Annotated in this window: 50 protein-coding genes and 3 tRNA genes (1 of these 53 running past the window's edge); 23 read left to right on the top strand and 30 right to left on the bottom strand. The window is 43.2% G+C overall.

Annotation, left to right across the window (positions count from 1 at the left end):
- Together fabG and Q0E19_RS09225 are read right to left on the bottom strand one after the other, a co-directional pair.
- Nucleotides 1-75, bottom strand: partial view of a 3-oxoacyl-ACP reductase FabG gene (gene fabG, locus Q0E19_RS09230; RefSeq protein ID WP_294409138.1) — the start only. Its footprint begins 669 nt before the window's first position; the window shows 75 of its 744 coding nt (coding positions 1-75); the start codon lies at nucleotides 73-75; the stop codon falls past the left edge of the window.
- Nucleotides 76-202: 127 nt separating this feature from the next.
- Nucleotides 203-376 carry a hypothetical protein gene (locus Q0E19_RS09225; RefSeq protein ID WP_294409136.1) on the bottom strand — a complete coding sequence of 58 codons (174 nt, stop codon included), beginning with the start codon at nucleotides 374-376 and terminating at the stop codon, nucleotides 203-205.
- A 173-nt stretch (nucleotides 377-549) separates the two neighbouring features.
- Between Q0E19_RS09225 and Q0E19_RS09220 the strand changes: the two genes are divergently transcribed.
- A complete protein-coding gene (locus tag Q0E19_RS09220) occupies nucleotides 550-1095 on the top strand; it encodes a hypothetical protein (RefSeq protein WP_294409132.1) in 546 nt (181 codons plus the stop codon).
- Between the two features lie 59 nt (nucleotides 1096-1154).
- Here Q0E19_RS09220 and Q0E19_RS09215 read toward each other — a convergent pair whose 3' ends face one another.
- Entirely contained in the window at nucleotides 1155-1922 is a 768-nt protein-coding gene (locus Q0E19_RS09215) for a methyltransferase (protein WP_294409130.1), read from the bottom strand.
- Between the two features lie 47 nt (nucleotides 1923-1969).
- Nucleotides 1970-2509, bottom strand: coding sequence for a nitroreductase family protein (locus Q0E19_RS09210; RefSeq protein WP_294409129.1), 540 nt, complete (start codon nucleotides 2507-2509; stop codon nucleotides 1970-1972).
- 159 nt (nucleotides 2510-2668) lie between these two features.
- Here Q0E19_RS09210 and Q0E19_RS09205 point away from each other — a divergent pair, with 159 nt between their 5' ends.
- The 3 genes from Q0E19_RS09205 to Q0E19_RS09195 all read left to right on the top strand — a co-directional run bounded on the left by Q0E19_RS09205 (nucleotide 2669) and on the right by Q0E19_RS09195 (nucleotide 5064).
- Nucleotides 2669-3307: a hypothetical protein gene (locus Q0E19_RS09205; protein WP_294409127.1), complete on the top strand. Its 639-nt coding sequence runs from the start codon at nucleotides 2669-2671 to the stop codon at nucleotides 3305-3307.
- A 410-nt stretch (nucleotides 3308-3717) separates the two neighbouring features.
- Entirely contained in the window at nucleotides 3718-4146 is a 429-nt protein-coding gene (locus Q0E19_RS09200; RefSeq protein WP_294409126.1) for a hypothetical protein, read from the top strand.
- Between the two features lie 72 nt (nucleotides 4147-4218).
- Complete coding sequence (locus tag Q0E19_RS09195) at nucleotides 4219-5064, top strand: hypothetical protein (RefSeq protein WP_294409124.1); 846 nt, start codon at nucleotides 4219-4221, stop codon at nucleotides 5062-5064.
- 76 nt (nucleotides 5065-5140) lie between these two features.
- Here Q0E19_RS09195 and Q0E19_RS09190 read toward each other — a convergent pair whose 3' ends face one another.
- The 4 genes from Q0E19_RS09190 to Q0E19_RS09175 all read right to left on the bottom strand — a co-directional run bounded on the left by Q0E19_RS09190 (nucleotide 5141) and on the right by Q0E19_RS09175 (nucleotide 9605).
- Nucleotides 5141-5923 carry a putative ABC transporter permease gene (locus Q0E19_RS09190; RefSeq protein ID WP_294409123.1) on the bottom strand — a complete coding sequence of 261 codons (783 nt, stop codon included), beginning with the start codon at nucleotides 5921-5923 and terminating at the stop codon, nucleotides 5141-5143.
- A 64-nt stretch (nucleotides 5924-5987) separates the two neighbouring features.
- Entirely contained in the window at nucleotides 5988-6920 is a 933-nt protein-coding gene (locus tag Q0E19_RS09185; protein WP_294409210.1) for a cation diffusion facilitator family transporter, read from the bottom strand.
- Between the two features lie 129 nt (nucleotides 6921-7049).
- Complete coding sequence (locus Q0E19_RS09180; protein ID WP_294409122.1) at nucleotides 7050-8501, bottom strand: hypothetical protein; 1452 nt, start codon at nucleotides 8499-8501, stop codon at nucleotides 7050-7052.
- A 45-nt stretch (nucleotides 8502-8546) separates the two neighbouring features.
- Complete coding sequence (locus Q0E19_RS09175; RefSeq protein ID WP_294409121.1) at nucleotides 8547-9605, bottom strand: serine hydrolase; 1059 nt, start codon at nucleotides 9603-9605, stop codon at nucleotides 8547-8549.
- A gap of 407 nt (nucleotides 9606-10012) precedes the next feature.
- Between Q0E19_RS09175 and Q0E19_RS09170 the strand changes: the two genes are divergently transcribed.
- The 8 genes from Q0E19_RS09170 (at nucleotide 10013) to Q0E19_RS09135 (ending at nucleotide 15133) form a co-directional block, all read left to right on the top strand.
- On the top strand, nucleotides 10013-11527 hold the full coding sequence (locus Q0E19_RS09170) for a L,D-transpeptidase family protein (RefSeq protein WP_294409119.1): 1515 nt from the start codon (nucleotides 10013-10015) through the stop codon (nucleotides 11525-11527).
- 201 nt (nucleotides 11528-11728) lie between these two features.
- Nucleotides 11729-12652 (top strand): DUF5685 family protein, encoded by a 924-nt coding sequence (locus tag Q0E19_RS09165; RefSeq protein WP_294409117.1) that lies wholly within the window; start codon nucleotides 11729-11731, stop codon nucleotides 12650-12652.
- A complete protein-coding gene (locus Q0E19_RS09160) occupies nucleotides 12652-13323 on the top strand; it encodes a DnaJ domain-containing protein (RefSeq protein WP_294409115.1) in 672 nt (223 codons plus the stop codon). Before Q0E19_RS09165 ends, Q0E19_RS09160 begins: the two co-directional genes overlap by 1 nt.
- Nucleotides 13314-13910 (top strand): hypothetical protein, encoded by a 597-nt coding sequence (locus Q0E19_RS09155; protein ID WP_294409111.1) that lies wholly within the window; start codon nucleotides 13314-13316, stop codon nucleotides 13908-13910. Before Q0E19_RS09160 ends, Q0E19_RS09155 begins: the two co-directional genes overlap by 10 nt.
- Nucleotides 13911-13939: 29 nt before the next feature.
- Nucleotides 13940-14716, top strand: coding sequence for a VTT domain-containing protein (locus Q0E19_RS09150; protein ID WP_294409110.1), 777 nt, complete (start codon nucleotides 13940-13942; stop codon nucleotides 14714-14716).
- 113 nt (nucleotides 14717-14829) lie between these two features.
- Nucleotides 14830-14903: transfer RNA gene (locus Q0E19_RS09145), tRNA-Gly, on the top strand.
- Nucleotides 14904-14928: 25 nt separating this feature from the next.
- Nucleotides 14929-15005, top strand: a tRNA-Arg gene (locus Q0E19_RS09140).
- Nucleotides 15006-15059: 54 nt separating this feature from the next.
- Nucleotides 15060-15133, top strand: a tRNA-His gene (locus Q0E19_RS09135).
- Nucleotides 15134-15285: 152 nt separating this feature from the next.
- Here Q0E19_RS09135 and Q0E19_RS09130 read toward each other — a convergent pair.
- The 9 genes from Q0E19_RS09130 to Q0E19_RS09090 form a co-directional block, all read right to left on the bottom strand.
- The gene (locus Q0E19_RS09130; RefSeq protein WP_294409109.1) at nucleotides 15286-15516 is read right to left on the bottom strand and encodes a hypothetical protein; all 231 of its coding nucleotides are present in this window, start codon (nucleotides 15514-15516) and stop codon (nucleotides 15286-15288) included.
- A gap of 138 nt (nucleotides 15517-15654) precedes the next feature.
- A complete protein-coding gene (locus Q0E19_RS09125; RefSeq protein WP_294409107.1) occupies nucleotides 15655-15801 on the bottom strand; it encodes a hypothetical protein in 147 nt (48 codons plus the stop codon).
- Nucleotides 15771-16391 (bottom strand): histidine kinase dimerization/phospho-acceptor domain-containing protein, encoded by a 621-nt coding sequence (locus Q0E19_RS09120; RefSeq protein ID WP_294409105.1) that lies wholly within the window; start codon nucleotides 16389-16391, stop codon nucleotides 15771-15773. The genes Q0E19_RS09125 and Q0E19_RS09120 overlap by 31 nt, the downstream gene beginning before the upstream one ends.
- Nucleotides 16392-16718: 327 nt before the next feature.
- Nucleotides 16719-17228, bottom strand: a complete 510-nt coding sequence (locus Q0E19_RS09115; protein WP_294409103.1) for a QueT transporter family protein — start codon at nucleotides 17226-17228, stop codon at nucleotides 16719-16721.
- 136 nt (nucleotides 17229-17364) lie between these two features.
- Complete coding sequence (gene fba, locus Q0E19_RS09110; RefSeq protein ID WP_294409102.1) at nucleotides 17365-18228, bottom strand: class II fructose-1,6-bisphosphate aldolase; 864 nt, start codon at nucleotides 18226-18228, stop codon at nucleotides 17365-17367.
- A gap of 122 nt (nucleotides 18229-18350) precedes the next feature.
- Nucleotides 18351-18923, bottom strand: a complete 573-nt coding sequence (locus Q0E19_RS09105; RefSeq protein ID WP_294409101.1) for an ANTAR domain-containing protein — start codon at nucleotides 18921-18923, stop codon at nucleotides 18351-18353.
- Between the two features lie 56 nt (nucleotides 18924-18979).
- Nucleotides 18980-20299 (bottom strand): glutamine synthetase family protein, encoded by a 1320-nt coding sequence (locus Q0E19_RS09100; protein ID WP_294409100.1) that lies wholly within the window; start codon nucleotides 20297-20299, stop codon nucleotides 18980-18982.
- 173 nt (nucleotides 20300-20472) lie between these two features.
- Nucleotides 20473-21135, bottom strand: a complete 663-nt coding sequence (locus tag Q0E19_RS09095; RefSeq protein WP_294409099.1) for a hypothetical protein — start codon at nucleotides 21133-21135, stop codon at nucleotides 20473-20475.
- A 45-nt stretch (nucleotides 21136-21180) separates the two neighbouring features.
- Nucleotides 21181-23181 (bottom strand): NAD(+) synthase, encoded by a 2001-nt coding sequence (locus Q0E19_RS09090; RefSeq protein ID WP_294409098.1) that lies wholly within the window; start codon nucleotides 23179-23181, stop codon nucleotides 21181-21183.
- Between the two features lie 352 nt (nucleotides 23182-23533).
- Here Q0E19_RS09090 and Q0E19_RS09085 point away from each other — a divergent pair, with 352 nt between their 5' ends.
- The 3 genes from Q0E19_RS09085 to Q0E19_RS09075 are packed head-to-tail and all read left to right on the top strand — an operon-like array spanning nucleotide 23534 to nucleotide 24936.
- On the top strand, nucleotides 23534-24007 hold the full coding sequence (locus Q0E19_RS09085) for a DUF4190 domain-containing protein (protein ID WP_294409096.1): 474 nt from the start codon (nucleotides 23534-23536) through the stop codon (nucleotides 24005-24007).
- Between the two features lie 31 nt (nucleotides 24008-24038).
- Nucleotides 24039-24521, top strand: a complete 483-nt coding sequence (locus Q0E19_RS09080) for a zinc-ribbon domain-containing protein (RefSeq protein ID WP_294409094.1) — start codon at nucleotides 24039-24041, stop codon at nucleotides 24519-24521.
- A gap of 1 nt (nucleotide 24522) precedes the next feature.
- Nucleotides 24523-24936, top strand: coding sequence for a DUF2752 domain-containing protein (locus Q0E19_RS09075; protein ID WP_294409093.1), 414 nt, complete (start codon nucleotides 24523-24525; stop codon nucleotides 24934-24936).
- Between the two features lie 74 nt (nucleotides 24937-25010).
- On the opposite strand, the gene Q0E19_RS09070 is transcribed toward Q0E19_RS09075, so the two are convergent.
- A complete protein-coding gene (locus Q0E19_RS09070) occupies nucleotides 25011-25229 on the bottom strand; it encodes a helix-turn-helix transcriptional regulator (protein ID WP_294409091.1) in 219 nt (72 codons plus the stop codon).
- 152 nt (nucleotides 25230-25381) lie between these two features.
- Here Q0E19_RS09070 and Q0E19_RS09065 point away from each other — a divergent pair, with 152 nt between their 5' ends.
- From Q0E19_RS09065 to Q0E19_RS09045, 5 genes are all read left to right on the top strand, one after another.
- A complete protein-coding gene (locus tag Q0E19_RS09065) occupies nucleotides 25382-25930 on the top strand; it encodes a DUF6591 domain-containing protein (RefSeq protein ID WP_294409089.1) in 549 nt (182 codons plus the stop codon).
- 129 nt (nucleotides 25931-26059) lie between these two features.
- A complete protein-coding gene (pth, locus tag Q0E19_RS09060; RefSeq protein ID WP_294409086.1) occupies nucleotides 26060-26686 on the top strand; it encodes an aminoacyl-tRNA hydrolase in 627 nt (208 codons plus the stop codon).
- A gap of 48 nt (nucleotides 26687-26734) precedes the next feature.
- Nucleotides 26735-30199: a transcription-repair coupling factor gene (mfd, locus tag Q0E19_RS09055; protein WP_294409084.1), complete on the top strand. Its 3465-nt coding sequence runs from the start codon at nucleotides 26735-26737 to the stop codon at nucleotides 30197-30199.
- A 119-nt stretch (nucleotides 30200-30318) separates the two neighbouring features.
- Entirely contained in the window at nucleotides 30319-30858 is a 540-nt protein-coding gene (locus Q0E19_RS09050; RefSeq protein ID WP_294409083.1) for an RNA polymerase sigma factor, read from the top strand.
- The gene (locus tag Q0E19_RS09045; RefSeq protein ID WP_294409082.1) at nucleotides 30858-33302 is read left to right on the top strand and encodes a hypothetical protein; all 2445 of its coding nucleotides are present in this window, start codon (nucleotides 30858-30860) and stop codon (nucleotides 33300-33302) included. Before Q0E19_RS09050 ends, Q0E19_RS09045 begins: the two co-directional genes overlap by 1 nt.
- Nucleotides 33303-33353: 51 nt before the next feature.
- Here Q0E19_RS09045 and Q0E19_RS09040 read toward each other — a convergent pair whose 3' ends face one another.
- The 3 genes from Q0E19_RS09040 to Q0E19_RS09030 all read right to left on the bottom strand — a co-directional run bounded on the left by Q0E19_RS09040 (nucleotide 33354) and on the right by Q0E19_RS09030 (nucleotide 37988).
- The gene (locus Q0E19_RS09040; RefSeq protein ID WP_294409081.1) at nucleotides 33354-33800 is read right to left on the bottom strand and encodes a SpoVA/SpoVAEb family sporulation membrane protein; all 447 of its coding nucleotides are present in this window, start codon (nucleotides 33798-33800) and stop codon (nucleotides 33354-33356) included.
- Nucleotides 33801-33886: 86 nt separating this feature from the next.
- On the bottom strand, nucleotides 33887-35680 hold the full coding sequence (locus Q0E19_RS09035) for a glycosyl hydrolase (protein ID WP_294409079.1): 1794 nt from the start codon (nucleotides 35678-35680) through the stop codon (nucleotides 33887-33889).
- Nucleotides 35681-35705: 25 nt separating this feature from the next.
- Nucleotides 35706-37988 carry a glycoside hydrolase family 95 protein gene (locus Q0E19_RS09030; RefSeq protein WP_294409076.1) on the bottom strand — a complete coding sequence of 761 codons (2283 nt, stop codon included), beginning with the start codon at nucleotides 37986-37988 and terminating at the stop codon, nucleotides 35706-35708.
- Nucleotides 37989-38226: 238 nt separating this feature from the next.
- Here Q0E19_RS09030 and Q0E19_RS09025 point away from each other — a divergent pair, with 238 nt between their 5' ends.
- Complete coding sequence (locus Q0E19_RS09025) at nucleotides 38227-38730, top strand: hypothetical protein (RefSeq protein WP_294409075.1); 504 nt, start codon at nucleotides 38227-38229, stop codon at nucleotides 38728-38730.
- Between the two features lie 1017 nt (nucleotides 38731-39747).
- Here the strand turns inward: Q0E19_RS09025 and Q0E19_RS09020 are convergent.
- The 4 genes from Q0E19_RS09020 to Q0E19_RS09005 all read right to left on the bottom strand — a co-directional run bounded on the left by Q0E19_RS09020 (nucleotide 39748) and on the right by Q0E19_RS09005 (nucleotide 45844).
- On the bottom strand, nucleotides 39748-42282 hold the full coding sequence (locus Q0E19_RS09020) for a 1-acylglycerol-3-phosphate O-acyltransferase (RefSeq protein WP_294409073.1): 2535 nt from the start codon (nucleotides 42280-42282) through the stop codon (nucleotides 39748-39750).
- A 229-nt stretch (nucleotides 42283-42511) separates the two neighbouring features.
- Nucleotides 42512-43381 (bottom strand): carbohydrate ABC transporter permease, encoded by an 870-nt coding sequence (locus tag Q0E19_RS09015; RefSeq protein WP_294409071.1) that lies wholly within the window; start codon nucleotides 43379-43381, stop codon nucleotides 42512-42514.
- Nucleotides 43381-44355 carry a sugar ABC transporter permease gene (locus tag Q0E19_RS09010; RefSeq protein ID WP_294409068.1) on the bottom strand — a complete coding sequence of 325 codons (975 nt, stop codon included), beginning with the start codon at nucleotides 44353-44355 and terminating at the stop codon, nucleotides 43381-43383. Before Q0E19_RS09010 ends, Q0E19_RS09015 begins: the two co-directional genes overlap by 1 nt.
- Before the next feature lie 157 nt (nucleotides 44356-44512).
- Nucleotides 44513-45844: an extracellular solute-binding protein gene (locus Q0E19_RS09005; protein ID WP_294409066.1), complete on the bottom strand. Its 1332-nt coding sequence runs from the start codon at nucleotides 45842-45844 to the stop codon at nucleotides 44513-44515.
- Between the two features lie 535 nt (nucleotides 45845-46379).
- Here Q0E19_RS09005 and Q0E19_RS09000 point away from each other — a divergent pair.
- Entirely contained in the window at nucleotides 46380-47864 is a 1485-nt protein-coding gene (locus Q0E19_RS09000; protein ID WP_294409209.1) for an L-fucose/L-arabinose isomerase family protein, read from the top strand.
- Between the two features lie 101 nt (nucleotides 47865-47965).
- On the opposite strand, the gene Q0E19_RS08995 is transcribed toward Q0E19_RS09000, so the two are convergent.
- The 5 genes from Q0E19_RS08995 to Q0E19_RS08975 form a co-directional block, all read right to left on the bottom strand.
- Nucleotides 47966-50146: an ABC transporter transmembrane domain-containing protein gene (locus Q0E19_RS08995; protein ID WP_294409064.1), complete on the bottom strand. Its 2181-nt coding sequence runs from the start codon at nucleotides 50144-50146 to the stop codon at nucleotides 47966-47968.
- Between the two features lie 33 nt (nucleotides 50147-50179).
- On the bottom strand, nucleotides 50180-50728 hold the full coding sequence (locus Q0E19_RS08990) for a DUF1854 domain-containing protein (protein ID WP_294409063.1): 549 nt from the start codon (nucleotides 50726-50728) through the stop codon (nucleotides 50180-50182).
- Nucleotides 50729-50742: 14 nt separating this feature from the next.
- Nucleotides 50743-53013, bottom strand: coding sequence for an ABC transporter ATP-binding protein (locus Q0E19_RS08985; RefSeq protein ID WP_294409062.1), 2271 nt, complete (start codon nucleotides 53011-53013; stop codon nucleotides 50743-50745).
- A gap of 475 nt (nucleotides 53014-53488) precedes the next feature.
- Nucleotides 53489-53992 (bottom strand): small multi-drug export protein, encoded by a 504-nt coding sequence (locus Q0E19_RS08980; RefSeq protein WP_294409061.1) that lies wholly within the window; start codon nucleotides 53990-53992, stop codon nucleotides 53489-53491.
- 32 nt (nucleotides 53993-54024) lie between these two features.
- Nucleotides 54025-54834, bottom strand: a complete 810-nt coding sequence (locus tag Q0E19_RS08975; protein ID WP_294409060.1) for a hypothetical protein — start codon at nucleotides 54832-54834, stop codon at nucleotides 54025-54027.
- Nucleotides 54835-56814: 1980 nt separating this feature from the next.
- Between Q0E19_RS08975 and Q0E19_RS08970 the strand changes: the two genes are divergently transcribed.
- Nucleotides 56815-57183, top strand: coding sequence for a DUF1292 domain-containing protein (locus tag Q0E19_RS08970; RefSeq protein WP_294409059.1), 369 nt, complete (start codon nucleotides 56815-56817; stop codon nucleotides 57181-57183).
- Nucleotides 57184-57671 lie beyond the last annotated feature (488 nt).

The raw sequence follows: 57671 nt of genomic DNA, 5'->3' as shown, positions 1-57671 counted from the left end.
CCTTTCACATACTGCGCTGCCTATGCCGCCCGAACCGCCTGTAACAATGGCTGCTTTTTTCATTCCGTACAACATTCTTCCGCCCTTTCGATCTATAAAATACAGGCAGCATAAGGGCGCTTATCTCAGTGCCCTTTGTGCTGCCTTTACATTATATCACAGGCGGTAAGTTTTTTCAACAGGTATTTATCTGCTTATCCGCTTATCCTCTGAACCCGTCATTTGCGTTATCTTCGGATTCGTCAGATAACCTTGTTTCTGGGTTGACCTGTGAAAGAAACTGACCGAGGGTATATGACTGCCCCGACGGGAAATATATCTTTGTATCGTCCTCCATGAATGGCTCTGTCGGATATCCGTTCTGCTTGTTTTTCATTTCATCAGCTCCTCTATTGGATTTTGTTCAGACTTTTCTGCCTGTCTGATACATTATGTGCAGCAAATCGGATTTTATGTGTAATTATGATGAAAATTATATAGTATTTATTGAAAACAAAAAATTTATGTGCTATAATTATAATACTATCTTTAAAAGGACGGATAAAAACTATGGAATACAGCAAAAAAAATGCTGCCCTTTTCTCATTGGTAAAAGCGTTTCAGGTGGAATTTTTCGGATTTTTCGTAATGCTTTTCTTCTGGGCTGTGAGAAACTTTATGGGCGTGTTTTCTAATATCTTTTTCGGATTTACGGGATTGATGTGCGTTGTCTGCATAATGGCTGACTACGGAATGAAACAGGGCGAAAAGGCCGGCGAACGTGCAAGACTGCATGGTGATGATGTAAAACAGAATTTCGGACTCACTATGGGGATAATCGCCTGCCTGCCAAGCTATCTGACTATGCTCCTGCTGGTGCTTTCAAAGGCTGAGATAATCGGAAACTTTCTTCCTGCTTACAAGATACTGAACGCAAGCTGGTTCATGCTTATGGATCTTGCCGCTCATTCTGCAGACATAAAGGATATGTCGCCCCTCGTATTTATTATGACAGGCATACTCCCACTGCTCTACCCTATCTCTACATGGATAGGTTTCAAAATAACATACAACAAGGTCGATATAAAAGACAAGCTTGTTTACAAGCAGAAATAACAAAATAAAAAATCAGCCGTATCCGCAGAAATTCATCTGCTGATACGGCTTTTTGGTGCTTATTTTTGTGCGGTAAAGAAAAACCTCGGAAATCTGAAAATTATCTCGCCGTTTTTCTGAATGGGATATTCCTGTTTTACACGCTCGTAGACCTGCGACTCAAATTCCTTTGCGGATATCTCGTCAAGTGACTGGAGGTATGGGCGAAATCCTGTTCCCCTATACCACTCGATTATATCCTGATGAGATCTCATTCTGTGGCAGTAGACAGTTTCCCAGATAGAAAAGTCGGAAGATATCTCAGCCAGTATATCGTAATATTCCTCAGGTCTGAGGGTATAGAATATCCTGCTGAAATGCAGCCTTTCACGCCATTCATCACTGCTGCTCAGTTCGCCTATTATCTTATGTATAGGCTCATTGAAATTCATTGGTATCTGCACCGCCATAGTTCCGCCGTCATTGAGGGCAGACATCATCTTCCCCAGCAGCTTTTTATGCTCAGGCACCCATTGCAGGCAGGCGTTTGAAAAGATGATATCGAATTTGCCAAACTGCGAAAAATCCCCTGTTGCGTCAAATATCTCAAAATCATACTGAGGGTACTTCTCTTTTGCAGAAGCTATCATTTCGGGGGAGCTGTCCGCTCCGACTATGCGGCTGTCTGGGAAAGCTTTTCCCAGAACATCGGTGCTGTTTCCGGGACCGCAGCCGAGATCGAGTATTCTTTCCGCTTTTATGCCCGCTATTCTGGAGCAAAGATCTATGGACGGCTGAGTCCTCTCCTTATTGAACTTTAAATACTGTGCCGAATCCCACTTTGGCATAAGATCATCTCCTGAGATAAATACATAAAATCAATTAAATCAATATATCAATAAAACTTTGCGACCTCTTCAACAGGCTTTTTGTGCGGCTTTTCAGGTGACTGGTCGCCATAGCCTACTGCTATTACGGAAACAACGACTTCTTCCTTTGGAATACCGAGAAGAGTTTTTATCTTGTCCGCATTTCTTATGCCCATAATAAGGCTGTCAAGACCAAGCTCCTTAGCCTTGAGGATAATATTTTCTGTTTGTATGCCGAGGTCATAACAGCCCCAGCCGTTTGCAACTTCATTGGTCGGAGCGCCGTTTACAGTATTAAAGCCCACAACGTCCTTTACGAATGTGCATACGATAAGAGCCGCACCCTCTGAACGCTGAGCGTTAAAAGACGGCAGGCACTCGCTTCTGAACTTAGCAGCAAGTTCTTCATCAAGGATACAATGATAGCGTGAGGTCTGCTGATTTTTCCATGACGGAGTTTCTATGGCAGCTGCAATAAGCTTTTCGATATCCTCTTTCTGCACCTTTTTGCTTGTATCATATTTTCTGACAGTCCTTCTTGTTTCGATCAAATTCTGGAATTCCATAGTAAAATATTTTCCTTTCGTATATGCTTTTATGTAATGATTATATCACATCTTTTGCCCATAATCAAGCCGATACGGGGGGAATTTCGTTGACTTTTGTGGGAGGTTTTGCTATAATGTACTCAAAGATAAAAAGCTAAAAAATATAAAAAAGGCAAGATGTATTTCTTTTACGGCGAAGATGAAAAAGCGTACAAGTCCTGCTATAACGGTGTGAAAAAAGCATATCCGTCTGCAAATTACAAAGTAGTGGCAGGTTATGGACATCTGACTTATTCCATAAAGAATACAGCGGATTATATTGATAGGATAAAGTCGGTTTGTGAGGGAAATATTGCTACGGGCGGAAAAGTATGTGATTGCACTTACATTTCAAAAAATATTGCGTCAAAAGAGGAATTTCAGGAATATGAAAAACGAGGCGATGCACGGAGGGATAAGCTTGTGAAAATGAAAGATAAAATAATATATTTTCTCAATCTCATTTGGACTAGTATTATTGCATTCTCGTTTCCAATATGCTTTGAATTGATTTTTCTTGATATAACTGGTCATTCCAAAGGATATAGCTATGATCTTGGTTCAGAAAAAGATATTTCAATATTGTTGGGGTGTATTGAATTAGTAATATGGTCGATATTAGCCTTGCCTTCTATTTTTTATGTTTTTCGTAAAACAAAAATAAAGGGAATTCGATACTTATTCTTAATAATAGCTGTATATTTAGCTCTTTCCTTGATATGTATCATGATTATGGGGGGATTTTTATCATATCTAAAAGAAGTTTTCAACATATAAACACCTCGAATTTAAAATTACACGGTTTTGAGTACAAATATCACGACCATTATTCATTTTAGATAAGTAAGTATATTATACTTGAACCTGCGGAAATGATCAGCATTTACTGTTTTATGATAATGGGGCTATAATTTCTGTTGATATATAAAACAAGGTTGACACACTATGTGCAGAAATGCTTAATATGAACATAAACAAATGGAACTGTCAAAACTTTGATGGTCCTATGGAGTATTTTCCAGAATTTTATTAGTCATTAATAATTCGCTCTGATGATATTAATGTTTATTGTAAAGGCAAAGATAATTTTCCTGAAAATTGGTCTTGCTTCAAATCAATATTAAGTAACATTGGAATAATAATATGACTTAGCTAAAAATAATATAAAAATAAAGGAGCAAACAACTATGAAAAAGACAATATCTATCCTGCTGGCGGTATGCGTTTGCGGGACTGTGGGCTGTGGAAAATCGTCTGAGGCAGATGTAAAAATTGATTATGGCAGTTCTGATATTTATTCCAAGGAGGATATGGATTCGGCAATAGAAGTGATAAAAGACGAATTCAGCACATGGGAAGGCTGTGAACTTCACTGTATAACATATGTATCGGACGACACCTGCAATTCCAAAAATCTTGCGTGGATGAACGATCTGGCAAAGGCTGATGATCCGGACGCTGAAATGGATCAGTGCATTATGTTTGAAAGCAGTTTTCATTCTCCAAAGGACGGCGGCGAAGCATGGAACGAAGATGAGGAATACACAGGATGGCAATGGTGGCTTGCACGTTCTGAGGGCGGCGAATGGGAGCTATTGACTTGGGGAAATGCTTAATGTGATGTATTTGATATAGTGCAGAAAAAGAAGAAAAAATTGATCGGGATTTTATGGGGAGTGATACATTATATGAATAAGATCAAATTTACAGCAAACAAAGATACTAATTATGTTTTTCATATGCTTTCAGTTGCCAAATGCGGCTATAATAATGAATACGGCGAACGTTATCGTGATTTATACCCAAAAGGAGACCTTGAGGTATTGAAAAGCTATGAAAGTATGATAACAGTATGCGGCGGAGAGCATTGCGGTGAACTCTATGGTTTATTAGCAGCACAACCCGCCTGCGCATATATGCCTGCAAAGGAATATTATGCAGGACTTATCCAAATGATAGACAATAATGAAGTACCCGAAGAAAGTATAAAATATATTGATACTGTTCGTGACATATCTGAAATAATGATAAAACATTATGACCATTATTGTGATGAGATATGGAAAACCGAAGAGCAGAGGATAACATCATATATCCCCGAAGTTCTGGAAATGTTTGAAAAGTCAGACTTTACTCAGAAGGCAGAAGACCTGCTTGGTACGATATTGCCTACTGAAAGCTTTACTGCTGCAATGGTATCATCTGTAAAAGGCGGTGCTGAGGCGATAGATATTTCAAACGAACAGGACGTGTTTGGTATCGACAGAGCTTCTAAAGACACATTCTGCTTTATTGGACATGAATTTATTATATACCTGCTTATTGAAGCTCTAAAAGATGAACCAGCATTCAAAACACTAAGCACATGGAACCAAACCGAGGGATTGGCAGAGTTTTTCCTAAGACAGCTGTTAGGTGAGACACTGCCGTGGAGTGAATGTCAGAAATACATTGATCTATATGAAAAATGGTGGAATGAAGGCTGCCGATCGACTGTTGAATTATACAGAAAAGCCATAGAAAGTGCAGTTTGACAAATTTGACCCACCACAAAAATACCCGTGAAGAAATTTCTCACTTCTTCACGGGTTTAGTTTTACTAATTATTCTTTATTCTTTGTTCTTTATTTTCTTTACGATAAAGTCATTTAGCTTGTGCATACGCTGCTGCTCACGCTGTTTTTCGAGATAAAGTTTCAGATACTCAGAAAATGAGGTTTCTGTTCTGAGGGCAAGCATAAAGCGGTATTTTTCCTTACGCTGCTCGGCAGACTGTCTGATATGCTTTTTAAGTTCCTCATATCTGATGACCATTTCATTTTCAGCGGCGAACTTTTTGATCTTCTCGACCGCCTTGAATGAGTAGCAGAGGTCGAGAACAAATATGCCGTAGAAAAATCCGATAACGAACGAGAAAAGCAGATTCCTTGAAAACCACTCCAGCCCATTCAATATATGCGGGTGGATAAGGAAGTAATACACCGCTCCCAACAGCGCCCAGCAAAGGGAGAACTTCGGGCAGATTATGCCTTTATAGTTCCATTTGTTGTCCGTATAGTCCCACAGTTTGATGTGCATATGGATTATGAATATCTCGCCTGCGATAAGCTCTATAAGCGTCATTGCCACAGCCATTATGCCAAACAGCACAAGCTTTTGCACCACGACATTATCAATATGGATATACTGCTCCAGTCCTGCCAAAAGATACAGCAGCACAAGTCCGAATCCGTAAAGCGGCAGATAAGGTCCGACAAGGAAACCCGGGTTTATCCACACACGCTCCTTATTTGACGGCTGAAAGCGGCGGTAAATTACCTCTATTCCCCAGCCGATAACGCAGCCTGCGCTGAACAGGAATGCGAGTATGATAAGTTCATAAACTATCTCCATAAAATATGCTCCGTTTCTGAAAAGAGTTACCTGTATTGTATCACACCCTGCCGCCGATGCCAAATCATTTGTTCATATTATCCATATCCTTTTCAATGGCTTTAACGTCCACAGGATTGACGTGTACCATGCAGTGCTTAACGTCTGTAAAGGTCTGCTCTATTCTGTCGTGAGTTCTCTCTGCGATATCGTGAGCCTCAAAAAGCGTGATGTTTCCGTCTGCGCTTATCTCGATATCAACGTAACAGCCTGAGCCGAAAAGTCTTGTTTTGATATCATCAAGCGCAATGATATCATCGTCCTCAAGGACAGTTTCCTTCATCTTCTCGATAGTTTTTGCGTCACAGGATTTATCAACCATTTTATCCAATGCACTCATAAATATATCGAATGCGGCTTTAAGGATAAACAGGCATATAACAACGCTTGCCACAGGGTCGAACACAGGGAATCCCATTCTTGCGCCTATGATGCCAATCAAACTTCCCACAGAGGAAAATCCGTCTGAGCGGTGATGCCATGCGTCCGCCATAAGAGCGTCGCTTTTTATTTTCTTTGCGGCAGATCTTGTGTACCAGTACATAGCCTCCTTGACCACAATGGATATAACTGCGGCTGCAAGCGGCAGGATAGTCGGAACAGCTATATTGTCAAAATCCCCTGCGATTATCTTCTTTACCCCTGTCCAGCCAATGCCAAGACCCGTTGCTGCAAGCACAGCCGCAAGTATTACCGCCGCCACGCTTTCCAGTCTGTCATGACCGTAAGGATGCTCCTCATCGGAGGCTTTCTTTGATATTTTTACCCCTATGATAACAACGATAGTCGAAAATACGTCGGACGCAGAATGAACTGCGTCTGATACCATTGCCGCAGACCGACCGAGTATACCTGCCACAAGCTTGAACAGCGACAGCACAACATTCACGATTATGCTGACCACCGAAACACGCATTGCTATGGCAAGTTCCTGCTTTTCGTCCGACACGGCATTCATTTGATTTTTGTTAGTCAAAACTATCACCCCATAAACAGTTTAAGAGGACAACAGCTGCTGTCCTCTTAAAAATACAAATCATAATTGTTATTATTTATTATTTTTCCCCGCTGATATAATTATATGCCGTTACTTTTCAACAGGTTCAAATTCAACTCTGATAGCAGGGAGCTTTTCAATAGTTGCATAGCTGTTCATAAGACCGTCCTCAGCTGAAAGATCGTTCTCACCGCTTGCAGGAGGTGCGAAAAGTCTGAGTGTAAGGTCAGCCTCGCCTGTCAGCGGCTTTTCAAAGAAAGCAGCCATAAGGTCGATAGTTCTTGCCTTAGGTGACTTATAGAACCACTTGCCGTTTATCTCCATCATGATATTTGAATCATCGTCAAAAGTTACCTCGCAGAAGTGCGGGTTCTTCTCAAAGTGGATAGGGATCTCTATACCCTCTGCGTCCTCTGCGCCGCCCCATCTGAGCTTTACAGGGAATGAAAGCTCTTCGCCCTTTGTCATTGAAGGCTTGAAGAAGTCATCGTGAATGATCTCCTTATAAGTCTGCATAACAGGCTGCTCGATACCGCAGTCAGCATAGTTAGGATCTTCGATCTCCAGTCCAAGACGTCCTCTGTCCCTGAACTGATAGAAAGTAAAGCCTGAGAACCACTCTTCAGGATCGTTTTTGAGCATATCGCAGAATTCCTTTACCATTACAGCCTGATCGTAAGCACCTGTAACGTCGCCGTCAGCATTGAATTCGCTCATTACCATAGGCTTTGACTCGCCGCCGTTGATCTCCTTAAATCTGTTATATGACATCTTTGTGAGCTTATATGTGTTTTCAACAGTATCTCTCTTGAAAGACTTGTTAGGAGAATCCTTAAGTGCAACGTCATAAGGCCAGCCCCAGTGAAGAGCCATATACTTATCAACGCTCCATACATCAGTTTCCTTTACAGCCTCGGAGAACTCCTTCTCCATAATGATCTCTGTTGCGTTAGGATCTTCGATACCGCCGATACAGAGAACTGTCTGAACGTTCGGAGCATACTCCTTTATGATCTTATGGAAACGCACATAGAAATCTGCAACGCCCTGATAGCCTGCGTCACCTGTTCTCTTTGTGAATGAGAACCAGTCGCCTGTTGCCTCGTGATTTATTCTTAGGAACATTCTTCCGAAAGGTCTGAGGTCCTTTGCGATAGCGATAAGCTGCTCGTCAGAAACGTTAGGATCAACTGTAAGTGTAAGTGTAACGTCCTGTCCGTGACGTCTTACATCTCTCATATAATTGAATGGCTCGCCGAGAGTATTTCCCTCAAGACCGCCCTTGTATGTGAAATAATCGTCATATGGATAATCCCACTGAAAAGACACCTCAGCGTCCTTCATTACCTCGGAAATTCTTCCCGGGAACTGCTCGTCCAGCGGATAGTAGCAGTACATAAGGCTGATGCTTCTGTGCGGTCTGCCGAGCTTGTTGAGAATATAATCCTGATTTACATACTCTCCTCTTTCAGAACCGTCGCCCAGATCAACTGCGCACTTTGCCTTTCCCATATGTACGGAATATGCCTTGTAATCGCTCATAATTTTCCTCCTGTATTTTGAATTTTATTTGATACTTTCTGATATCTATTCTGCCAGCAGCGTATTTATATCGTCAAACACCACAGCAAGATCCTTGAACACCTTGCAGCTTTCCTCCGTTTCGGGCATCTGATTTGTAAAAATACTCAGCACGAAAGGTGAATCTGCATAAACTATTGCGCAGTCGTTGAACACGATCTCATTGAACTCTGAGCCGTACTTCTGTGCGACCTTGTATTTTCCGCCGAGAGCCTGTCCGATCTGCATATTTACGTCCGTATCCGAAAGCAGGTCGATGAGCCATGCCCCCGTTTTATTCTCCTCACCGAAATGATATATGTCCTCAAAGTTATACATCATCTCGTCAGAAGTGCAGTATGTAAATATCCAGCTGTCGCCGAGCAGGACGCTTGAACCCAGCTGATACTGATTGCTGTTGTATGTGGAATAGCCATAATTATTGAAAAGCAGATAATACGCCGTATTATCCGATTCAAGTATGGTATACTCTATAAGCTGCTTTGCTGTATACGTTGTGCCGTAAGGGGCAAGCGCCACAGTTCCGTCATCACCAGGCCAGATATAATTTCTTGTGATGATCTCCGACAGATCAATGCCGTTTTGCAGTATAGACTTTACATAAGGCGCTTTTATGGTGCTGCAGGTCATATAATCAGTATACTGATTATATCCCACATACGCACCTGTGTTTATGTTCTTATAAGAGAAAGCCAGATCAAAATATGACTCCGAACATATCTTCTGAAGTCTGTCAAAGCAATCCTCCAGCTCCTCATTTGAATATACGTCGCCGAAATCCGACCATGTGAAGCTGTAATAGCCGCTTGGTGACGCAGGCTCTGTCTTTCCTGCCTCGACCGAACTTTCGACCTCATCATTCACCTGAACGGGATCGTATTTTCCCGACTCGATACCATCTTCACGCTCCTGCTCAGGAGTCGGCTCAGACTGGATCTGAGAAACATCTGAACTATCCGCTGACGATGACTTTTCTGCGCTGCTATCGGCCTTAGTGCCGCAGCCGGAAAATGCAGCCGCTGCAAAAACTACGCTGAAAGCAGCAGCCATAATATGTTTTTTCATAATAAGACCTCACGAAAACTATTTAGGTCAAAAGCTATGTAATCGTTACCGAGAACCAACTGCCTAACCGCTGTACGGTTTTATGCTGATAGATAATTTTCGTTTGAAGTCCCTTACTTACACATAATTTATCTCTTTTATATTCCTCATAATGATAACACATTTTAACTTTAAAGTCAAGAGGTATAGCATACCGTTTAGTTTCAAATTTTAATATACGGCACATTATAAAAAAGTCAACAGCAGCAGGGTAGTTTTTTGGATAGAAATTTGTTGATTTTTTTGAAGAAAAATGTCTTAAACGGTATAGACAAATTCGGTGTGTTCGTGCTATAATAGTTTTTACAGGCAATAATTTGATAATGCCGATTTTTTTGTTTTTTAGATTTAAGGAAAGGATAATTTCAATGAGCGAAAATAAGACCCGACTTGCCCCGAAGCCTGCAAGCCATTCAGCAAAAAAGCCCGCTTCAAGAAAGAAAAAGAAGAAGCTGCACAATAACACAGGCATTCTCTGCGGCGCAATTCTGGGAGCTTTCGTCGTAACTATCGGCGGAGCATATTGTGTGGGAAGAGCTTATTACAGCGGCAAGTTCCTTGCCGACACCTATATCAACGGAGTAAACGTCAGCGGACTTGACTATGAAGAAGCCTGCAAGAAAACAGGTGCGGACGTTACACCGAAAAAACTCAGTTTCACAACTGTTGACGGAAAGCAGATAGACATAAGCACAGCAGATTTTGATTATAAGAGAAACTCTAAGGACGAAGTGAAAAAGCTTCTCGGACAGGTAAAACATTCATCCTGGTTCTCAGGGCTTATAAGCAAGAGCGAATATACTTACACCGAAAACGCAACATACGATTCCGACAAGCTGGAAAAGCTGCTTAAAGATGCAAAATGGGGCGATACAGAAACCGCAGACGCTACCCTTGAACTTACTGATGACGGATATGTTATAAATAAGGAAGTTCAGGGCAACAAAGTAACGGATATGGATCAGCTCATATACCTTGCGGAAACTGCGCTGAGCAACGGTGAGTTTGATGTTGCGCTGACTGCCGACTCAGGTGTATACACTCAGCCCGAGGTAACGTCAGACGATTACAAGGAGCAGTGCGACGCAAGGAACAAGGTCTTTGATATGTCTATCACATATGACTTTGACTACACCACCGAAACCCTTACAGGCAAGGAACTGCTGAAAATACTTGATGTTGACGATGAGGGCAACTACAAGGTTGACGAGGACAAGGCAATGGAATATGTTGAAAAGCTTGCAAAGAAGTATGATACATATGACACCGAAAGAAAGTTTAAGGCTACTTTGCAGGGCAAGATAACCGTTCCAACAAGTACGGACGCAAAATACGGTTGGTGGATAGATAAGGAAAAGACCAGGGACGCACTTGTGGAAATGCTCGAAGAGGGCGAGTCCGTTGCCTCGGTCGATCCGATATATTACAGCACAGGCTATTATGATTTCACAGGCGTTGAGTCTGCAAGATCAAAGGACGATGATATCGGCAACACATATATCGAGATAGACCTTTCAAATCAGGAGCTTTGGTATTACAAGAAGGGCAAGCTTGAATATGACTGCTATATAGTTTCGGGACAGACCACATCTGCCGCAAGAACTACCCTGCCGGGTGTATATAAGCTTTGGGCAAAGGACACAAACTACCGTATGAAGGATTCAAATGCAGACGGCGACAAGTGGGACGTTACCTGCAACTTCTGGAACAATGTTTCCCTTTGCGGAATAGGACTTCACGATTCAGTATGGAGAAACGGAGCATTTGGCGGCTCGATATACAAATGGAACGGCTCTCACGGCTGCATAAATATGCCGTATGACGGAGCAAAGTACATTTATGATAACGTTGAGCTTGGCACTCCTGTTGTAATGTACTACTAAAAGATAAATTCAAGGTGCAGACTTTATGCCTGCACCTTTTTATTTTAAAAGAGAATATTCTGCGGCTGAAATGCCGATCATAAACATAAGAATTTCTTAATATCATTGACAAACAGGCTTAAAAAGTTGTATAATGTCAATATTATCACGAAATATACACAAATATGGGATATACTATTATAAATACTAAAAGGAGTTTGTATGTTCGGTTACGTCAGAGCCTTCAAGCCGTATATGAGAGTTTTTGAATATGATATTTACAAGGCTGTCTACTGCGGACTATGCAAAGATATGGACAGGCGGTACGGATTTTTCACAAGGTTTACGCTGAGCTATGATTTTACGTTTCTTGCACTTATGGATCTCTCCGTCCATGACAAAAAGCTTGATGCTCAGATGGAAAGGTGCATTGCTCACCCGCATAAAAAGTCCATGTGTGCTACCTGCAAAAATGATATGGGGCGATCCTCCGCTGCGGCGGTGATACTTACATATCATAAGCTGAAAGACGATATTGCCGACAGGGATATCAAAAGCAGACTTCTCGCTTATTCTGTGATACCGTTTTTTAAAAAGCCTTACAAGCAGGCGGCAAAGCTTTATCCTGAGCTTGCGCCGAAGATCGAAGATGCAATGGCTCTTCAGAATAAGATCGAAAAGGAAAAATGCGCAGGCATAGATCAGGCTTGTGAGCCGACGGCAATGATGATGAAAGCCGTTTTCGGAATGATAGCGGTAAATGATGAACAAAGAGATCTGCTGGAATGTTTCGGTTATCTGCTGGGAAGATATATTTACATCACCGATGCGCTTGACGATCTTTATGACGACCACAAGCAGGGCGGATACAATCCCCTGCTGTATAAATTCTCACAGAACGGGAAAGACTGCAAAAGTGAAAATATCCCACAGAATATGCTTGATGATATAAAAGCTTTCGCCGATGACAGCATAAATTTCACGCTGGGCGAGCTGGCGGAGATATATGTAAAGCTTGACCTTAAAAGATACAGAGATATACTGGACAATATTATTTATCTCGGTCTGAAAAATACTTACTCCAATGTAAAACAAAATGCAGGACACAAACATAAAAATCAATCAGACGAAAGGAAACACAGTTAATGAACGATCCATACAAGGTACTGGGCGTAAGTCCTAATGCAAGCGATGATGAGATAAAAAAGGCTTATAAGGAGCTTGTAAAAAAATATCACCCCGACCGCTATCAGGACTCAGATCTTGCAGATGTTGCCGCAGAGAAAATGACTGAGGTCAACACAGCCTACGATCAGATAATGACCGCAAGGCGCAGCGGCTCGGCAGGCTCTTTCGGAGGCTCTAGCTCATACAGCTACGGCTACGGCGGAAGTTCCGGCGGATACTCTCAGGACGGCTCAGGCAGCGGATATTCCTCCGCTTTTGATGCAGCAAGAGTACGTCAGCTTATTCAGTCGGGCAGCATAACTCAGGCAGAACAGATACTTTCAGACGTGCCGAACTCAATGCGTGACGCTGAATGGTTCTTCCTTATGGGTTCGGTATGCTATAAAAGAGGCTGGCTAAACGACGCTTACACACACTTTGCACAGGCATATCAGAGAAACCCGTCAAATATGGAATATGCACAGGCTATGAATCAGATGAACAGACAGCGCAGCGGATATATGAACGGAAACCCTATGGGTGCAGGCGGAAGATCGGATATGGACACAGCCTGCAACTGCTGCTCAAACCTTATATGTGCTGACTGCTGCTGTGAATGTATGGGCGGCGACCTTATACCATGCTGTTAAACGATACTATGTCAGAATACGATAAGATAAATGACGGCAGCAGAAAATCAGGCTCTCTCGCATTCCGTGTGGCGCTGGGAGGGATATGTTCGGCGGTATGTCTGCTGCTGATGTTCTCCAGCGGTTTTCTGCCTATGCTGGATTACACTATACCGACCTTTGCAGGCTTTCTTATGGTGGTAATGATAGTAGAGGCGAATAAAAAGTGGGCGATAGCTACCTATGCGGCGGTAAGCCTGCTGTGCATATTCGTAACGCCGAATTTTGAGGCTACTCTGCTGTTCATACTGTTTATGGGATATTACCCTATACTGAAATTCAGCCTTGAGCGTATGAAAAACAAGGCTCTGATATACATATTGAAATTCGCTGTGTTCAACGCTGCGGCTGTACTCTTCTTCCTCGCTTTCCAGTACATTTTCACATCTGTGGATATGCTGGAGGGTATGGGAATGTTCGGGAAGTATGCAGTTTTAGTGCTTTGGGCGGCGGCAAATGTGTTTTTCCTTATTTACGATTATGCATTAACTCAGCTTATAAGCCTGTACATAAACTGGTTTAGAAAAAAGATACTGCGCAGAAAATAAAAAGATCAAAACTGAGGCAGGTAATAAAAATGGACGAGATCAACAAAACAAATGACACAAACGAAAACAACACAACAAAAAATCATCTGCTGAAAAGCAAGGAAGAGCGGCGGAAGATAGCAAACAAAAAGCGTGTACAGATAATCAGCATATGCGCTTTCCTTGCGGTGCTTGCAATAGCCACCTTTGCGTCTATACCTCTTGTAAAGGCGCTCAATTCAGAGGACGGTATGCTTGCGCTTCAGGAAAAGCTTTCCCACTACAACGGTATCGTGGGCGTGCTGATATTTACAGTGATACAGGCTTTGCAGGTGGTCATAGCCGTAATACCGCCTATACAGATAGTAGGCGGAGTGCTGTTCGGCTGGTTCTTCGGAGCATTGCTCTCCTTTGCGGGGACTATGCTTGGAACGCTCTGCATATTCCTGCTGGTAAACAAGTTCGGCAGACCTGTGGTCGAAGCTTTTATCGACGAAAAATATCTGTCGAAATATAAATTTCTGCACGATGAGAAAAAGCTTACGGTCATACTTATGATACTTTATCTTATCCCAGGAATACCAAAGGACGTTATTTCGTATATCGTTCCGCTGACGCAGATAAGCAAGCGTGACTTTTTCCTTTACGTTATGCCTTGCAGACTTCCTGCCATACTTATGTCTACCATACTGGGCGGAAACGTCATAGGCGGCAATTTCAAGGCGGTCATAATCGTACTTATCGTTGCTGTGGTAGTGGGCGTTCTGGGATTTCTCTTCAAGGACGTCATAGTAAACAAAATGAAACAAAGAAGAAAAAACAAATAGTGATATTTTCACAAAATAAAAAAAATCATAAAAAAGTATTGACAAGAGCGTGTTTTCATGCTATAATAGATTACGTTGATTGAGGTAATACAGATTATTAGTCAGCGTAACCTGCGGGTGTAGTTCAGTGGTAGAACCCCAGCCTTCCAAGCTGGTCATGTGAGTTCGATTCTCATCACCCGCTCCAATGCACTTTTAAGTGCATTTTTTATGCGTCATTAGCTCAGCTGGATAGAGCAACCGCCTTCTAAGCGGTAGGTCACTGGTTCGAATCCAGTATGGCGTGCCATCACTCGCAGTATGGACATTACTTACTGCCCATTGTGCGAGTGATTTTTATATGGTGGGTATAGCGTAGTTGGTTAACGCGTCAGATTGTGGTCCTGAAGACCGTGGGTTCGAATCCCACTACCCACCCTTTGATAACCTGTCTGTTTCAGACAGGTTATTTTTTTGATGTTCAGTTATTTTGTTTACGCTTACAAAAAAAGAAGTCTGGGTTTATCCTCAGACTTCTTTTTTTCTATACTATTTATATTATGCTTTTATGTGTTTTTCTTTAGGCGGTCTTATATGACGCATTTCCATTTTTCTCTCCATGTCAGCGACTTGCGCTTAAAATCAGAAAGCTTTTCAACGAATGCGCACAGCACTCTCAGCTCGTATTCAGGCAGCTCTTCTGCGCCGTAAATACATTTCTCCATAAGCTGATTTACTCTTACAAATTCGCCCTCATTGACATCAGGAAATCTTTCTCGAAGCTTTTCTTCCGTTTCTTCAACATTCCAGCCAAGGTGCATTTCTATGCCGAATACGAAAGATGCACATATCCTCTGTCAGCACCGATTATCTCGATATGCACATCGTTTTTTCATAGCTTTTTCCGTCTGAGATGCTTTTTACTCAAAACTCCGACTCCTTTTCATCATGTCAAATATTTATAGGTTTATGCTGAATTTATTGTTTTTGCGTATGTATTCAGCAGGTATCTCGATAAGCGTCTTTGCTGTACCCATCTGCTTTATGGCAGGCGCACCCGATTTATCGGTTATTACTATCGCATTAAGGTTTGCGTCATCGGGCATAAGGGTAAGCTCAGGCTGGTCGCTCCGCCTACCGCAACGGAAAGCAGATCCATAGGCTTTTCTTCAAGCTCCAGCTTGCCTGCCTCTATTCTTGAAAGGTCGAGAATATCATTTATAATAGAGAGCAGATAGTGAGAAAGATTTTCCGCTTTTCCGAGATACTCTACTACCTGTTCATCCTCCTTACACTGTTTCTGAGCAAGGGAAAGCATACTGATTATGCCGTTCATCTGCGTTCTTATCTCGTGGGACATTCTTGAGAGGAACTGGCTCTTGGTCATACTTTCCTCTTCAGCCTTTCTGATCTTGTCCTCAAGTTCAAAACATTCTTTTTTACACTCTGTGATATCGCCGAAAACGAAAAGATCATACTGACCGCTTTCATCTCTTGCGACCGACATCTGCATCCAGCGTTCATCATTAGCTATCTTAAAAGCGCAGGTCAGCGGTTCTGTGCCGTCCCACTTGCTGTATATCTGAAAAAGCTCCTTATTGTCGGCTATATCATCAAGCTTTTCAATATCATTTTTCAGACCCTCCTCAGACGTTTTCAGCACCTTGCCGAAATTATCCGAGAAATACACGGGCATTCTGTCCGAACAACGCTGAAAATACCCATAGTTCCTCTCCGTTTAAGAAAGTTTCGGCAAGCTTTGCACCGTTTTTGTCGATACGGCTGCAAACTCACATTAATTCATTATAATTATAACATTCATAGCATTTACTGCCGATAATAAATTAACATTTATGTTATTATACGCTTTTTTAACTAAGATTTAATAAGTTATCTTCACTTGCAGCATTTTATGCATCAAAAAAAGCCGTCGGATAGAACCAACGGCTTTTATCAGATATTTAACTTTGCTAAACAGCAGGCGAACCCAGCATACCGACTGAAAAGCAGTATATTTCTGAGCCTATGCTGTCTTGACCTCAGAGCCTGTCATAATAAGTTTCATAAATCCCTTGTTTTTCGCAAGAGCTGAAACTACTATTACTCCGAGAACAGATACACATACAAATTCACCTAAAGCTACCCACGCTGCATTTACCCAATAAGGCAGACCGAGAACCATTTTAAGTTCTGCTGCAACGATGAAAGCGTTTGTTATAACAGGGAAAAGCGATGCCACAAAAAGGTTCGTCTTGTTCCTTGAAACATAGATAAGTATGGCTGCCAGCAGCGTTGCCGCTGTGCCAAAGCCTGCGTCAATAAATCCTAAGCTGCTGAAAAGGTTTGCGATAAAGCAGCCGAGAGTCATTGAGATTATGTAGTCCTTGTTGAAAAAGCAGAGCAACATAAGCATCTCAGATACTCTGAACTGTACCTGACCGTATGCAAGTCCTCCGCAAAGCAGCGTTGCAACTACATAAAGCGCTGCCATTACTCCGATATTAGTGATCCTGCGTGCATTAAAAATCTCCATTGAGATTCCTCCTTGTTTTTATTTACGAGTGGTGTTCTGGGCTACACTCTATTTAATTATACAATATTAATCTCCGACTGATATTACTCAGCCGGAGAAATAACATTCAAATTAATTCAGTTTACAAAGCTGTGAATCAAGCCTTTCCTACTGAACCGAAAAGCTCCATCTTTTCCTTAACTGTTGCCTTGATAGCCTCAAAGCCAGGTGCGAGAAGCTTTCTTGGGTCAAAGCCCTTACCCTGAAGATCCTTACCCTCTTCAATGTACTTTCTTGTTGCTTCCTGGAATGCGAGCTGGCACTCTGTGTTAACGTTGATCTTAGCAACGCCCAGTGAGATAGCCTTCTTGATCATATCAGCAGGGATACCTGTACCGCCGTGGAGAACGAGTGGCATATCGCCAACCTTTTCCTTAACAGCTGCAAGTGTCTCGAATGAAAGACCAGGCCAGTTCTCTGGATACTTGCCGTGGATGTTTCCGATACCGGCTGCGAGCATTGTAACGCCGAGATCAGCTACTGCCTTGCACTCGTTAGGATCAGCACATTCGCCCATGCCTACTACGCCGTCTTCTTCGCCGCCGATAGAACCAACTTCGCACTCGATAGAAAGACCGAGCTGGCTTGCAACGTGTACAAGCTCTGTTGACTTAGCGAGGTTCTCCTCAAATGGGTAATGTGAACCGTCGAACATGATAGAAGTGAAGCCTGCCTTGATGCACTTGTAGCAGCCCTCATATGTGCCGTGGTCAAGGTGAAGAGCAACAGGAACTGTGATTCCGAGTTCCTCGTCCATAGCCTTTACCATATTTGCAACAGTCTTAAAGCCTGTCATATACTTTCCTGCGCCCTCAGAAACACCGAGGATAACTGGTGAATTAAGCTCCTGAGCTGTGAGAAGGATAGCCTTAGTCCATTCAAGGTTGTTGATATTGAACTGACCTACTGCATACTTGCCTTCAGCTGCCTTAGCCATCATTTCCTTAGCAGATACTAACATATTGATAACCTCCGTTATTTTATAATTTTTCTTTGTTAATTATACAACAATCACACATAAATTGCAAGCACTTTTTCTCGTTTTAACATTATGTAAATATTTTTTTCACACAAATTCTAAAATTAAACTTCGTACATTTTAATGACCTTCTGTGCGACCTCCAGCTTGGTGCATCTCAGATCCATTGCCTGTTTTTCAAGGTATCTGTGCGCCTGCTGTTCGGTAAAGCTGAGGTACTGCATAAGGGCAAATTTTGCTCTGTTTATCGTCCTTATCTCCTCCAGCTTTTTATGCAGCTTCAGATTTTCCGACTGTATGCCAAGCATACGCTTTCTTGCGGCGCTGACAAAATGCATGGAGCGGTAAAAACTCTGACGGTTCAGCGGTTTGGGTATTACCATTGCTCCGTAATCCTCCACCCGTTCCGCAATGCTGTCGGCATATTCATTTTTAACTATAAGCACGCAGCCCGCCGTTGAATTTGCAGTAACTATCTCCGCAAGCTCCGTTCCGTTCTCGTCGGTCAGCGGACAGTTTATTATAACGCAGTCGTAATTATTTGAGCTGCAGGCACGTCTTGTTTCAAGTCCTGTGGATACCATTGAAACTGAACACGCAGGAAATGCCTCTTTGAGCAGCGTTACCAGCATACAAGCCGCTTTTTCGTTGCTTGACGAAATCAATATTCTGTCCACAGTCAGACCCCCTCGCCTGTAATTTTTTCATATGAATAAAGATACTATAACACAAATTATAAAGTGTAGAAATATCTTACGGTTTCAAAAGCGTCCTTATCCTCGCAGGAATTATACTCCTTTGCCTCCGCAGCCTTTACCGCAAGGATATGGCTGAGAAGATTTTCGGGCATATGCTCATGGAGAAACTCGCTGTCGTTTGCAGCTTTTACAGCCTCGTCAAGGCTTTCAGGCAGCTTTTCCAGCTTTGAAAGAACTTCTCTTGACGCTCCTGTGGTGCTGAAGTTTACAGGTTCGCAAAGCTCTGCGCCTTTAACAGCGCCTTCTATGCAGGCATAGATAAGGATACCGAGGGCGAAATATGGGTTGCAGGTATTATCTGGTGAACGAAGGATTATGCCGTTCTCTTCCTGTCCCGAAACAGGAACTCTAAGCAGCTGAGCATAGTTTTCGTGTGACCATGAAACATACTTTGGTGCAAGGAGGTTTCCCAGTCTGCTGTACGAACTTGCCGTCGAATTGAGCAGAAGAGTGATGTCCTTTATCCTGTTGAGTATGCCCGCTGTCATGCTGCTTGCCTCTTTTGAAAGTTCTCCGCATCTTGGCGCAAAAATATTCTCTGTGCCTTTCATGCAGAAAAGAGTGATATGAAGTCCCGAACCAGGTCTGTCATACAGCGGCTTAGGCATAAACGTTGCATAGAGTCCGTTTCTGTCTGCAACGGATTTTACAACATTCTTGAATGTAACAAGGTTATCTGCCGCTTTGAGGGCATTTGAATACTGAAAATCTATCTCGTTCTGTCCCGGACCATTTTCATGGCGTGAACTTTCGGGGAAAATATCCATCTGTTCAAGGGTCAGGCATATGTCACGTCTGAGATTTTCTCCCTTGTCCACAGGGGCAGCGTCACAGTAGCCTGCGTAATCGTGAGGTATCTTGGTCGGTCTTTCGTCCTGACTTTTTTCAAAAACATAAAATTCGCAGGAAGTTCCGATCTGGAAGTTATATCCCTTTGCCTTTGCGTAGTCGATTGCATTTTTGAGGAAGGAACGTCCGTCGCCCTCAAAAACCGTTCCGTCAGGATATTTGACCGTACAGAAAAATCTTACTACTCTGCCCTGCTGAGGTCTCCATGGCAGCAGCGCAAGGGTATTCGGATCTGGGAAAAGCAGCAGATCTGTGCTGCTGACATTCATAAAGCCGATAAGCTTTGACGCATCGAAAATAAGACCTTTTCTGAAAACATTACCCAGCTCGCTTGAAACTATGGAAATGCTTTTGAGCGCCCCGAAAATATCGCAGAACATAAGCTTTACGAACTTTACATCATTTTCTTCAACGAACTGAAGAACTTCTCTTTCGGTATATTTCATAGTAAATTGACCTCCTGTCAGCGCTGTCCGCTTTGTGAGTTACCCCAAACATACTTTTTAATTATACAGGAATTTTGATTTCCATAAAACAGAACAGCTATAAAGATTTTGTTACAATATTTTAATCTATATGTTATAACGCACGATTTATTCCAACACAGCATACAGATACATCAGCTCATTGACATAACGTGCAGCATAAGAACGCATGATACGCACAGAATGATCGTAAAAACTCCCGCCGATGTTCTGACGCTGCCGGAACCATTCATCTGATTTTTGCTCATGACTATCCCCGAAACGGTACATAAAATAAGAAGTATGCCTAAAATTATCCTCAGCACATAATATCTTGTGCTTATAAAGTCATAATAGTTTTCTGAACTTACGCTTATCCCCTCCTGCCGCAGCTGAGCGGTTATATCCGTAAGCTCTCTTTGGACTTTATAGTCCGTTTCCTTTACACGTCCTTTTACATGAACAGGTTCTGCGGCGATACCATTATGGAATGACTCGCTGAAATCCTTGTCAGCACGGACAACTGCCGCATTTTTCCCGTCACTGGATATTACGATAAAGTAATTTTCATATGCGATAGGTATAAAATTTATAGTATGTTTCATTCGAAGTATGCAGTCTGAGCTGTAACTTACATCACCCTCAAAGAAATCTCCCTCTTCACAGCCTGTGCTGATGAGTTTGTTTATACTCTGCTTATCCTTGAAAGTGATACCTATTATCCCCGAAACTACGCACCACACTGCTGCCAATGCCGTTATGATACAGGTTATTGCCATGGCTTTTGCAGGATCCATTGGTTTTCTTTTTCTTCTCATACTTTTTTCCCTTAATTTTTTATTTTTATCAAATGCTGTATTTTTCTAAATTTTCTCTATATCCTCAAGCCATATCTTTGCCACAGCGTCAGACGGCATTCTCCAGTCGCCCCTTGGTGAAAGGGTAACTGAACCTATCTTTGCTCCGTCAGGCAGGCATGAACGCTTGAACTGCTGGGAGAAAAATCTCCTGTAAAATGTTTTGAGCCACTTATCTATGACCTCGGCGGAATATTCGCCGCTGAAAGCATATCTAGCCAGTCTTCTTACCTTAGACGGCTCAAATCCCCAGCGTATGCCGTAATAAAGGAAGAAATCGTGAAGCTCATACGGACCGACAAGGTCCTCTGTTTTCTGCGTCATCTCCGTACCGCTTTCGTCCGTCGGCAGAAGTTCTGGTGAAACAGGTGTATCGAGTATATCATACAGCACTGCGCTGAGCGTTTCGCTTGTACAGGTGTCGCCGTAATACTGAACGATATGGCGCACCAGCGTTTTCGGTATAGACGCATTTACACCGTACATCGACATATGATCGCCGTTGTATGTTGCCCAGCCTAGAGCAAGCTCGCTGAGATCGCCCGTACCGACTACCATTCCGCTGACCTGATTTGCGATATTCATAAGCACCTTTGTGCGCTCTCTCGCCTGTCCGTTCTCAAACACCACGCTGTGGTCGTTGAAATCATGTCCGATATCCTCAAAATGCTGGAGAACAGCTTTGGATATATCCACCTCTCTGAAAGTCACTCCAAGAGCCTCGCAGAGTATCTCCGCATTTGAGCGTGTACGCTTTGTTGTGCCGAAACACGGCATTGTTACTGCGACTATATCGGTATGAGGTCTTTTCAGCAGATCCATAGCCATTACGCACACAAGCAGAGCAAGGGTTGAATCCAGTCCGCCAGAAATTCCGATAACAACTGTTTTAGAATGGGTATGTGCAATTCTTTTCATAAGTCCGTGGGACTGCATTTTCAAGATAAGATCGCATCTTTCATTTCGTTCCGCTTTGTCAGACGGGATAAAAGGTGTTTTTGCTATCCTTCTCGTAAGCTCAGTTTCCGTTATATCAAAGCTGATATATTCGACAGGCAGATTTTCCAGAAAATGCGGCTTATAATTTTCAGCAGGTGAATCCCATTCTGAGCTGCTTTCGGGATAGGTAGAAATTTTCCTGCGCTCAAAGGCAAGCTTTTTAAAATCTATCTCTGAAACCGTTATGCCGTTTTCAAAGAGCTTGCTTTCAGCCAGTATCGCACCGTTTTCCGCTATGAGATCATGACCTGAGAAAACCATATCCTGTGTTGACTCGCCGTCCCCTGCGGAACAGTATATATAGCCTGCCACAAGTCTTGCAGACTGATTTGAAACAAGCTGTCTGCGGTAAGAGTCTTTTCCAATGACCTCATCACTTGCCGAGAGGTTGCATATAAGCGTTGCGCCCGACTTTGCAAGATAATTTGAAACCGGATCTGCTACCCACAGATCCTCGCAGATCTCAAAGCCTATCTTCACACAGTCACATAGGCTTTCGCCACCATTTTCCCAGTTGTCAAGCTCAAAAACATACTGACCCATTGCCGCAGCATGGACTTCACCGTCTTTATAATACTTAGTAAGCTCTATCTCAACATTACCGCCACGGTAAGCTGCAAAATGTCTTGCTTCATAAAATTCGTTATAGTTAGGCAGATGAGTTTTCGGGATAAACTTTAATATCTCGCCGTTCTGTATCACAGCCGCACAGTTATAAAGCTTTCCCTTTGCTCTGACCGGTACTCCCACAGCCACCAGCATATCGCTTTCTTTCGTAGCCTTTGCTATCTCAACTGTGCCTTCCATTGCCTTGTCGAGCAGAGTGTTCTGAAAAAACAGATCCTGACAGGTATAGCCCGTAACACAGAGTTCAGGGAACACAGCTACCTTTACCCCTGCTTTTTTACATTCATTTATCTGTCCGATTATCTTTGAAACGTTGAAATCAACATCGCACACCTGTATTTCGGGAGTGCAGGCAGCGACTTTTACAAAACCGTCTTTCATTTTTATTTCTCCATTCCGAATGAAATTCCTTAAATTAAACAATTTTTCTATAATAGTATACCACATAAATATTATTGTTGCAAGCTGTTGAAAAAAGTAAAAAGCGGCGCAAAACATTTTTTTCAGATAACATTCGCATAAAGGCAGCACCGCACACAACAGCTGTGCAGTGTTGCCTTAACAAAATAGCTGTCCCTATATTGTGCATAGTGTTGAAAATCAGACCGCATTTTCCGCCAACTATTGACTTTATCCGTATAATATGGTATATTGTTCGTAATAGAATGTCGGTTTTTATCGTGCATTTCTGTTAACGCATCTTTTAAGGAAGTTTATTCAGGAGGAAAAAACTATGGACGAAAACAACAACTATCAGAACTACTCAGGCGATCAGAACGCTCAGGGTTATTCCAATATACCTCAGCAGGGCGGTTATCCTCAGGATACTCAGCAGGGTTATTCACAGCAGGGCTATCAGCAGGATTACTCACAGCAGAATTTCCAGCAGCAGAACTATCAGCAGGGTTATCAGCAGAACTTCCAGCAGGGTGGCTACCCTCAGGGTTATCAGCAGATGCCTGCACAGAAAAGCTCAGGTCTTTCGATCGCTGCAATGGTACTCGGCATCATCTCACTCTGCTCAAGCTGCTTCGGCTTTATCGGTATCGTATGCGGACTTCTCGCTGTTATCCTCGGCGGAATCGCTCTTGCAACAAAGGCAGGCGGAAAGGGTATGGCTATCGCAGGTCTTGTCTGCGGTATAGTTGCTATTATCCCATCTATACTGGTCATCGTGACCGCTGCATCTATCACAAGCTATCTTTAATTAGAAATTAAAAACGTAAAGGGAAATGATTATGTATTGTAACAAATGCGGAAGCCAGCTTGCCGACGGCTCGGTATACTGCAACCAATGCGGTTCTAAAGTCGGCGCAGAAGATATGAACGCTGCACAGAACACTAATGTTCCCCCTGTTCAGGGCGCACAGCAGCCATATTATTCACAGAACACTCAGCAGAATTTTATACCGCAGGATATGCGTCAACCTGCTTATCAGCAGAATTTTCCACAGGAGAGCCGTGCTGAGGCGGCAGGACTTTCCATTGCGTCAATGATAATGGGAATTGTTGGCATACTTCTTTTCTGCTTCCCTGTACTTTCATTAGCCTGCGGATTTCTCGGCATAATATTTGCGCTCTGCGGTTTCGCATCAAAGAGACCGGGACGTGGAATGGCTGTGGCAGGACTTAGCACAGGTATAGTTGCAGTAGTTTTTGAGCTGCTTATGCTTACATCTGTTATCACTCCTTTCACAGGAATGCCGACCACATGGTACTGATATGAAAGCTAAGGAAAGGCTCAATATCTGCGAAAGAATATTTATAGCGCTGCTGCCATTAACTGCGGCAGCGTTTTATATTTTCAGAGGAGCGCTCAAAGGGCTGGCGGAAAAGTTCCCGCCCTGCGTATTCCGCATCAGAACAGGCTGGCTTTGTCCCGCCTGCGGCAACACAAGGAGCGTGTTAAGTCTTTTAAGATTTGACATATGGGGTGCGGTAAAATACAACATCACGCCGGTGGTGATATGCGCTGTACTGCTCTGTCTGTACATTGAAACAGGGGCAAAGCTTTTCGGCAAAAAGGTAACGCTTATACCGAAAACAGGCTGGACGCTCGCTGTGATACTGCCGCTTATGTTTGCATATTACATACTCAGAAACTTCATACCCGCTCTTTCGGCGGCTTGGAGGTAATGGCTGAACGGCTAAAATGGCTAAAAGGAAAAATAATACAAGGCTAACACCGCAGAACGCAAAGTCCTGCGGTGTTATTTTGTGGTCATATGCTTGCAGTTCGTTCTTCCGAGGATATAATCTGTGGAAACGTTGTAGAAATCGGCGAGGATAAGGAGATGTTCAACGGGGATAGTAAGCACACCACGCTCATAGCGTGAATAGACAGTCTGACTTGTAAAAAGCAATTTTGCGATCTGCGTCTGATTCATGTCTTTATCCTCCCTCAAATCTCTTAATCTTGGAAAATACATAAAAAATCCCCCTTATTTTTGGTAATATTGCAGAATTTGTTTTAGTACCATTTGGTACTATTGACTTTACCACTTTTGTATGATATTATGTATGTATTAGAACTTATAAGTACTAATACATTAAAATTTAATATTATTCAGGAGGAAGAAATATGAATAAGGAAAAGAAATTCGGTTGCGGAGGAATATTACTTGTGTTAATAGTAATATGTGTTATAGCGGCATTTGCAGTGTCACTCCTTGACAAAAATAAGAGTAAAAATAATCAAGAAGATGAAACTGAAAGCTCATATTCCGAAATATATGAAGATGAAGACAGCATTGATACATCAGATGTGAAAGACGAGCAAAGTTCCGAAGCAAATTCAGAACCAGTCGATTCCAAGTCTGACCCAAAAGAAACAGAAGAAAAAGAAACAAACACAAATTCAGAAGATATGCGCCCAGAGTTCAAAGATATGATGGATAAGTATGAAGAATTTTTTGATGAGTACGTTGCTTTTATGAAAAAATATAATGAATCTGATGATCCTTTGTCTATGATGTCAGATTATACGGATTATATGCAAAAATATGCAGAAACTATGGAGGCAATAGGTAAGGTCGATCAGCAGGAATTAACAAACGCTGAACTTTCATATTATATTGAAGTGACTGGCAGAATAACAGAAAAACTTGCTGAAGTGTCCGTTTCATACTAGTTTCATACTAATTCAAACAAAGCTGTTTGACAAATCCCATTTGCTATGCTATAATAAAACAAATCAAACACCCCGTCTTGCGCAAAGACGGGGTTATTGTGCGTTGAGATAATGTAAGGAGTGGAATTTATGGATATATTTGAAAAGCTGAAAAAGCTCTCGCTTGAACATTCTGAACCTGTCGGCAAGCCTGAATTTATTGTGGTCGGTCTTGGAAATCCAGGCGTAACTTATGAAAATACAAGGCATAATGCAGGATTTATGGCAATTTCCGCATTGGAAAAGAAGTATAATTTTAACGTGACCACACACAAGTTCAAGGCGCTGACCGCAAGGGCTGTTATCGGCGGCAAGAACTGCCTTGTGATGAAACCCGAAACTTACATGAATCTGTCGGGCGACGCTGTTATGGAGGCTATGAATTTTTTCAAGATACCGCTGAATAATATTATTGTGATATTCGACGATATTTCCCTTGATGTCGGTCATATGAGAATTCGCCGCAAGGGTTCGGCTGGCGGTCACAACGGCATAAAAAGCATTATCGCTCAATGCGGCGGAGAGGATTTCCCACGCATAAAAATAGGTGTTGGCAAAAAGCCTTCCCCCGATTATGACCTTGCCGACTGGGTGCTTTCAAAATTCACTGACGATGAATTAAAGACCCTTTCAGACGTTGACGGCAGAGTATGCGAGGCTGTGGAGCTTATGGTCCAAGGCAGGATATCAGACGCTATGAACAGCTTCAACAGATAAAAACTTTGACTTTTTTGTTTAAATTTCCACTGAGGATCAGATTTTGATATGAGTAATTTATTTCTTGAAATTTGCAGCAGACTTGATTTTTACAAGGATATGAAAAACTGTCTGCTCAAAGGTTACACTCCTTGTGCTGTTACGGGAGTTTCAAATATTCATAAGGCTCAGCTTGCGGCAGGTCTGAGCCGTCTTGGCAAATGCCTTATCATATGCGATGATGAAGCCTCCGCCATGAGAATGATGAACGATATAAACGAAATGACGGGAGAACAGACTGCCTGCTTTTATCCTGCAAAGGATATGAATTTTGCATACCTTGAGGGTATTTCCCGTGAGTATGAGCACAAGCGGCTGGAGTCACTTTCCAATATCGCACAGGGCAAATGCAAGGTAATGGCGGCTAGTATGGAGGCTTGCTTACAAGGTACTATCCCCGAAAGCAAGCTGAGCGAATATTCCTTTGAGATATCAGCAGGCAGCGAGATAGCTCTTGACGATCTTGAACGCAGGCTTATCTGTGCAGGATACACCCGAACAGATCAGGTCGAGGGACAGGCGCAGTTCGCTGTCCGTGGCTCTATTGTGGATATTTTCCCTGTGCAGGACACAAGGCCTGTGCGTATAGAACTTTGGGGTGATGAGATCGACGCTGTTTCATATTTTGATACAGAAAATCAGAGAAGGACAGACAGCATCGACAGCATAACCATATTCCCTGCGCTGGAAATAATTTTCCCCGACCGTGACGAGCTTGTACAGGAGCTTGAAACGCTGGCTAAATCGGTGAGAGGAAAACAGACCGACAAGATAAGAGAGCATATTTACCGTGACATTGACGCTGTAAAAAGCGGACTTACTCTCACCAATCTCGACAAGTATTATTCCCTTGCCTATGAGCAGACAGCGGTAGTTTTCGACTATTTCAAGGACGGGATATGCCTTGTTTCGGAATATTCTAACTGTCTTGAAAAGGGCAGAGCGGCGCTTTCTCAGCTGTCCGAGGATATGAAGATACTGTATGATGACGGCATACTTTTCAAAAGACTCGAAAACTTCTTTATTGATATGGGCAGAGCGGAGAGCATCATTACCGGTATGCGTTCCGTATTCCTCGACACATTTATGCGCTCAAACAACGGCATAAAATTCAAAAAGCTTATCAACACAGACTGCCGCCAGACCTCGGTATGGGGCGGAAATATAATCAATCTTGAAGAGGAACTGAAAGGACTTTGCGAGTCGGGTTACTGCACCATTGTCCTTGCAGGTTCGGAAAAGACTGTCCCTATAATCGTAAAGGATCTTGTGGAGGCTGATATCCCTGCTGAGATACTGACTGAGGATAGTCAGCTTATGCCAAACAAGGTATATGTCAGAACAGGCAGTCTTTCAGCAGGATTTGACTACCCCGATATAAAATGCGCTGTCATTACACAGATGAAATCTATGTCGGCGAAGCGCAAAAAGCCTAAACACAAGGCAGGGGAAGAGATAAAATCTCTCTCGGACGTACACAACGGCGACCTTGTTGTACACTCGATGTACGGCATAGGACGTTTTCAGGGCATAAAAAATCTTGAAACAAACGGCGTAAAAAAGGACTACATCACCATAAATTACGCAGGCTCAGATGTGCTTTATGTGCCTGTTACACAGCTTGACCTTGTATCAAAGTACATTGGTCCTCGTGATGAGGGGGGCGTAAAGCTCAACAAGCTGAACTCCACCGAATGGACAAAGACACGAAACAAGGTACGCTCGGCTGTAAAGGATATGGCGGAGGAGCTTACAAAGCTGTATGCACAGCGGCAGATGGCAAAGGGCTATGCTTTCTCCCCCGACAACGATTGGCAGGCTGATTTTGAAGAGCGTTTCGATTATCAGGAAACCGACGATCAGCTGCGCTCCATTCAGGAAATAAAGGACGATATGCAAAGACCTGTTCCTATGGACAGACTTCTCTGCGGCGACGTTGGTTTTGGAAAGACAGAGGTCGCACTCCGTGCCGCTTTCAAGTGTATGCTTGACGGAAAGCAGTGCGCTATACTTGTGCCGACAACCGTCCTTGCATGGCAGCATTATCAGACGGCGGTAAAAAGATTTCAGCACTTCCCTATCAAGGTCGAGCTGCTTTCAAGATTCCGCAAACCGAAAGAACAGCAGACTATCCTCCGTGAACTGAGCAGAGGTACGATAGACCTTATCATAGGCACACACAGGCTTGTGCAGAAGGACGTGCATTTCAAGGATCTCGGACTTGCTATTATAGATGAGGAGCAGCGTTTCGGCGTTGCACACAAGGAAAAATTCAAGGAGATGTACAACGGCGTTGATATGCTCACCCTTTCCGCTACGCCTATCCCCAGAACGCTGAATATGGCGCTCAGCGGCATAAGAGATATGTCCGTTATTGAAGAGCCGCCTATGGACAGACACCCTGTACAGACCTATGTAATAGAACACAATATGGCGGTCATTGCGCAGGCGATAAACAAGGAGATGCGCAGGGGCGGTCAGGTTTACTATATCCACAACAGGATAGACACCATTCAGCGTACAGTCGCACAGCTGCAGGAGCTTATCCCAGACGCAAGGATAGCAGTTGCACACGGTCAGATAAGTGAAAACGATCTGTCGGAAATATGGCGGCAGGTAGTTGAACACGAGGTGGACATACTCGTCTGCACCACCCTCATTGAAACGGGAGTTGATGTGCCGAACGCAAATACTCTTATAATAGAGGACGCAGACAGGCTGGGACTTTCGCAGCTTTACCAGCTGAGAGGACGTGTGGGAAGATCAAACAGGCGAGCTTTCGCATACTTCACTTTCCGCCGTGGAAAAGTTCTGACAGAGGTGGCAGCAAAGCGTCTTGACGCTATCCGTGAGTTCACTCAGTTCGGTTCGGGATTTCATATTGCCATGCGTGACCTTGAAATACGAGGTGCAGGCTCTGTTCTCAGCGGCAGACAGCACGGTCATATGGAGGCGGTCGGATATGATATGTACCTCAGACTTCTCAACGAGGCTATTGCTGAACAAAAGGGCGAGGCTATCCCACGTTCTCCAGAGGACTGCCTTGTGGATATATCCATTGACGCATTTATCCCTGAGCATTATATCGAAAACCTTTCACAGCGTATAGACGCATACCGAAAGATAGCGTCTATCACCACGGAGGAGGATTCAACGGACGTTATCGACGAGCTTATAGACAGATACGGCGACCCGCCGAAGTCGGTAATGGGACTTATAAATGTTGCCCTCACAAGAAACTCAGCGTCCGCAATGGGCATAAAGGAAATAAAGCAGACAGGCGACAAGGTGCTGTTCTTTATCAGAGATATAGCGCCTGAGCAGATACAGGGACTTCTCGGAAAATACCGAAGCAGGATAAGATTTTTCGATTCGGATAAGCCTTATTTCCATATCACACTGGATAAAAAGCAGAAGGCTGCGGATCTTATGACTGAGGTCATCAAAACTCTGCATACTCAGAAAAGTGTATAAAAAACAATGCCGTTTTTTGTGACAACATACAAAAATATGAAAACTTCAATTCCGTTTGCAACATTTGCAGGCGGAATTTCCACTTTATATATAGACGGACGTTTATAGGGGGGAAAAAAGTGAACAGACGTACAAAAGCAAGACTTGCCGCTGCGGCGGCAGAAGGTGATACCCAAGCATTCTCAGAACTTTACGGAGAGATCTATAAGCAGCTGTATTATTATGCGCTGGCTAACCTTCGCAGTACAGAAGATGCAGCGGACGCAGTACAGGACGCTGTGCTGGACGCTTTCAGCAGCATATCAAAACTGAAAAAGTCCTCTGCTTTTGACAGCTGGATGTTCAGGATACTCAGCACCAAGATAAAGAGAAAGCAAGCCGAATACTCGCAAAGTCATGTATCAATAGATGAAATTAATGAAAGCGACGCACTCATCAAGGATACTGTTTCATTTGAAAAATGCGAGATACTGGAGGAGTTTGCGAACCTTAATGAAAACGAACGTCTTTGCATTACCTTAAACTGTATCGCAGGGTATAAAAGCAGCGAGATATCCGAAATAACGGGAATAAATATCGCCACCGTGCGATCGTACATTTCGAGAGGACGAAAGAAAATGAAAACAGGTCTTTATAATAACTGTAAGGAGGTGACTTAATGGCAAACAGGAATATTATTGATAGGCTTGAAAAGATAAATAAAGTTCCCGATAAGCTTGCCCCGCAGAGAATAAAAGATATGCTGGACGAGCAGAGTATGATCCGACCGATCATTGAGGACAATTCAGCAAAGCCTGAGATCAGACTTAACAGCAGCCGTGGAACTGTGTTCAGAACACTTGCAGCAGCTGCGGCAGTCTTCGTCATTGCTTTAGGCGGTATCGCTTTATCCAACACCGCTGACGGAAAGAATAAAGTGCCACTTACCCACACCGCAAAAAGCCAGCCGCAGACAGCTGATACCGATGGACTTGAAGGTCTGAGAGGCGGTACTTACCGATCGCTTTTCAACTTCTTCAAGAGCAGATCAGATCCCAATTTAGTAAATGAAAATGTTCAGAGTATCTACGCTTTTATGTCTGATGAGAAAGCTTACAGTGACAAGGAAATTTCCGATGGATTCAGAAGTTACTACCAAAAGTCAACTGCACAATACCGCCTGAGCGGCACGGATAACGGCAGCGAAAAGACTCAGCTTGCTGTCAGCAGCGGCAGCGCTGCGTTTGCGGCAAGTTATACGAATGTATACGGCTATAAGCTTCAGGGCGACGCTACCACAAGGATAAGCTATGATTTTTTCAGCGAAACATATTTTGCAGATACCCTATCGCAGAATGAATCATACAAAAAGCTGGATCATACCCTTAAGCCATACATCGTGGATATGTATCTCGAAAATGACAGGCTGACCGTCTTATTTGGCTTCCACTTACCTGCTATATACGGCGAGAAAACTGTTATGAACGAATACTGCGGATTCTGCGTGTATGACGTTTCGGATATCGATAATATTTCCCTGATCTTTGAGTATGAACAGCCGGGGGCTCTCCGCAGCACCAGACTTACTGATGACGGTCAGCTCCTGCTGCTCTCTGATTTCACCAAAGGCGGTTATATTGCCAGATACAAGAAAAGTCTTGATTCAGAGGATTCATCATTTTTCCCCATGACATACGAAAACGGAGAAGTTATTCCTGTCAGCGAAGACAAGCTGTACATCTCCGACAACTACGACTCTGCCGAGATCTCTGTCATAAGCAGTTTTGATCTCGGATGCAGCAATGAGGAAAACACAGATAAAGAAAGCACAGACAGCACGGATAATATAAGCAGTACAAAAGAAAATGACAGCAGCACAGAAAGTCAGGACAGCATAAGCAGCGTAAAGAAATGCGGTGATATGATACTCACGCTGCCTGCCGACAGTGCATTATTCTCAGACAGCGGTCTTATTTTCGTATCAGGATATTCAGACAATTTATCAGACGAACCGGAAGCAGATTCAGCTGATGCAAAAGGGCATATTATAGAGATAGACTTCACTGATGACGGTCCGATAACAACCAAAGCAAAATACTTCGCAACATCATACGAATTTTACGGAAGCAATATCGGATATCTGTCAAGCATAAGCCAGCAGGACGGTTACACATATCTGTACAGCTATAACAACAATCAGATATTCATATTCGATGATGATCTTAATATTGTAAACACTGTTAATGATACGGGAATGATGACGGATTACTCCAGCCACATGACAGATAATTATATAGTGGGTATGTCAGCAGCGGTCGTACTTAACGGCTCAAAGGCTTATATATACAACGCCGTCGCTACAAAGGAATCTTCTATTTTTTATGACGCAGTATGCACAAGCATAATAGATATGTCTGATCCGTATGATCCGAAGGTAACTGATCTGGATTCCGCAGAGGAAGCGCCTGCTTTGCTTAGCAGCCAGTATTTCCAGCTTGATGCTAACCATACTGCAGATCTGATAGTAAAGGACGATGACTCGGCCACACTTGAACTGCGCAGAACGGATTCATGTAAAACTGTACAGCATACAGGCTATAAATATAATGAAGATGACTCAAGCGTCATAACCTATGATATAGAAGAAAAGCTTGACATTATGCTTCCTGAAAAGACTGCCAGTGTTGATATCGATCATATTATTATTGGTTATGACAACATTTATTTTGACAGTCAGAACAGCCTACTCTTTATTACCGATACGGAATACATCCAAAAGAATATTACCGTCAGTGATGAGGAATACTCTAAGGGAAAATATGGTGATTATGAGATCACAGATGTAGAAACGAAGGAAGACGGAGAATTTTATTACGAGGTGCAGATAAGCGTCACACAAAAAATATACTGCACAGCGGTAAAGGTCGATCTTGAAAAGAACAAGCTTGATGTTCTCGGAAAAACAGAGATATATTCTAAAACCTCCGACGCATATTCATCGGAAGAAAATCTAGCCACAGATTTTGTATTCCTTAACGGCAAGCTTTACAGCTTCACAGACAAAGGAATGAGCTGCTGTTCACTTAAAGACACATCAAAGATACTTTACTCAGACAACTTTTAATTATCAAAACAGCAGGCAGACGGAGAGATATCCGACTGCCTGCTGTTTCATTTATCTGAGGAAGAAATAATAAATTATGCCGTACACTATGCTTGCCAACGTACCGTAGAGGATAACAGGCCCGCTTATGATGAAAATTTTTGCGCCAAGACCGAGTATCATTCCCTCTGTTTTAAATTCAAGGGCAGGCGCAGCCACAGAGTTTGCAAAACCTGTTATCGGCACAAGGGTACCTGCTCCTGCGTGTTTGGCTATACGATCATACCAGCCAAGACCTGTGAAAAGTGCCGCAAGGAACACAAGCGACACAGATGTTGCCATTGCAGATGCGTCCTTATCGAGTCCGAAATAGCTGTACATATTGAATATGGACTGCCCTATCATACAGATAAGACCGCCGAAAAAGAACGCTTTAGGTATGGTTATCCACCATTTTGTGCCATGTGACGCTTCCTTATACATTTCGCTGTACTGGGTTTTGCTTAGATTTATGTTCATTGTCAGACCTCCGAAACTGAATTTTGCCGCACAAAAAAACTTCCCGCACAGCAATTTTATTGCTAGTATGAGAAGTTTTTTGTTATTTATTCCGATTTTTCAGAGGTTTCTGATTTTTTGTCATTTTTATCGTTTGAACTTTTGCTGTCGGAGGATTTTTCCGATGAGCTGTCAGACTTTTTGGTGTCCTTTGTATCCTTTGCGTCCTTGCTCTCTTCTTCCTCTTTCTGCTTTATCTCATTGGCAAGTGTGATAAAATCAGGCAGCTTTTCACGGGTAACTGTGAGATTATTGTTATACATTGTGATAAGATCAGCCTCGGTATTATGCTCTTCCGAAAGCTTACCCTCTTCGTCAACAATGAAGTTTCCGCCCCACTGACCTATGTAAGACCACATTGCCTTTTCGTCAGCTATGCTCTGTATATCAGGGAAACTGCCACATTCGCTCATTGCGATAGGTTTGTTTGCGCACACGCTCTGAAGATAGAGCAGTGAGTTCACCTGTCCGTCCCTGCCGTTTGAATCGTCATAAACGTCAACGGAAAGCACGTCACACTGATCGTTGCCCACATACCAGCCTGAGTTCTGCGCTGACCACACCCAAACAAGGTTGTTCAGCTGATGATAATTTGTCATACGCTGATACATAAGCTTCCACAGCCACTTATAGGAATCCTCGTCATGTCCCCACCAGAAGTAGCCGTTGCTTGCCTCCTGCAAAGGCCGCCACAATACAGCGATACCCTCATCTCTCAGCACAGCAAGCTGTTCGGAAACTGCGTCGATGTCCTCTATAACATCAAGACATTCCTGCGATATCTTCTTATCAGAAACAAGCTTTTTCAGCTCGTCTATGCTCTTGCCCGCAACGTCCTCTTTAGTGACAGCCTTTGAAATATCAAAATCTGTGTTTTCTGCATAGATGCTTTCGGGATCTTTTCCATCTGTCGGCGCTATCCAGTTCCACATATAGGCTACTATTCCGCCGTCCTCGTGCCACTTCTCCGCTGCAGCTATCTCACTCTTAACAACGTCTGCGCTGTCGCTGCCTGCTGTTACCTGCATCATATCACCGAAACGTATTGCAGGATTTTTTCCTGTGGTGCGGTAGATAAGGTCTGATTCGTAGGTCGTTCCTGCCGTATCATACTGACCGAGTATAACGCTGCTGCCGAAATTGTCGCAGATGTACTGATAGAGAGCCTTTGCGTTGTATTCAGCATTCTTATTTGAAAGCGCAGGATCTTTCAGCTTGAAACTGAGCTTTGATATATCCTCGCTGGCTGTGACCTCTACATAGTCCACATCAAGAACGCCGTTCTCAGGGACGATAGACACCTTGTTCAGTCCCTCTTCAAGCTTTATATTTCTGAACGTGCAGGTTTCAAACTTACCTGAATCGCTTACAGTAAATTCGCTTATTTTAGTACCATTAACAGCAATGCCGTTCTGAACAGTTTCGTCAGATGCGACTGTAATGGATATGTTGTAATACTGCGTTGACGGCAGGTCAAAGCTTATCTCCCAATCGGACTGATCGGTGATATTTGTGACATAGCCTTTTCCTTCATAACCCTCACGCTTATCCGCCTGTTTCGCCTTACCCGATATCGAGCCGCTTTCAGCGTTGTACTTCTTGCTGAATTTTGTGTACTTCGCCTCTTTCGCCGTGATCGTTACTTCGTCAAAGCTCCTCACAGGCTGATCCTGCTCCTCTGCAACAGTATTGTCAGGCTTGCTTTCTTCCGCCTGAGTTATTATATCCTCCTGCGGAGGGAGTTCAAGGCGGTCGTTCTTTTGAATTTCATTTCCGCAGGCGACAAGGGAAGCCGCCATACAGACGGCAGCCGTTATAGCCGCAAGATGCTTGATATTCATTTATAAACCTCTTTCATTTGTCATCTCAGAATCTGATTATATATGTTTTGTTCTTCTCTGTTTCAAACTCAGCTGCGCCGTTGATATACTTGTATTTTATCTCATCACAGCCGCATACTACCTTTATGTTTCCGTCGCAGACAAGTCTGCATTTCTGACCTGCCTTTGACCTTATCTCGCACTCTGAAACATTTCCGCAGCTCCAGCTCATTGAGATCTCAAATCCGCCCCTTGCGCAGAGGTTGGATACAGAGCCGCTCTCCCATGAAGGGCAGAGGGCAGGCAGTAGGATTATCTCGCCGTTTTCACTTTGCAGCAGAGCCTCTGAGATACCTGCCGCAGCGCCAAAGTTTCCGTCTATCTGGAAAGGCGGGTGCATATCGAACAGGTTATCCGAAGTGGAATGTGCAAGCAGAGCCTGAATATTTTCCTCTACCTTTTCGCCGTCGAACAGTCTTGCCCAATGATTGATTATCCACGCTCTCGACCAGCCTGTATGACCGCCGCCATGGGAAAGACGTCTTTCAAGGGTAGCTTTTGCCGCAGCCGCAAGTTCGGGAGTTTTTCTCATTGATATCATATCCCCAGGATAGAGGGCGAAAAGCTGCGAGATGTGTCTATGACCAGGTTCTACCTCGTCATAGTCCACCGCCCATTCCTTTATCTGACCGTACTTGCCGATCTCAGGTTCAGGCAGTCTGTCACGGAGCCGGCTCAGTTTTTCACAGAACTCAGCGTCTGTATCAAGTATCTTGCCGCTTTCTATAACAGCTGTGAAAAGCTCGTATATTATCTGGCTGTCCATTGACGGTCCCATGCATATCGAACCCTTTGAGCCGCTTTCAGTAAGATATGTATTTTCAGGGGAAACTGACGGAGATGTCACAAGTCTGCCCTGCTTATCCTCGATAAGGAAATCCACAAAGAACTCAGCCGCTTCTTTCAGCGTACCGAACTTCTCCGCAAGGAACTCTTTATCCTGTGTAAATAGATAATGCTCCCATATATGTGTACAGAGCCACGCCGCACCCATAGGCCACTGCGTACCGGGCATCCACAGATCCTGCGGAGCTGTATCGCCCCATATATCCGTATTATGGTGGCAGACAAATCCGCCGCAATCATACATTTCCTTAGCGGTAACACGTCCGTTAGGGCGCATTTTTTCTATATGGTCGAACAGCGGAGTATGCAGCTCGGAAAGGTTTGCGGTTTCCGCCGCCCAATAGTTCATCTCGGTATTGATATTGACAGTAAAACGGCAGCCCCATGCAGGCCACATATCCTTATTCCATATACCCTGCAAATTCATAGGCAGCGTACCCTCACGGCTTGCGGAGATCATAAGATAGCGTCCGAAATTGTAATACATTTCAACGAGCTTATTATCTTTTCCGCCCTCTTTGACTCTGTTAAGTCTTTCGTCCGTTGGCAGCTGTGCAGCGCCGTCGCTGTTATCGCAGAGATTTATCTCCGCTCTGTCGAAATATTTTTTATAATCGGCTATATGCTCCTCTTTCAGCTGCTCATATGTTTTGGCAGCCGCAAGTTCAGCATCGCTTTCAGCCTGTTTTTTATAGTATTTAAAGCGGTAATCCGTCTGCGCACCGAGGATTATAGTTACCTCGTCGCAGCCCTCGGTCTGAATAAAACTTCCCCATCGGTAAACTCTTCCGCCTGTTGGTATGACCTTTATATAGGCTGCAAAATTTATTCCGTCCTTACCGCCGCAGCCGCCGTAATAAAGGATATCACTTTCGCTGACAGGTGAGTTATCGTCAAAGTAGTCATCTCTGCCGTCTATGCCGACACGCAGAGCTATTTTGCCCTTTTCTGATGCAGTTACATTAACAGCGAGTATCTGTGCAGGTTCTGAACAGATGACCTCACGTCTGTACTTAACTCCGTCTATAATATATTCCGCAGCGCACACCGCATTTTCGATATCAAGGCTGCGCATTATATACTCAGCATTTTCTGCGCCGCAATGCTCCACAGAAAGATCTCCCAGCGGCATATAATGTCTTTCATTGACAGGTGTACCGCAGAAAGCGTCAAGAACTATTTTTTCAGCTTCTTCGATTTTTTCCTCAGCGATAAGATCTCTCACCTTCTGAAGATTAGGCAGAGCGCTTTTATTATTTCTTTCCCTATAACCGCCCGACCACACAGAGTCCTCATTAAGCTGTATCTTCTCGCACACAGGCTGACCGAACACCATTGCGCCTATTCTGCCGTTGCCGACGGGGAGCGCTGTGTTCCAATCCTCAGTAGGAGCTTTATACCATAACATTCTGGAAGTATTCATACACGAAATACCTGCCTTCTCTTACATATTTAGCACACGGCGATTTCAGCCGCTCGTAATATTATAACACATTTCACCTGCAAATTCAACCCCAAAACCCGTATCATATATGATATTTACCCTGCTGTCATCTTATAATATGGGCATATATCATAAAATATCCTTAAAATCCTCTTGATTTTTTAGGGAAAATATGTTAAACTAATAATATTAAGAATAAATACAAGGATGTGACGATATGCTCAGAAAAATTTTACCCCGTGAAGAGTGTGCAAAGTGCAGGATATGCTGTTCATTTGACAGCTACGATCTTTGGGAAACTCCGGTTATCCCCACAAAGCTTGCCAGCCGCATACTTCAGGATTACAGACCTGAGCAGGAGTTTATAAAGAAAGACGACTATTTTCTTTTCAAGATGGAGAAAGAGCCTGACATCGATTTATACTACTGTTCAATGCTGGATCAGGAAAGCGGCTGCACACTTGGTGATGACAAGCCTTTTGACTGCAAAATATGGCCATTCAGGATAATGGCGCTCAATGACACAAGAGTCATCACGCTTTCAACGGTCTGTCCCATAGTACAGAAGAAGCCTTTAGAGGACATACAGGCTGTTGCAAAGGAACTTGCGCCTGAAATTTTCAAATACGCAGACGAAAACCCAGGTTCAGTCAAGCCATACCTCAGCGGCTACCCCATCATGGTAGTTGAAGACAAAAAATACAAAGACACCCTCATTTAGTCCTCGGGCGGACGGCTCGGTTCGGGACGCTCGACAAGCTCGCTGTCGGCGGGCGAGGCTGTTACTTTGCGCTCGGAAGAAACCAAGTGCTGACTTTTACTTAAACCGACTTTGGTTAGATTTTATATTAGCTTTCAAAATTTGCGTAGGGGCGACCTTTGGTCGCCAGTATAATATCAGAACTTATAATATTTAATCAGACAGATATACATAATAATACTTTTGACCCGAATTTGATTATTCGGGTCTTGTTTTTTATTGTATATGTCACTGTCACAATGTAATTTAAAATGGATTATTCGGCACATATTCAATTCTCGCTGTTCATTTTCATTGAATAAAATGCATAAAAAGAGGCGACGCAGGTCGCCTCTACCAAAATATCAAACTTTCTAAACCCCTTATAAGACCCTATCAAACTATGTTTAAGTAAAAATCAGCACTCCGTTTCTTCCGTGCATAAAAGTAAAAGACCGCACAGCAAACAGCGAGCTTGTCGAGTGTCCCGAATTACCCCGTCTGGGAAGACCCGCCCGAGGGCTTTCAATAAAAGCCATATCTTCGTTTCTTCCGAGCGCAAAAGTAAAAGACCGCACAGCAAACAGCGAGCTTGTCGAGCGTAACGAATTACCCCGTCTGGGAAGACCCGTCCGCCCGAGGACTTTCAATAAAAGCCATATCTCCGTTTCTTCCGAGCGCAAAAGTAAAAGCCCCGACCGCAGACAGCGAGCTTGTCGAGTGTCCCGAATCGAGCCGTCTGGGAAGACCCGCCCGAGGACTTTCAGTAAAAGCCATATCTCTGTTTCTTCCGAGCGCAAAGGTAAAAGATCCGACAACAGACAGCGAGCTTGTCGAGTGTCCCGAATTACCCCGTCTGGGAAGACCCGCCCGAGGACTTTCAGTAAAAGCCATATCTCTGTTTCTTCCGAGCGCAAAGGTAAAAGATCCGACAGCAGACAGCGAGCTTGTCGAGCGTCCCGAATTACCCCGTCTGGGAAGACCCGTCCGCCCGAGAACCTACGTCTGGGAAGACGATGCCTTTAGAGCTAGTACGCTTTCACGCACTTGCTGTGTGAGTGCCTGCGGATCATCACCCTGCGGATAAATCGGCTCTCCGTATATAACAAGCACCTTGTATTTGCTCATTCTCTTCCAGTTGAACAGATTAGGCAGGCTCTTGTCGGGCGGGAATATCTCGTGACCGCCCTTTATGTATGCAGGCACGATAGGCACATTGGCTTCTATGGCAAGCATAGCCGCTCCGTTCTTGAAATCTCCCATTTCGCCTGTCTTGCTCCTTGTTCCTTCAGGGTGAACCAAAACTCCCCAGCGCTGAGAAAGCTTGTCCCTTAATGCCGCCATAGCGTCATCTACACGTCCGCCTCTGTCAACAGGCACCATACCTCCGATACGGACTATCATTTTACTGAAAAATCCGCCTGTGAAAAGTTCTTTTTTCGCCATACAGCAGAATTTCGCAAACCTGTCATATCTGAAATTCGTGGTAAGGAAAAGATAATCAAAGTTTGAAACGTGATTAGCGCAGATTATATAACCCTTTTCTGTTGGCAGATTTTCCTGCCCTACCACCTTGACTTCATATATCGCTCTCACTAAATTTCTGTAAAAACGGTATATTCTGAAATCTATCTTTGTCTTGTTAAGGGGATAAAGCATCGACTTTACTGTGGATTTTTTTATTCTGTTCGGGTTCTGCACAAGGCTTATCAGCCTGCCGACTGTGATATCCTTGTCCATACTCTCGTCTACCCTTACTCCACACTTCTGCTCTATCTCAAGAGAAAGTTCTATTGCAGAAAGCGAGTCTATGGTGAAGTCATGGAATATTCTCGAAGATGAGCGCACCTGTTCAGGCTTTACTCCTGCGATCTTTGCCACAGCGCTTTTTACAACAGCTGGGATATCCGTAGAGTCCAGCTGCTCCTCAGGGGCAGCGTCAAGCTGGCTCAGAGTATCTTCCATGACCATCTTTTTAAGAAGATAACGCTTAGGCTTTCCGATAGCTGTGGTAGGGATAGACTCCACAAAATGTATGCCGCTCAGTTTCATAGCCTGATTAAGGCTGTCGCTTATGCTCATAAGTTCTTCCCTTACACGATCTCTGCTGTCCTGCGGACATACCACAAAGGCGTGTACCTCGTCAAAGCTGCCGTCCTCAACAGGAACTCCGCAGACAACAAGCTCGTCCACTCCCTCTGCGTCCTTGTATGCCGCCTCGATATCGTCGGGGGCAGCTTTCTTTCCTGTGGAAAGGACAATATTCTCCTTGCATCTTCCGAGGATAACTATGTTTTTATGTTCGTCAAATTTCGCAAGGTCGCCTGTTCTGAACCAGCCGTCAGATGTGAAAGCCTCAGCGGTCGCCTCATCATCATTAAAATATCCCTGCATCATATAAGGCGATTTTATAAGCATCTCACCGCTGCAGTCGATCATAAGCTTTATATCGGGATATGCTCTTCCGCAGGAATCGCAGGTGATATGCCTGCCGTATGTTCCTATGGTCGGGATACTTGTTTCGGTCGCTCCGTAGTTATTGACTATATTAAAGCCTGTTCCGTAGAAAAACTCAAAGGTTTCCCTTGACATAGGCGAGCCTGCGGAGCAGAGTATCTTTATCTCGCCGCCAAGTGCATCGTGGATCTTTCCGAAAAGCTTTTTGCCCGAATTTATGCCGAACACCTTTCTTGACCTCAGTGCGGCAGGGAAAAGCTTTTTGAATGCGGCGGAGGACACCTTGCTCTCCTCTATCTGACGCATTATCTGACTTTTCAGCAGCTCATATATTTTTGGCACAGCAGGCAGGATAGTCGGCTTGAAATTCTTAAATCCGAGGGTAAGGCTTCTGCCATTAAGAGATTTAAGAAAGCATACTGTGCCGCCTGTTGTCATAGGCGCAAGCACCTGTGCGAAAAGTCCGTATATATGAGAGTTCGGCAGGATAGCGAGATACCTTTCATCATCTGTTATGCCGTTGCATTCGCACACCATTTTGCATGATAAAAGCTGTGAATCATGGGTATGCATTATTCCCGACGCAGTTCTTGTAGTTCCGCTGGAGAATATTATGACCGCAGTATCTTTATCCCCTTTTACACCTCTTCTGACTATCTCAGAATTTTCTCCGTACAGGGCAAGTCCGCTGCACAGGTCAAGGATAGGCACATCTATATTTCCACTCAGTGCCTTGCATGATCTTTCCGACGCAGCCACACAGCAAAGCTGTGCCTTTTCAGCCAATGCGGCAAGCTCCGGTGGGGTAAGCGAGTAATCTAGCAGCACAGCTGTCGCCTGTATCTTAGCACAAGCCATAAAAACAAAATTCCATTCAGGGCGGCTCTCAGAGGCTATACCTACTCTGTCGCCCTCTCTTACTCCAAGCTCTGTGAGCCTGTCAGCAAAATCGTTTATATACCTAAGCGATTGCGCAAAGGTATATTCGGTCTTTGCGCCGTCGTCCTCCATAAGTATAAGGGCGGTCTTGCTGTAATGAGTCATTGCAGCTTTTTTCATTTCTCTGTAAATATTCATTTTGTCCACCTCCGAACAAAATATCCGACTATTTTCGTTCTTTTACATTATAGTATATCAGCACAGCTTTGTCAATCAGACTATGCAGGCAAAATTCAAGGAAATAACTTCAAAAAAGACAGCGCCGCACATTTCTGCGCAGCGCTGTCTTTTAGTAATATAGGAAAGGAAAAATTCAATAAGTCGGTAAAACCGCTCAGAAAATAATTTCCATAGCCGGCTGTACGCCTTACTCCTTTACAGAGCCTGAAACAAGGCCGCTGTAAATATACTTCTGCAAGGTGAGGAAAATAATCAGCGTAGGAATGATACAAATAACGATTCCCGCAAATATTATTTCCCACTTTGCACCATACGGTCCGATAAATCTGTAAAGCGCCGTAGAAACTACGTCGTCGTCCTGCATATAAAGGTTCGCAGTGTAGAAGTCGTTGTAGATCGACACGAACTTTATTACAAGGACAGTAGCGATTGCAGGTTTGAGGAGCGGAAGGATTATGCTCACATAGATCCTTGGGTAAGATGCTCCGTCAACGATAGCACTTTCGTCAAGAGATACTGAGATCTGATTGAGGAACTGCATGAAGATATAGATAGATATGATATCTGTACCGACGTACAGAATTATCGGTGCAAAAATTGTGTTGTAAAGTCCCAGCTTGTTTACGATCTGGAATACAGTTACCTGCATCGAAATATTAGGCAGCAGCATAGCCAGAAGGAACATTGCCTTGACTGTTCTTGTGAAAACAGAGCTGAAACGCTGGATAACGAATGCGGTCATAGTACCTGTAACGATAGTACCGAAGCAGGATACAACTACGATTATAGCTGTGTTTTTAAGACCTTCGAGAACATTACCGCTTATAAAGGCTTCCTTATAGTTTTCAAGATCAAGGCTTTTCGGAAGTGCGAACACCTTAGAGTTAAGGAACTCGTCATGAGTCTTGAACGAACCCACTACGATAACCACCAGCGGAGCTATAACTATAAAGCAGGCAACTATCAGCACAAGATATTTAAGTACGGTCAGCGCAACAGCGCCGGGTCCTTTACCTTTTACAGATGTTCCTGTTTCACTTGCACTAGATCTGCTCATTATTTTCCGCCTCCTTTTCTGTCACGGACTCTGATCTTATCCGTCCGTGATTCTTTAGGCGTCAGATCCTTTTCCTTGAAAAGCATATTCTGTGCCACGGTAACTATTATAATGATAGCCAGCAGAACGACACCCATTGCAGACGCAAGTCCCAGCTTCTTATATACGAACGCTGTTTCAATGGTCTTGATAACGAATGTGCTTGTTCCGAACTTACCGCCTGTGATGATGTACGGAATATCGAAAACAGAAATTGCGCCCTTGATAGCAAGTATCAGCTGGAGTGAAATGATAGGCTTTATCTCCGGAAAAACAATGTAGCGGAAACGCTGCCATGAATTTGCACCGTCCAGATCTGACGCTTCATAAAGATCCTGATTGATAGACTGGATCGCAGCTATGTACATGATGATATCGAAACCGATATACTTCCATATAGACGCAAATACCAGACAGATATTTGCCACAACAGGATCCTGAAGGAATGTTACAGAAGTTCCTCCCAGCGCTGTGATGATGCTGTTGAGAGTACCGTCCTGTGTCATTATTCCGTCGCCCTTCTGGAAGAATCTGCGGAATATGAGCGAAACGGCAACGCCGTTCATAAGATAAGGGAAGAAAAGCACTCCCTTAAAGAGGTTTTTGAATTTGATCTTGCTGCAGAGTATAGACGCTAAAAGGAGCGCAAGTACCTGCTGAATAGCTGAACCGACAAGGTAATACAAGCTGGTCTTGAATGTTACAAGATAGTCGCTGCTTGTAAATACAGTTTTATAGTTGCTCAGACCAACGAACTTTACATCAAGTCCGAACTGATCCCTCTGCTCAAAGCTGTACTTGAACATATTGATAGCGGGCACAAATGTAAACACCACCAACAGAGCCAGCGGAATAAGCAGGAACAGTATAGTGGTATAGAATTTCTGACCGTCATAGGTTTTCAGCCATTCTGTGAAGCTTTTTTTCTTAGTCATTTATTAAACTCCCTGAATGAAACTATGTAAGATTTATGCGGTATGTGTGATATTTTCCCTGATAAAATTTTTCAATACCACCGCAGACAGACCGTATTGTCTGCCTGCATGCAGTATTGAAAGTATTAGAAGAAAAATTAAGATGAATGCTGATTAATTAGCCGAGAACTGAATCTCTTGCTGCGTTCCACTTTTCATTTGTATCCTTGATGATCTTGTTGAACGCTTCGTCGCCCTCGCCTGCGAATGCAGCCTCGCAGAGCTTGACCTTGAAGTTAGCAGTATCTGTATCCCATGTACCAACTTCAGATGTCTTGTCTATTTCATTGAACTTGCCCTCGTATTCAGCTGGCTCAGGGTCCTTAACGAATGTTGAAACACCGTTCATGAACTCAGGAAGTGCGCTTCCCTTCTTTGCGCAGATAGCCATTTCTTCTGTCTGAAGTCCTGACTCACCGCAGTACCACTTGATATACTTTTCAGCAAGCTCCTTGCTGTCTGAATTCTTGTTTACGCCCATACAGTAGTCAGCAGAGATCTGTGCATACTGTGTGCCGTCAACATTTGCAGGCATTGGCATATATCCGATATTGTCAGGATCTGCGCCAGCCTCTTCAGCTGCTGTTCTGAACTGTGCTACTGCCCATGAACCGAGTACGAGTGTACCGATCTTGCCCTGAGCAAGTGCAGGCTTGCAGCCTTCCCAGTCAGTTGATGTAGGATCTTCTTCGTGAAGAGCCTTGTTTGACATGATGTCATACATCATCTTATAAACCTCATAGTAAGCGCCGCCCTCAGCAAAGAGGTCTGTCTTGTTCTTGAGGAGATTTACTTCGTAGCTTGGATCGCCTGATGCGGAAACTACAAGTCCCTGCCACTGAGCAAGTGTCCAGCTGTCGGAGAAGTTTGTATAAAGAGGAATTACGCCCTCGCAGTTGTCTGCGATCTTCTGAAGGTCTGCAACGAACTCGTCAGGAGTTGTTGGCAGAGTGTCGATACCTGCGTCAGCGAATACCTGCTTGTTGTAAAGCACGCCGCCTGCAAGGTTAAGAGCTGTCGGGATACCGTAAACTGTGTTGTCATACATCTTTGAATCGATGCAGTCCCACTCTTCCTTCATTTCGTCATATGTACCGAGCGGCTCAAAGAAGTTGCCGAGGTCTGCAAGCTTTACAGAATCAGGGATCATAAGAACATCGCCGTAATCAGAAGTTGACATTCTTGTTGAAACGTCGTCAGCGTAGTTTGTGTATGATACATACTGTACTGTGCAGTCGTTAGCCTCTTCAAATGCCTTTGTCATCTCTGCGAGCTTACCGTTCTGCTCCAGATCTGTACGGTGTGTAAGCACCTCAAGAGTTGTGCCGCCCTTTGAATCCTTCTTTCCTGAAGAACCCTTTGAAGAATCGTTAGATCCGCCGCAGCCTGCGAGCACGCCCATTGACATTGTGAGAGCGAGCATTCCGGCAAGTATTTTCTTTGCTTTCATAAAATGTACCTCCATAAAAAATAAATATAAATTCTAAATTATCTCCGTAGTTAATTCACTTTAATCACTGCAATTAAGTATATATCACAAATTAAATTAAGTCAACAGCTTTTTGAAAATTACTTCATTTAAACTTGCATTTTTGGTGATAAAAATAATTAATTATCATTTTTATTGTGCATAATGTACAATATCTATGGTTACGTTTACATTATAATCTACATATGTCACATTATAAATGTTCAGATATTAATTAATATTCAAAATTTCATCCTGTTTATCTATTGCCGGATAAAGTATATTTTCTAACCTTACAAGCTTATATGTACCGTTTTTCATACATAAATGTTAGTTGAAATCCTTTACATTTTGTCTAAAGAATATGACGTTTGTTAAGCTGTATTTTCTTTCGATGAGTCTGTCAGCACAGTTCATATTTTTACATTGTATACAAAATCCTTATTGCAAACTATCGTGAAATGTGCTAAAATATAATAAATTATACGGCTTTTGCCGAAATGGAGGTTTTAAAATGATAAATAATATCCCTGTTGTAAAAATAGGTATAGTAGCTGTTTCCCGTGACTGCTTCCCGATGTCCCTTTCAGAGTCAAGAAGAATAAATGTCTGCAAGGAATACAAAGCTGCTTATGGTGATATCTACGAATGTCCTACTGTTGTTGAAAATGAAAAGGATATGCTCAAGGCTCTTGACGAAGTTAATGCCGCAGGCTGCAACGCTCTCGTTGTTTACCTCGGAAACTTTGGTCCTGAAAGCTCAGAGGTACTGCTGGCAAAGAAATTTGACGGAGCAGTTATGTTCGTTGCAGCTGCCGAAGAACCATGCGGCAAGGCTCTTATCGACAACAGAGGCGACGCTTACTGCGGAATGCTCAACGCAAGCTATAACCTCGCTCTCAGAGGCGTAAAGGCTTACATACCTGAGTACCCCGTGGGAACGCCTGACGAAGTTGCAAAGATGATAAATGAGTTTGTCCCTGTTGCAAGAGCTATCCTCGGTCTTAACGATCTTAAGGTCATTTCATTCGGTCCACGTCCGCAGGACTTCCTTGCCTGCAACGCTCCTATCAAGCAGCTCTACAATATGGGTATCGAGATCGAAGAGAACTCAGAGCTTGACCTCTTCGAGTCATTCAACGCTCACGCTGATGACAAGCGTATACCTGAGATCGTTGCTGATATGGAAAAGGAGCTTGGCGCCGGAAACAAGATGTCAGGCATTCTCCCACGTCTTGCACAGTATGAGCTTACTCTTCTCGACTGGGCTGAGGCTCACAAGGGTTCAAGAAAGTATGTTGCTTTTGCAAACAAGTGCTGGCCTGCATTCCAGACACAGTTCGGCTTTGTTCCATGCTATGTAAACTCACGTCTTACAAAGATAGGTATTCCTGTATCCTGCGAAGTTGATATCTACGGCGCAGTCAGCGAGTATGTTGGAATCTGCGTATCAGAAAAGCCTGTTACACTCCTCGACATCAACAACACAGTTCCTGCTGACATTTACAATGAAGAGATCGCAGGAAAGTTCCCATATACTATAAAGGATACATTTATGGGCTTCCACTGCGGAAATACACCTTCTTGCCTCGTAAAAGAGCCTGAGATGAAGTTCCAGCGTATCATGAAGAGAAACCTTGAGCCTGACAGCGAACCGAACATTTCAAGAGGTACTCTTGAGGGCGACATCATCGGCGGAGATATCACCTTCTTCCGTTTCCAGTCAACAGCTGACGCTCAGCTGAGAGGATATATCGCAGAGGGCGAAGTTCTCCCTGTTTCAACACGTTCATTCGGTTCTATCGGAATTTTCGCTATCAACGAGATGGGAAGATTTTACCGTCATGTTCTTATTGAAAAGAACTATCCTCATCACGGTGCAGTTGCTTTCGGTCACTACGGAAAGGCTCTCCACTCAGTTATGACATACCTCGGTATGACTGATATCGGATTTAATCAGCCTAAGGGAATGATGTATCCAAAGGAAAATCCATTTGCTTAAACTATTTAAACAGTTTAAACTGTTTTTACTGTTTTAACTGCATAAACATAAAAATATCCTGTGCAATTTCCTGCACAGGATATTTTTTATCTTATATCATATTACGCAGTTTCAGGTGAAAGCTTTTTCATCTTCGTTGTCTGACGCTGTGCCATTACAAGTCTGTAATATACACCCTTTGCCTTCATCAGTTCGGTATGAGTACCGAATTCAGCAAGCTTTCCCTTATCCAGAACGATAAGTCTGTCTGCTCCGGAAAGTGTTGAAAGGCGGTGCGCAATGGCGATAGTTGTCCTGCCCTTTGTCAGCCTGCCGAGAGCCTCCTGTATCTGCTTTTCCGTCTGTGTATCGAGAGATGCAGTCGCCTCGTCAAGTATGATTATCTTCGGGTCGTGAAGTATTGCCCTTGCGATAGCGATACGCTGTCTTTCGCCGCCCGAAAGCTGATATCCCTTGTTGCCAACTCTCGTATTATATCCGTCGGGCAGCTTTGTGATAAAGTCATGAGCGTTTGCTATCTTCGCAGCCCTTATGACCTCTTCAAAGGTCGCACCTGGCTTTGCATAGGCTATGTTGTCAAGAACGTTTCCGTCAAAAAGGAAAGTTTCCTGCAAAACAACTCCCACCTGCGAACGCAGGCTGTGCTGAGAGATATCCTTTATATTTACGCCGTCTATCTTTATCTCGCCCTGAGTACAGTCATACAGGCGCATGATAAGGTTTATCATTGTGGATTTTCCCACGCCCGAATGGCCAACTATGCCGATCATCTCGCCCTGATTTATTTTGCATGATATGCCTTTCAGCACAGGGTTATAGACTTTATATCCGAAATAGACATCATCAAATTCTATCTCGCCCTTTATATCAAGCTCCACAGGATCTTCTGCATCACGAACATCACTTTCCTCGTCAAGTATCTCAAAGACCTTTCCCGCTGAAACAGATACCTCTGCAAGATTTCTCGGTATCTGTATGAGCCAGCGTATGGGTTCATACAGCATTGCAACGTAAGTGGTGAACTGTATGAGCTGACCTAATGTCATCTTTGCGTCAAGCACCATATTTCCGCCGAAATACAGCACAAAGAAGTTGCCTATGGTGAGTATAAATTCAGAGAACGGGGTCGTGAGATACCACATCGTTTCCGCCCTTGTGCAGCTTTTTGCCCACTGATCCGAGCAGTCAGAATAGCGTTCTATCTCCCTCTGCTCATTTCCGTAGCTTTTAACTATCCTTATACCGTTGAGTATATCGTGGAGAGTTTCTGAATGTTTTACGGAATATTTCCACACCTTTGTGTATCTTATAGCCATGGCTTCAAAAAGCTTATTGACTATAATAAACACTATCGGCACAGGGATAACTGTCATAAGCGCAAGCCGCCAGTCCATTACAAAAAGTATAATGCCGATCATAACAAGGGAAAGTATCTTTACGATAGCGTCCTTTCCGTTGGCTGTAATAAAATCCTCCAGCTTTGCAGCGTCCCCTGAGATACGGTTTATCATCTCGCCTGCCGTTCGCTTTGAGGTCGAGGCAATGGAAAGCGACTGGGATTTTTCAAAGACATCCTGTCTTATATCCCTGCCCAGACTAAGTGCCACTTTAAAGCTGCTTTTCATATTTATGTACTCAAATATTCCTGCGGCAAGCACCAAGCCTATAATGGTTATGACCACTGCCACAAACCCGCTCCAATGCTCATACTTCGGTGTAACATAGTTGTCTATCACATACCTGTCGAGATAAGGCAGCAGCACCCAGACAAGCTCCGCCAATATAGTGCATATAACAGCAGCGGCAAAAGGCTTTTTGTAAGGTCCGATACGTTTCAGCAGCCTTACCATTGTTTTTCCCTTGCTGGTGCAGAAAACACATTCCTTTGCCCCCTCCAGCGGAAGCCCGCATTTAGGGCATCTCGGCTCGTCGCCGTCAGTTTTCTCTATAAATCTGCCTGTGCGGACAAAATAGTCCAGCAGCTTCATAAGCTCTGCATATCTCAGAAAATATTCCTGCGTGAACGAACAGAAATATATCGTTTTCCCATCAGCAGTTATACCCTGCGCCATAGAAGAACCTATCTGCTGCTGACAGACAAATTCCTTGAAATCAGATATATCATGCTCACGGACAAGCTCGCCATCAAGATATATAAGTATCTTTTCTCTTGTAACGCACATTGCCCCGTCACAGGCTTTGTTGTCACGGTCAAGGTTTGCAGGCAGAGAATATATAACGTCATTCCCTGCCGATACAGGCTTTGCGATATTCAGGTTCATATATCTTCCCCCTTTCGTTTATTTTTTATGATATTAAGTGTACATTTCGAGTATCTGACGGCTCTTGCGGTCAAGTTTGTTTATGTCCTGACAATAATATTTGTTGCCGTCAGCGTCATTTACATAGAGGTAGTTCTGTCCCCTCATTCTGAAATTCTGATACCAGTCACGGATACAGATAGTTTTATGTCCCGAAGTGGTGTCCGCCTTAACGAATATCGCACCACGCATATTATCCCTTATGCTGTAAACCTTAGTTATTTCGGGCATATGGTACTTATATTCCAGATATGTGGAAATAAGCTCTTTCTGATCCTCTGCAAGTTCGTCAAGACTGCGTATAACGCCTATCTCTCTGAACTCCTTCTCATCATTTTCGTAGTTTATACTGATATATGTATCCTTTGAATAAAACGGGATAAGCCTTGTTGGGTTGACCTTGTGATATATCTTCCCGTCATAGTCGAGGGTAAGATACCCGCTGTCTTCCTTTGTGAATTTCAGTTTTTTGCAGTCCAGTATATTAAGCTTATCGACCTCATATACTTCCTGCTGTACATTCTGTATATCCTTATCTGCCATATGTTTTGCCCCCTTTACTCCTGAATAAACTGCAAAGCCTCAGCCTGCAGCTTGTACAGATCGAAATATTTTCCCTTTTTGCGTATAAGTTCGTCATGCGTTCCCATTTCTTTAAGTTCGCCGTTCTCTATAACGCACAGCATATCTGCGTCACGGAGAGTTGAAAGTCTGTGTGCAATGGAGATTATAGTTCTTCCCTGCTTGAGATTATCTATCGCAGCCTGTATCTTACGCTCTGTTCTTGTATCCATTGCCGCAGTAGCTTCGTCAAGGATAAGTATGTCAGGCTTCTGTATTATAGCCCTTGCTATGGATATACGCTGCTTTTCTCCGCCCGAAAGGGATACTCCGCCTTCGCCGACCTTTGTATCGTAACCGTCGGGCAGCTTTGTAATAAACTCATGGGCATTGGCTGATTTTGCAGCCTCTATTACCTCTTCCATTGACGCCTCTGGGTTTGCATAGCGTATATTATCTGCTATCGAACCTATGAACAGATAGGTTTCCTGAGAAACTATGCCTATGCTTCTTCTCAGATCCGAAAAGGCTATCTGCCTGATAGGTATGCCGTTTATAAGTATCTCTCCGCCTGTTACGTCATAAAGCCTTGCGATAAGATTTATGATAGTTGACTTTCCTGCGCCTGTTTTTCCCACTATGCCGAACATATGCCCCGATTTAACGGTAAAGCTTACGTCCTTTATGATAGGTCTGCCAGCCTCATACTCAAAGGATACGTTTTTAAGCTGTATATCTCCTTTAAGATTTTCAGCTCTGACAGGCTTTTCAGCCTCTTTTACAGTAGGAAGAGCGTCCATTATCTCAAACATTCTTGACGCTGCGTCCATGCATTTTGCCCAGCGGTTTCCTATCCAAGTGAAAAAGCTTATAGGCTCGGCTGTCATACTTGTATAGCTTATAAGTGCGGAAAGCGCACCGAACATTATCCTGCCCTTTATAACAAGTATATCACCAAGATAGACCGCAAGCTTTGTCACAAGCTGGTGGAACGTATTTATAACAGGGATAGTGTTTGCTATCCTGCCGTTTATCATTGAGTTTATCTCAAATGCACCTGTATTTCTCACCCTATAACGCTCTATCTCAGTATCTTCTCTAGCGAAAGCTTTTACGACACGCTGACCGTTCATAGCGTCCGAAAGCACAGAGTTGGCCGAACGCACAGCCACGTCATATTTTCTGTAAAGCTTGCGCTGACTTTTATAGAACCTGTGCTGAACTATCTGTATAAAGGTTATGGTTGCGATTATTCCCAGCGAAAGCACAGGTGAGATTATGAGCATTATAACAGCGATACCGATTATCTTTACAAGGTTCGTTATGCCGTATGGAACTATATCGGTAAAGAACCAGTAAATGTTCTGGCTATCCCTGTCAACTCTCGACATAAGGGAACCTGTCTGCTTAGATGTGAAAAAGTCAAGCGAAAGGCTCTGCATAGATGAAAAGATCTTTACTCTGAGCCTGTGGGTGACAATGGGTACGATCCTTGATGTGATTATTCCCGACACCACTTTCATTATCATACTGGCAATATTCACAGCAACTATGAGCATTACGACCAAAAGCACTCTGCCGTAGAATTTTCCGCCTTTGGCAAGAACATCATCGTAGAGCATCTGTGCGCCGAAAACAGGTGCGATTATAGCAAACACGTTGCTCAGCACTATCGTCAGCAGCATCATAAGCACAGCGGCTTTGAAATCCTTGAACATAGACATAAGCCTTTTGAATACCGAACGTCTGTCAACACATCTCGGACAGACGGGTCTGTTCGGATCGGGGAAAGGCTCGCCGCAGGTCGGGCAATGAGTTTTAACTCCCTCCAGCAGGCTGTCGTCTATCGGTTCATTTTTTGCTGTGCAGTTCACTCTTGCGGAGAATTTTTCAAACTTATCCGCAAAGCCGAGAGAAAATCTCGCTATGGGGAACTCCCTTCCGTCCTTATCCTTTATCATCAGACGGGCGGAATTTGTGTACCTGTCAACATACATTTCCTCTATATCCGCCACTGCGTACTCCGCATAGTCTGTAACATCGAAAGCTTCCAGTATTTTTCGTTTCTGATGCTTTTTCATTTTCCCGTATTTCTCATATCCGCTCAGAACACAGAGCGTATCGGGGGTAAAAGTAATATAGACATCTATAAAACAGCCCTCTCCGTCCAGATCTGCCTTTACGCAGTAAAGCAGCTCATCGGTCATAACTCCTCTTTTCAGCAGTTCATTTTCCGCAAGCTCAGGCAGAACGTCAAAAAACTTCATATACTTCAACTCCTTTTCTTTCCTTAGCTAAGGTTAATATTTTAATATGAACACCAGCAATAACATTCATATTTACATAAAAAGGCCTCTGACAGAATTTACAGCCTGTCAGAGGTCACAAATGCCTTTATACCATTTACAAAAATATCTGCTTATACATCAGCTTTTAGGCAGATACAAGGTGCGGGCAAAACGGCTTCCGACAAAATTATCAGCTGCATTATTTATTATGCTGTTAAGTCTGTTCTTTAGATTATTGATGGTCATTTTACCCACTCCTTTCATATTGTTATAATCAGTCGGTGAATTTTCTTGTAATTCACACAAGTAAGAGTATAAACCCATTTATCACATTTGTCAAGGGCTTTTTCAAAATTTATTTCATAAATTTATTCTGACGGCATAATTTCAGCAATTCTGCACATAAAATATCCCGCCGAAACAGCATTCCGACGGGATAACAATATAAATTCTATCAGATCTGAGTTATTATCCAAGGGATAAGGTAGGTAACAACGCACATTATCGTTGTCGCCATAATAAGTCCGAGGAATATTGCAGGCACGGCTTTTCTGAACTTAACGTCCAGCAGGCAGGCAAGCAGAGCGCCTGTCCAAGCGCCTGTTCCCGGCAGCGGTATGCCTACGAACAGCAGCAGTCCCCAGAATTCGTACTTTTGTATCTGATCCGATTTTGAAAGTGATTTTGCTTCGATCTTTTCGACCAGCGGCTTGAAAAGTTTTGTGCCTTTCATCCATTTGAAAATAGGCTTTATAAAAAGCAGGATAAACGGTATAGGCAGGATATTTCCCACAAGGCATATTGGTATTGCAGTCGTTATCGGAACGTGCAGCAGAGCAGCTGCTAAAATTCCTCCTCTGAGTTCGAGGATAGGCACCATTGAAATTATAAAAATTATAAGCTCTTTCGGGAGTCCGTCCAAAGTTGTTGTAAACCAGTTTACCAGTGAATCTACCATATGTTGTTTTCCTTTCTCATCTTTCTTATCTGTTAGCAGCTGTATGCTGCCTCGACCTTCATCATAAGCTGTTTCAGACGACAAGCCTGTGAGTAGGTCTGAGTATTTTTTGCCGCATCATAGCACATCTGTTTCGCATCGTCTTTCTTGCCTGTTTCAATAAAGCATTGTCCCAGCGAAAGACAGCATTCGCAGCATATTGCGGGATCTTTGCGGTCAAATGCCGCAAGGAAAAGTTCTTCTGCATTCTCGTAATTTCCGTTCAGCAGGCAAAGCATACCAAGCGTATGCTGAACACCGCCGCAGCGCCGTCTTGTCACGGCACGTTCAAAATAAAGCCTGCCCTTTGAATATATCTCATTTGCAAGGGTTTTGTTCCCCTCCATAACGGCAGAATACAGGCAGATATTAAAATATTCGTCCTGTTCTTTGGCAGGGAGCGAAGAAAAATCTATCTTTTCCACAGCACGTCTGCTCTGAGCATATCTTCCGCCCTCAATAAGGCATGAGGCATAGATCATCATTTTCGCAGGCGTATCGGGTTCGCCTATATAATTCTCTAGCAGGCGGTAATACTCATCATCATAACCAAACTGTGAGAGATGCCTGTTGATATCATCGACCTTGTTTTTCTGCTGCACCGATATAACGACAGAACAGGTCACAAGCACCGCCAGCAAAAGAAAATAAGCGATAAGATATATTTTACAGCAGACAAGCGCATTATATTTCATACCCGTAACTATCCAGCACAGGCACATTATCCCATAGCCGCCCACAAAAGAATCTGCCATACTCGAAAGCAGATTTCTGACAAGGCTGTTATGTTTTGATATCAACATCAATTCCATTACACTCACCAACATACATGATCGCAAGAATTATTCCATAATAAAGCATTATAACACAATGCTTTAAAAAAGTAAAGCGAATTTTACACTCATTGTACATATTTAGATAATATGCAAAAAAGCCTGCGGAAATATGTCCGCAGGCTGTGATTATGCATAAACCGTATTTACGGCAGCGTCCCCCTGAAAATGCTGCCACGGAAATCACGTTTTTGCCGCAGTTAAAAACCTTTCGGAATTCACCGCACTGTCCCTACAATTCATTATCTACCCCACAGTAAAACCGATCACATCTTACATCGTAACTTTTACTTAGGATAATATGATTATAACATTTAATCAAGTAAAAGTCAATCTAAATATAAACCGAATATAAACTTTGTGACAAAAATCGTATATTTACACAATATTCCCTTAGATTACCTAACCATTTTGCACAATTTGTTAACAAGCTTTGCAGCCGTATAATAAAGCGCAAATCCATACAAAACAAAAGAGCGAACCTAAAAAGATTCGCTCAATATGTAAATTAAAATAGAATTTTCAAAATTGATTAAGCCATTGGACTTACCCTTTCGCATAAAATTAATTGAAAGCAGTTACTTAAGCCATTGGTATAACATCCTTTACCAGAAATTTTTAACAAATTGCTTAAAAGCTAAATAGAATTTCGGACTCACGCCTTTCACACGTTAAATTTTCCGTCCGTAATAAACCTGTACTATAAAAGTCAAGCCGTAAAAAGATTACCTTTCCATCGGTCCTTATTCCTTTCAAAATATAGTATCCGTAAGTTTATTGACTATTCCATTGGTCTTAACACCTTTCTGTAAACTGCGCCGATAACAAAGCGCCTGTCGAATCGCTCCTAACGCTCAGGAGCTAAGCTGAATTTCCCTTTGGACTCACTCCTAACTTTCAGATGTTCAAAAGCCTGATGTGCATTTTCATACTACATCACTCCTTACAGGAAATCTATCAACTGAATTTAAAATCATTTCAATAAGAGCTTCTAACTCGCAAACTTCTTGGCGGACTCACTCCAATCTCTCAGATATTCAAGATCCTTGTGTGCATTTTCATACTGCACCACTCCTTAAAGTATTATATTATTGAAATCAACGTTATCAAAAATTTTTAGATTACATCGGAATCACTCTTTCAAGTTATTTTGTAAACTGAAACAGTGCCATTGGAAACACTCCCGTCTATGAGATATTTAGAAACCTGCTAAAACGAATCATGAAAACCGACTCCTTTATGCACTTTCTTATTATTCAATTTTAATTTCCGAGTATCCTGATTGTAAAAACCTAATACTGAAACCACCCTGCGGTCTCTTCAGTTTCTTCTTAAATAGCTTTATATGGTTTAGATCTGTCAGCTCTTACGTCTGCGTCCTGATCCTGAAAATCTTAAGAAACTGTCGAGCCCTGAATACTCGTAAGGCTCTCTGATACGTCCATCGGACTCGCTCCTTCCATATCATATTCGGCTTTCCCAGAGTTTGCATCACTTTCTGAAACCGCTTAAAAGCTTGGCACTATGTGCGATGTATTTACTTCTTCTGAAACAAGCCTATGATGTTTCGAGAATTTTAAGCTTTATTACCCTACGGCTTAACCCGTCCCCATTCGGCTGACTGTCGGCAGCTACCGGATATTTATATGCTGTAATCCTCAAGGTCAAGGACTCTTGAGTTTCTCTGAACTCTCTCTTTCCTTTTCCTTGACTATACTATACCACATCTTTTGTGCTTTGTCAATAGTTTTTCTCAACTTTTTTGTGATTTTTATATTTAATATTACTTTTACACAATGCGTCTTGACTTATGAAAGCAAGTGTAGTATAATATAAATGTTGCTGTGGTTGAGTTAAATGAACTTGACCGTTATAATGATATTTTGCAGTATTTTTCGCATAATATAACGTACGCACGGCAAACAACCGCTTTGAAAGGATGGTAATATTATGGATAATGAGTATACACCCGATCTTTATGAGCTTGAAGATGAAAACGGCGTAAAGCAGACTTTTGAGCTGCTGGACTGCATGGATTACGAAGGCGAGAGATATTATGCGCTTACTCCATTTTTTGATGAGGAGGACGCAGCCGCAATGCTGGAGGATTCAGGCGAAGTAGTAATTCTCAAGTCTGAGTTTGACGAGGAAACCGGCGAAGAGATCATGGCATCTATTGAAGACGATGATCTTTATGAGAAGATAGGCAACATCTTCATGGAAAGAATTGAAGAAATGTTTGAGTTTGATGACGAAGACGAGGACGGCTGTCACGATCACGATTGTTCATGTGGCTGCGGGCACGATATTCCTCAGTAAATTGTCAAGTCTTATATTATACAAATTATGTACCTTGTAATTTGTTATAATTACCATTGATATTTTATATCAGATGTGATATACTATATTCAGAAAAAAAGATTACTGCCTTGTGCGATCAAGCATAGTTATTATAAATCCAACACTTCTAAAAAGGGATTCGTACTCTGTATAGGGATTGCAGACCTCCCGCCTGTACCGCAATAGCCGTGCAGTCAACGGACGAAGGGAGCATGAAGAATACAGGACGTTTTACCCACCCTGCAATTTATTGCGGGTTTATCTGCTATGCGACGGCAAGGCGGCAATTACATGAAAACAAAAGCGTATCGTTTTCGATACGCTTTTTTGTATGTAAAAAAGTAATATGCCAACAAAAAAGCACCTGTCATCATAAGACAACAGATGCTGATTGGCTCCCCCAGTTGGACTCGAACCAACGACCCTGCGGTTAACAGCCGCATGCTCTACCGACTGAGCTATAGAGG

The sequence above is a fragment of the uncultured Ruminococcus sp. genome (assembly GCF_934476685.1).
Taxonomy (GTDB): domain Bacteria; phylum Bacillota; class Clostridia; order Oscillospirales; family Ruminococcaceae; genus Hominimerdicola.
This window is presented reverse-complemented; position numbering and strand designations above follow the sequence as displayed.

What these genes read in the sequence shown, in the direction of transcription:
- Q0E19_RS09225 (WP_294409136.1), bottom strand. Translation starts at nt 376, where the DNA reads ATGAAAAACAAGCAGAACGGATATCCGACAGAGCCATTCATGGAGGAC.
- Q0E19_RS09220 (WP_294409132.1), top strand. Translation starts at nt 550, where the DNA reads ATGGAATACAGCAAAAAAAATGCTGCCCTTTTCTCATTGGTAAAAGCG.
- Q0E19_RS09215 (WP_294409130.1), bottom strand. Translation starts at nt 1,922, where the DNA reads ATGCCAAAGTGGGATTCGGCACAGTATTTAAAGTTCAATAAGGAGAGG.
- Q0E19_RS09210 (WP_294409129.1), bottom strand. Translation starts at nt 2,509, where the DNA reads ATGGAATTCCAGAATTTGATCGAAACAAGAAGGACTGTCAGAAAATAT.
- Q0E19_RS09205 (WP_294409127.1), top strand. Translation starts at nt 2,669, where the DNA reads ATGTATTTCTTTTACGGCGAAGATGAAAAAGCGTACAAGTCCTGCTAT.
- Q0E19_RS09200 (WP_294409126.1), top strand. Translation starts at nt 3,718, where the DNA reads ATGAAAAAGACAATATCTATCCTGCTGGCGGTATGCGTTTGCGGGACT.
- Q0E19_RS09195 (WP_294409124.1), top strand. Translation starts at nt 4,219, where the DNA reads ATGAATAAGATCAAATTTACAGCAAACAAAGATACTAATTATGTTTTT.
- Q0E19_RS09190 (WP_294409123.1), bottom strand. Translation starts at nt 5,923, where the DNA reads ATGGAGATAGTTTATGAACTTATCATACTCGCATTCCTGTTCAGCGCA.
- Q0E19_RS09185 (WP_294409210.1), bottom strand. Translation starts at nt 6,920, where the DNA reads ATGAATGCCGTGTCGGACGAAAAGCAGGAACTTGCCATAGCAATGCGT.
- Q0E19_RS09180 (WP_294409122.1), bottom strand. Translation starts at nt 8,501, where the DNA reads ATGAGCGATTACAAGGCATATTCCGTACATATGGGAAAGGCAAAGTGC.
- Q0E19_RS09175 (WP_294409121.1), bottom strand. Translation starts at nt 9,605, where the DNA reads ATGAAAAAACATATTATGGCTGCTGCTTTCAGCGTAGTTTTTGCAGCG.
- Q0E19_RS09170 (WP_294409119.1), top strand. Translation starts at nt 10,013, where the DNA reads ATGAGCGAAAATAAGACCCGACTTGCCCCGAAGCCTGCAAGCCATTCA.
- Q0E19_RS09165 (WP_294409117.1), top strand. Translation starts at nt 11,729, where the DNA reads ATGTTCGGTTACGTCAGAGCCTTCAAGCCGTATATGAGAGTTTTTGAA.
- Q0E19_RS09160 (WP_294409115.1), top strand. Translation starts at nt 12,652, where the DNA reads ATGAACGATCCATACAAGGTACTGGGCGTAAGTCCTAATGCAAGCGAT.
- Q0E19_RS09155 (WP_294409111.1), top strand. Translation starts at nt 13,314, where the DNA reads ATGCTGTTAAACGATACTATGTCAGAATACGATAAGATAAATGACGGC.
- Q0E19_RS09150 (WP_294409110.1), top strand. Translation starts at nt 13,940, where the DNA reads ATGGACGAGATCAACAAAACAAATGACACAAACGAAAACAACACAACA.
- Q0E19_RS09130 (WP_294409109.1), bottom strand. Translation starts at nt 15,516, where the DNA reads ATGCACCTTGGCTGGAATGTTGAAGAAACGGAAGAAAAGCTTCGAGAA.
- Q0E19_RS09125 (WP_294409107.1), bottom strand. Translation starts at nt 15,801, where the DNA reads ATGCCCGATGACGCAAACCTTAATGCGATAGTAATAACCGATAAATCG.
- Q0E19_RS09120 (WP_294409105.1), bottom strand. Translation starts at nt 16,391, where the DNA reads ATGCCCGTGTATTTCTCGGATAATTTCGGCAAGGTGCTGAAAACGTCT.
- Q0E19_RS09115 (WP_294409103.1), bottom strand. Translation starts at nt 17,228, where the DNA reads ATGGAGATTTTTAATGCACGCAGGATCACTAATATCGGAGTAATGGCA.
- fba (WP_294409102.1), bottom strand. Translation starts at nt 18,228, where the DNA reads ATGTTAGTATCTGCTAAGGAAATGATGGCTAAGGCAGCTGAAGGCAAG.
- Q0E19_RS09100 (WP_294409100.1), bottom strand. Translation starts at nt 20,299, where the DNA reads ATGAAATATACCGAAAGAGAAGTTCTTCAGTTCGTTGAAGAAAATGAT.
- Q0E19_RS09095 (WP_294409099.1), bottom strand. Translation starts at nt 21,135, where the DNA reads ATGAGAAGAAAAAGAAAACCAATGGATCCTGCAAAAGCCATGGCAATA.
- Q0E19_RS09090 (WP_294409098.1), bottom strand. Translation starts at nt 23,181, where the DNA reads ATGAAAGACGGTTTTGTAAAAGTCGCTGCCTGCACTCCCGAAATACAG.
- Q0E19_RS09085 (WP_294409096.1), top strand. Translation starts at nt 23,534, where the DNA reads ATGGACGAAAACAACAACTATCAGAACTACTCAGGCGATCAGAACGCT.
- Q0E19_RS09080 (WP_294409094.1), top strand. Translation starts at nt 24,039, where the DNA reads ATGTATTGTAACAAATGCGGAAGCCAGCTTGCCGACGGCTCGGTATAC.
- Q0E19_RS09075 (WP_294409093.1), top strand. Translation starts at nt 24,523, where the DNA reads ATGAAAGCTAAGGAAAGGCTCAATATCTGCGAAAGAATATTTATAGCG.
- Q0E19_RS09070 (WP_294409091.1), bottom strand. Translation starts at nt 25,229, where the DNA reads ATGTATTTTCCAAGATTAAGAGATTTGAGGGAGGATAAAGACATGAAT.
- Q0E19_RS09065 (WP_294409089.1), top strand. Translation starts at nt 25,382, where the DNA reads ATGAATAAGGAAAAGAAATTCGGTTGCGGAGGAATATTACTTGTGTTA.
- pth (WP_294409086.1), top strand. Translation starts at nt 26,060, where the DNA reads ATGGATATATTTGAAAAGCTGAAAAAGCTCTCGCTTGAACATTCTGAA.
- mfd (WP_294409084.1), top strand. Translation starts at nt 26,735, where the DNA reads ATGAGTAATTTATTTCTTGAAATTTGCAGCAGACTTGATTTTTACAAG.
- Q0E19_RS09045 (WP_294409082.1), top strand. Translation starts at nt 30,858, where the DNA reads ATGGCAAACAGGAATATTATTGATAGGCTTGAAAAGATAAATAAAGTT.
- Q0E19_RS09040 (WP_294409081.1), bottom strand. Translation starts at nt 33,800, where the DNA reads ATGAACATAAATCTAAGCAAAACCCAGTACAGCGAAATGTATAAGGAA.
- Q0E19_RS09035 (WP_294409079.1), bottom strand. Translation starts at nt 35,680, where the DNA reads ATGAATATCAAGCATCTTGCGGCTATAACGGCTGCCGTCTGTATGGCG.
- Q0E19_RS09030 (WP_294409076.1), bottom strand. Translation starts at nt 37,988, where the DNA reads ATGAATACTTCCAGAATGTTATGGTATAAAGCTCCTACTGAGGATTGG.
- Q0E19_RS09025 (WP_294409075.1), top strand. Translation starts at nt 38,227, where the DNA reads ATGCTCAGAAAAATTTTACCCCGTGAAGAGTGTGCAAAGTGCAGGATA.
- Q0E19_RS09020 (WP_294409073.1), bottom strand. Translation starts at nt 42,282, where the DNA reads ATGAATATTTACAGAGAAATGAAAAAAGCTGCAATGACTCATTACAGC.
- Q0E19_RS09015 (WP_294409071.1), bottom strand. Translation starts at nt 43,381, where the DNA reads ATGAGCAGATCTAGTGCAAGTGAAACAGGAACATCTGTAAAAGGTAAA.
- Q0E19_RS09010 (WP_294409068.1), bottom strand. Translation starts at nt 44,355, where the DNA reads ATGACTAAGAAAAAAAGCTTCACAGAATGGCTGAAAACCTATGACGGT.
- Q0E19_RS09005 (WP_294409066.1), bottom strand. Translation starts at nt 45,844, where the DNA reads ATGAAAGCAAAGAAAATACTTGCCGGAATGCTCGCTCTCACAATGTCA.
- Q0E19_RS08995 (WP_294409064.1), bottom strand. Translation starts at nt 50,146, where the DNA reads ATGAACCTGAATATCGCAAAGCCTGTATCGGCAGGGAATGACGTTATA.
- Q0E19_RS08990 (WP_294409063.1), bottom strand. Translation starts at nt 50,728, where the DNA reads ATGGCAGATAAGGATATACAGAATGTACAGCAGGAAGTATATGAGGTC.
- Q0E19_RS08985 (WP_294409062.1), bottom strand. Translation starts at nt 53,013, where the DNA reads ATGAAGTTTTTTGACGTTCTGCCTGAGCTTGCGGAAAATGAACTGCTG.
- Q0E19_RS08980 (WP_294409061.1), bottom strand. Translation starts at nt 53,992, where the DNA reads ATGGTAGATTCACTGGTAAACTGGTTTACAACAACTTTGGACGGACTC.
- Q0E19_RS08975 (WP_294409060.1), bottom strand. Translation starts at nt 54,834, where the DNA reads ATGTTGATATCAAAACATAACAGCCTTGTCAGAAATCTGCTTTCGAGT.
- Q0E19_RS08970 (WP_294409059.1), top strand. Translation starts at nt 56,815, where the DNA reads ATGGATAATGAGTATACACCCGATCTTTATGAGCTTGAAGATGAAAAC.